Source organism: Burkholderia latens, assembly GCF_902499045.1.
Taxonomy (GTDB): Bacteria; Pseudomonadota; Gammaproteobacteria; order Burkholderiales; family Burkholderiaceae; genus Burkholderia; species Burkholderia latens.
Window position 1 is genome coordinate 1 of the sequence record NZ_CABVPL010000056.1, and the last position, 49,960, is coordinate 49,960.

Below are 49,960 nucleotides of genomic sequence, written 5' to 3' on the forward strand. Positions count from 1 at the left end.
CGGCGGCCGCTGCCGCACGCGGCGCGGGTGCAGGCACGGCACGCGGTGCGGCCGGCTGGCCGCCCGGCGCACTGCCGGTGCCGACGGCCGGCTCGAACGCGAGCATCCGCAGCAACGTCATCGTGAAGCCCGCGTATTCGTCCGGCGCGAGACCGAGCTCCGCGCGTCCGACCGTCGCGATCTGATAGAACAGCTGAACCTGCTCCGGACTCAGCATCTCCGCGAAGCGGCGCAAGTCGGCCGCTTCCGGCCATTCGTCGAGGACCGAGCCCGGCGCGAACTGCGCCCACGCGATCCGGTGCAGCAGGCTCGCGAGATCCTGCAGCGCGGTGGAAAAGGACAGGCTGCGCAACGACATTTCGTCCGCGATCGCGAGGATCTCCGGACCGTTGCCCGCCGCGAGCGCATCGAGCAGGCGCACCATGTAGGTTTGATCAAGCGCGCCGAGCATGCCCGACACCGCCGATTCGGTCACTTCGTTCGCCGAATAGGCGATCGCCTGGTCGGTCAGCGACAGCGCGTCGCGCATGCTGCCCTGCGCGGCGCGCGCGAGCAGGCGCAGCGCCTGCTGCTCGAACGAAATCCGCTCTTCGCCGAGAATCCGTTCGAGATGCGACACGATGTGTCCGGCCGGCATCTGCTTCAGGTTGAACTGCAGGCAGCGCGACAGCACGGTGACCGGAATCTTCTGCGGATCGGTGGTCGCGAGGATGAACTTGACGTGCGGCGGCGGCTCCTCGAGCGTCTTCAGCATCGCGTTGAACGCGTGGTTCGTCAGCATGTGCACTTCGTCGATCATGTAGACCTTGAAGCGCGCATCGACGGGCGCGTACACCGCACGCTCGAGCAGCGCGGCCATCTCGTCGACGCCGCGGTTGCTCGCGGCGTCCATTTCGACGTAGTCGACGAAGCGGCCTTCGTCGATCTCGCGGCACGCGCGGCACACGCCGCACGGCTGCGACGTGACGCCGGTTTCACAGTTGAGCGCCTTCGCGAAGATCCGCGACAGCGTCGTCTTGCCGACGCCGCGGGTTCCGGTAAACAGATAGGCGTGATGGAGACGCCCGCCGTCGAGCGCGTGCGTGAGCGCCCTGACGACGTGCTCCTGGCCGACGAGCGAAGCGAAATCCTTCGGACGCCACTTGCGTGCGAGAACTTGATAGGTCATCGGGAAATTGTATCAGTAACGCTGCGTCGCGCCGACACGCGAAACGGTGCGGAATGCGGGCAAAGCGCGGGCAAAACGGAGAATGACGCGGAAATAAAAAACGCCCGGCGAACGGGGCGAGAGGAAAGGTGACGAGCCCGACCCTCGGCACTGGCGGAAAACGATTGTGGCTGCTTCGTTCCCGACCTGACCAGGTTCACCGCCCCACCATGCGAGGAGGCCCGTCACGGCATATTCTATCACCGCTTCCTGCCGAATGCGACCGTTTGTTCGCAACAATGCGAACGATCGCACCAACCGGCGCGCGTGCCGGCCCAAACTCACGCATGCGCACACGTTGCCATGCCGCCGCTCTTGCAATTCGCGAGCGCACCTCCACCTTCGGATCACAACGGTCGAACGGCGCGTCGTACCCCTACTCGCGTAGCGGCTACTATCGCCGCCCGCAGCAGATAGCAATTTAGGCTAATATGACGCCCGAACGACCCGCGAGCCGCGCCATGCAGCGCCTGCGCCCTTCCTTCCGGAGAGCGGAGTGACCTGCCGCAGCGGCCGGCAGCCGACAGGCGGCCGGAGCGCCGCAACGCGCCAAGCAGGCAGTCCCCGAACCGAAAGAGGTATTGACCCAATGAGCGAACAGATCAAACACATCAGCGACGCATCGTTCGAACAGGACGTCGTCAAATCCGACAAGCCCGTGCTCGTCGACTTCTGGGCCGAATGGTGCGGCCCCTGCAAGATGATCGCCCCGATCCTCGACGAAGTCGCGAAGGACTACGGCGACAAGCTGCAGATCGCGAAGATCAACGTCGACGACAACCAGGCAACGCCCGCGAAGTTCGGCGTGCGCGGCATCCCGACGCTGATCCTGTTCAAGAACGGCGCGGCTGCCGCGCAGAAGGTCGGCGCGCTGTCGAAGTCGCAGCTCACCGCATTCCTGGACAGCCACCTGTAATAGAGGCCGTTGCGCGGACGTGTTGTCTACCGACAACACGTCCGTCGTCCAGCCGCCGATCGGCCGCTCAGGCGCGAATCGGCATATGCTAGAATCAAAAAACGTCTACAAGACGCATTAAGTCTCAGAGCGCCTCCGCTCGCCCTCCTCCCTTATTTCTTTTCGTCGCTTCTCCTCCCTGGCGGGTTCTCCGTATGCATTTATCCGAGCTCAAGTCTCTGCACGTGTCCGAACTGATCGAAATGGCCAACGGCCTGGAGATCGAAAACGCGAACCGCCTGCGCAAGCAGGAGCTGATGTTCGCCATTCTCAAAAAGCGCGCCAAGACGGGAGAGACGATCTTCGGCGACGGCACGCTCGAAGTGCTGCCGGACGGCTTCGGCTTCCTGCGCTCGCCTGAAATGTCGTACCTCGCCAGCACCGACGACATCTATATCAGCCCGTCGCAGATCCGCCGCTTCAACCTGCACACCGGCGACACCATCGAAGGCGAAGTCCGCACGCCGAAGGACGGCGAGCGCTACTTCGCGCTGGTGAAGGTCGACAAAGTCAACGGGCAGCCGCCCGAGGCCTCGAAACACAAGATCATGTTCGAGAACCTCACGCCGCTGCACCCGAACAAGCCGCTGTCGCTCGAACGCGAAATGCGCGGCGAAGAAAACGTCACGGGCCGCATCATCGACATGATCGCGCCGATCGGCAAGGGCCAGCGCGGCCTGCTGGTCGCGTCGCCGAAGTCCGGCAAGACCGTGATGCTCCAGCACATCGCGCACGCGATCAAGCAGAACCACCCGGACGTGATCCTGTTCGTGCTGCTGATCGACGAACGCCCTGAAGAAGTGACCGAAATGCAGCGCTCGGTCGCCGGCGAAGTGATCGCATCGACGTTCGACGAACCGGCCACGCGTCACGTGCAGGTCGCCGAAATGGTGATCGAGAAGGCGAAGCGCCTGGTCGAGATGAAGCACGATGTCGTGATCCTGCTCGACTCGATCACGCGTCTCGCGCGTGCGTACAACACCGTGATTCCGGCGTCGGGCAAGGTGCTGACCGGTGGTGTCGACGCGAACGCACTGCAGCGTCCGAAGCGCTTCTTCGGCGCGGCGCGCAACATCGAGGAAGGCGGTTCGCTGACGATCATCGGCACCGCGCTGATCGAAACCGGCAGCCGCATGGACGACGTGATCTACGAAGAGTTCAAGGGAACCGGCAACATGGAAGTGCACCTCGAGCGCCGCCTCGCGGAAAAGCGCGTCTACCCGTCGATCAACCTGAACAAGTCGGGCACGCGCCGCGAAGAAATGCTGATCAAGCCCGAGATCCTGCAAAAGATCTGGGTGCTGCGCAAGTTCATCCACGACATGGACGAAGTCGAGGCAATGGAATTCCTGCTCGACAAGATCCGCCAGACGAAGAGCAACTCCGAGTTCTTCGATCTGATGCGCCGCGGCGGCTGATCGCCGTCGCCGCACACCGAACGGCCGCCCGCGCGTCTCGCCCGGCGGCCGTTTTTTCGCGTCAACATGAACGTGAACGTACAGGTTGATCTATAATTCCGCCATCGCCTCGACCAACGCCCCGCCATCCCGATGCCGAACGACACCTCTTCCGCGCTCCTGACCGTGAGCGACGCCGCAGCGCGACTCGGCGTCACACCGCGCACGCTCAAGTATTACGAGGAGCGCGGGCTCGTCACGCCGTCGCGCAGCAGCGGCCGCTATCGGCTCTATGACGAGGCCGATCTCGAACGCTTCGCGCGCATCCTGCGGCTGCGCGCGCTCGGCTTTTCGCTGCACGGGATCACCGAGATGCTCAAGCGCCCGCTCGAAGAAACGGGCGACGGCCGGCGCCGCTACTCGGACGCGTCGCTGCGCGACATCCGCACGGGGCTCGCCGAACAGATCGACACGCTCGACCGGCGGATCGCGGCCGTCCAGCGCGAACTGAAGGAAGCCGTCGCGCTGCGCAAGGAACTGCAGCACGACATCGACTACATCGAACGGCGTCTCGCCGGAGAAAACGCGGACGCGCTGATCGCGCAGCGGCTGGCGGATGCCGGCTCGCGGCGCACGCGCAAGGATCGCGAATGAACGTCGCGCCCGGCCGCTCGCCGCTCTGGAGCCGCGCGAACCTGCGCGCGGACCTGTTCCCGTGGGCGCTCGCGCTCGTCACCGGCATCGACTACTTCGACAACGCGGCGTTCTCGTTCTTCGCGAGCTACATCGCCGGCGGCATCAACGCGTCGCCGGACGAACTCGTGTGGTCGTCGAGCGCGTATGCGGTCACTGCCGTACTCGGGATCCTGCAGCAGCAATGGTGGGTCGATCGGCTCGGGCATCGCCGCTACGTCGCCGGCTGCATGCTGATGTTCTCGTTCGGCGCGATCGCGGCCGCGCTCGCCGACACGTCGCTCGAGCTCGCGTTCGCGCGCGGTTTCCAGGGCTACTTCATCGGCCCGATGATGGGCGCATGCCGGATCCTGATCCAGATCAGCTTCAAGCCGCAGGAGCGGCCGCCCGCCACGCGCGCGTTCCTGATCATGATCCTGCTCGGCAGCGCGCTCGCGCCGATCGTCGGCGGGCTGCTGGTCGCGCATTCGACGTGGCGCGCGCTGTTCGCGTGCACGGCGCCCGCGGGCATTGCGTTCGCGATCCTCGCGCTCGTCACGCTGCCCGACTCCGGCCGCACACCCGACGACGCGCGCGGCTCCGGGCATTTCTGGCCGTACGTCGTGTTCGCGCTCGCGCAAGGCGCGCTGCAGATCGTGCTGCAGCAGGTGCACTACCAGCTCTACAGCGGCTCGCCGATGCTGATCATGCTGACGTTCGCCGGCCTCGGCGCGCTCGCGTGGTTCGCGTATCACCAGTGGAACCATCCGACGCCGCTCGTGCCGCTGCATGCGTTTCGCGAGCGCACGTTCCAGATCGGGCTGCTGCTGTACATGTTTTATTACTACGAGTCGACGGGCTTCAGCTACCTGACTTCCCGCCTGCTCGAAGGCGGCCTCGGCTATCCGGTCGAGAATGCCGGGCGCCTGGTCGGCACGATGTCGCTGATCTCGGGCACCGCGCTGTTCGCATACCTGCGCCATGCAAAGCGCGTCACGCACAAGAAATGGTTCGTCGTGCCGGGTTTCGCGATCGCGATCGTCGCCGCGCTGTGGATGACGCGGATGACGCCGCAGGTCGGCGAGGCCGCGCTGATCGTTCCGCTGCTGCTGCGCGGGTTGCTGCTGCTGTTCATCGTGCTGCCGGTCGCGAACCTGACGTTCCGCATCTTCGCGATCGACGAATACACGCACGGCTACCGGCTGAAGAACATCGTGCGGCAGTTGACGATTTCGTTCGCGACGTCGTCGGTGATCATCGTCGAGCAGCATCGTGTTGCCGTGCACCAGACACGGCTCGTCGAGCGCGCGAACGTGTTCGATCCGCTGTTCCAGCAGACCGTCGATGCGCTTGCACGCAGCTATGCGGCAGCCGGCCATGCGCTGAACGAAGCGCACGGCCTCGCGATCGCATCGATCGCGCGGATGGTCGCGCAACAGGCGTCGTTCCTCGCATCGCTCGACGGCTTCTATTTCCTCGCGGGCGTCGCGTTCGTCGGCGGCCTGTTCGCGGCATGGCAAAAAGAGATCGATTGAGTTAAAAGACAGGCTTTGGTTTTTCCCGCGCCGCCCCCATGCTCTCGAAACTGACCCGCTGGTTCGACGACCGCCGCCGCGACCGCGCACTGCGCAGCCATCCGATCGCCGATGCGTTGTGGCAGGACACCGTCGCACGTCTGCCGTTCCTCGACGCGCTGCCGCCCGGCGACCTCGGCCGGCTGCGCGAGCTGACGAGCCTGTTCATCGCGAAGAAGTCGTTTTCGACCGCGCACGGGCTCGAGCTGACCGACGAGATGATCGTCGCGATCGCCGCGCAGGCATGCCTGCCAGTGCTGAATCTCGATTTGTCGCTGTACGACGGGTGGGTCGGCGTCGTCGTGTATCCGGGCGAATTCCTGATCCGCAAGACCGTGCAGGACGAGGACGGCGTCGTCCATGAAGTCGAGCAGGACGCGAGCGGCGAAGCGTGGGCAGGCGGCCCCGTGATCCTGTCGTGGGAGGACGCGCAGATGACGGACGGCCGCGACGCATACAACGTCGTGATCCACGAGTTCGCGCACAAGATCGACATGGTCAACGGCGAGGCCGACGGGTATCCGCCCCTTTTTCGCCGCTGGCACGCGCCGCACCTCGACGCGCAGGCATGGGCCGACGTGTTCGAGCATGCGTACGACCAGTTCTGCGCGCGGGTCGACGCGGTGCCGGACCGCGCGTGGGCGCGCTTCGAGCGCGACTCGCTGATCGATCCGTATGCGGCCGACCACCCGTCGGAGTTCTTCGCGGTGTGCAGCGAGGCGCTGTTCGTGCGGCCGCGCGCGTTCGAGTCCGAATTTCCGGAGCTGTACCGGCTCCTTGCCCGCTACTACCGGCAGGATCCGGCCCGCACCGGCGCGCTCGACGCGCAATGAAAATTATTCGTCAACCGTCTGATTTTCTGGCATAATCGCCGTTTTTCGACCTTAGGCAAGTGGCTCGCGCCGGGCTTGACGGCGGCTGAATCGCGCGGTTTCGTGCGGTCCGGCACGGCAAGCGGCGGGTTGGCTACCGCTCTCACCAAGGAACATCATGAAACCTGGCATTCACCCGGACTACCGCGAAGTCGTCTTCCAAGACATGTCGAACGGCTTCAAGTTCATCACGCGCTCGACGATCCAGACGCGTGAAACGATCGAACACGAAGGCAAGACCTACCCGCTCGCCAAGATCGAAGTGTCGTCGGAATCGCACTCGTTCTACACGGGTCAGCAAAAGATCATGGACACGGCAGGCCGTGTCGAGAAGTTCAAGAACAAGTTCGGCGCACGCGCCAGCGGCAAGGCTGCAGCGAAGTAAGCTTTGCACCGATCCGGTGGTTGCAACGTACCGGTACCGCACGAAAGGGCAGCCCCAGGCTGCCCTTTTTTGTCTCCGCTCGCCGGAAAACGCTGCTGCGGCAGCCCGCCAATCGCCTGACGCGCCACGGCCGGCGCGTCTACAATGCCGGATGCCCGAATCCGGCCCGGCCGCGCACGCCCTCGCCGGCCGCCCGCTCATAACAAATCGCACATCTGCATGAAGCCTGTCGTTCGTCTCACCGCCTCCGCCACGCGCGCGCTGCCGCGCTGGCTGCTGCTCACGCTCTGCCTCGTCTACGCGGCGTTCGGGCTGTTCGGCCGCGATCCGTGGAAGAACGAGGACGCGGCGGGCTTCGGCGTGATGTGGACGATGGCCACCGGCGGCTGGCACGACTGGCTGCTGCCGAACCTCGTCGGCAAGTTCATCACGACCGACGGGCCGCTCGGCTACTGGCTCGGCGCGCTGTCGATCCGCGCGCTCGCGCCTTGGGTCGATGCGAGCAACGCGTCGCGCGTCGATACCGGCGTGCTGTTCTGTGTCGCATGCGCGTTCGTCTGGTACGCGGCGTACCTGCTCGGCCGGCGCGCCGAGGTCCAGCCGTTCAAGTACGCGTTCGGCGGCGAGCCCGAGCCGCGCGACTACGGCCGCACGCTCGCCGACGGCGCGCTGCTGATCCTGGTCGCGTGCTTCGGGCTCGCGGAACGCGGCCACGAAACGACACCGCAGCTCGCGCAATTCGCGTGGATCGCGATGCTCGTGTACGGCATCGTGCGCGGCATCGACAAGCCGATGCAAGGCGCGCTGTGGTGGGGTGTCGCGACGGGCCTCGTCGCGCTGTCCGGCAACCCGGTGCTCGTCGTCGCGCTGCTCGCCGGCACGGCCGCGCTGTGGCTCGTCACGCCGGAGATGCGCAACCTGCGCCTGCCGCTGATCGGGCTGCCGCTCGCGGCCGCGATCTTCGCGCTGTGGCCGCTCGCCGCGTTCAACGCAGCGCCGGACGACGCCGCATGGTTCTTCAACCAATGGATCCACGGCAGCCTGATGCGCTTCTCGGGCCCGCCGACCGCGGTGCTCGGCTATGCGGCGAAGAACCTGCCGCTGTTCACGTGGCCGGCGTGGCCGCTCGCGATCTGGGCATGGTGGAGCTGGGCCGGGATGCGGCGCCGCGCGCACATCGCGATTCCGCTGTCCGTCGTGGTGCCGCTCGTCGCGCTCGTGATCCTGCAAAGCCAGCAGTCGAACCGCATGTACATGCTGCTGCTGCCGCCGCTCGCGGTGCTCGCGACGTTCGCGCTGCCGACGCTCAAGCGCGGCGCGATCAACGCGATCGACTGGTTCGCGGTGCTAAGCTTCACGATCCTCGGCACGTTCGTGTGGCTCGTGTGGCTCGCGTCGCTCACCGGCTTCCCGCATCCGCTCGCGCGCAACCTCGCGCGGCTCGTGCCAGGCTACGAGCCGCACTTCAAGATCCTGTCGTTCATCTGCGCGGTGATCGTCACCGTCTGCTGGTGCCTGCTCGCGCGCTGGCGCATCTCGCGCCAGCCGAAGGTGCTGTGGCGCAGCGTCGTGCTGTCGGGCGCGGGCACCACGCTGATGTGGGTGCTGCTGATGACGCTGTGGCTGCCGATCGTCAACTACGGCCGCACCTACAGCGACGTCGCGCGGCAGATCGCGTCGCATCTGCCGAAGGATTACGAGTGCATCTCGCCCGTGCGGCTCGGCGACGCGCAGATCGCGACCTTCGCGTACTTCGGCGACATGCACTTCGAATTCTCCGGCGACTGCGACGTGATCCTGCGCCAGGACCGCGCGGACTTCGGCGAGCCGAGCGCGATGTCGCGATACGTATGGCGTCTCGTGTGGGAAGGCCGCCGCGTCGCCGACCGCGACGAGCGCTTCCGGCTGTACGAGCGGATCGAACGGCCGGTGGCACCCGTCAAGCGCCGCGGCCCGCGCCACCGGACGGTCGATTGACGATGTTCGCCGACATCCGCCGGATCGTCGGGCTCGCGTGGCCGGTGCTCGTCGGCCAGCTCGCGATCATCGCGTTCGGCGTGATCGACACCGCGATGGTCGGCCGCTACTCGGCCATCGATCTCGCCGCGCTCGGGCTCGGTTCGTCGATCTACGTGTCGGTCTACATTGCGATGACGGGCATCCTGTCCGCGCTGCAGCCGATCGCCGGCCAGCTCTATGGCGCGCGGCGCCATGCGGAGATCGGCGAGGAAGTCCGCCAGGCACTGTGGCTCGCGCTGATGCTCGCGGTGCCGGGCTTCCTGCTGCTGCATTTTCCCGAGCCGCTGCTGCGCGTCGCGCACGCGCCGCCCGCGCTGCACGACCGCACCGTCGACTACCTGCGGATTCTGTCGTACGGGCTGCCGGCGAGCCTCGTGTTCCGGATCTACAACGCGCTGACCAACGCGGCAGGCAAGCCGCGCCTCGCGATGATCCTGCAGATCGGCGCGCTGCTGCTCAAGTTTCCGCTCAACGTGTGGTTCATCTTCGGCGGGTTCGGCGTGCCGGCCCTCGGCGGGCCCGGCTGCGGGCTCGCGAGCACGCTGATCAACTGGGCGCTCGCACTGATCGGCTTCCTGCTGCTCGCGAAGCTCGACGTGTTCGCGCCGCTCGCGATCTTCTCGCGCTTTTGCCTGCCCGTGTGGGAACGCCAGAAGGCGCTGCTGAAGCTCGGCGTGCCGATGGGCCTGTCGTACCTGATCGAGGTCACGTCGTACACGTGCATGGCGCTCTTCATCGCGCAATTCGGCACGACGACGCTCGCGGGCCACCAGATCGCCGGCAACATCGGCGCGGTGCTGTACATGACGCCGCTGTCGATCGGCGTCGCAGCGTCGACGCTCGTCGCGCGCGCGCTCGGTGCCGGCCGCCCGGACGAAGCGCGCCTGCTCGGCCGGCACAGCGTGATCCTCGCGTGCTCGATCGCGGCCGCATACGGCGTGCTCGTGTTCATGTTGCGGCCGCTGATCGTCGGCGGCTACACGCCGAACCCGGCCGTGGCCGCCGCCGCGCTGCCGCTGGTCGCGATCGTCACCTGCTATCACTTTTTCGACGCGCTGCAGATCACGTCCGCCTTCGTGCTGCGCGCGTACAAGGTCGCCGTCGTGCCGACCGTCATCTACGCGGTCGCGCTGTGGGGCGTCGGGCTCGGCGGCGGCTACGTGCTCGGCTTCGACGTTGGCGGCATCGCGCCCGCGTGGCTGACCGGCGCGCGCGGCTTCTGGTTCGCGAACACGATCAGCCTGATGCTCGCGGGCGCCGGACTCGCGCTCTACCTGCGCCGCGTCAGCCGCGCGCACGTTGCCGTGCGCCGCTGACGCACGGCCGGCGGCCTACGTATTCTCCAGCACGTCTGCCGCGTGATACGACGAGCGCACGAGCGGGCCCGCGACCACTTCCCTGAAACCGAGCGCCAGCCCCTCGTCGCGCCACGCGGCGAACGCGTCCGGGCTCACGTAGCGCCGTACCGGCAGATGGTGCGCGGACGGCGCGAGATACTGGCCCAGCGTCAGCACGTCGACCTCGTGCGCGCGCAGGTCGCGCAGCGTGTCGCGCACCTCGTGGTCACGCTCGCCGAGCCCCAGCATCAACCCGGATTTGGTCACGAGCGTCGGCCGCGCGGCCTTCGCCCGCGCGAGCAGCTCGAGCGAGCCGCGATAGTCGGCGCCGGGGCGCGCCGCCCGATACAGCGACGGCACGGTCTCGATGTTGTGATTGAACACGTCCGGCCACGCCGACGACAATGCGTCGAGCGCACGCGGAACGCGGCCGCGGAAATCGGGCGTCAGCACCTCGACGCCGATCCCGGGCACGCTCGCGCGCACCGCCGCGATGCAGGCCGCAAAGTGCGCGGCGCCGCCGTCGCGCAGGTCGTCCCGATCGACCGACGTGATCACGACGTAGCGCAGCCCGAGCGCCGCGACCGCGTCGGCGAGCCGCGCGGGTTCATCCGCGTCAAGCGGCTCGGGGCGGCCGTGCGCGACGTCGCAGAACGGGCAGCGCCGCGTGCACAGTCCGCCCATGATCATGAAGGTGGCGGTGCGCTGCGCGAAGCATTCGCCGATGTTCGGGCACATCGCCTCCTCGCAGACCGAATGCAGCCGGTGATCGCGCAGCACGGCCGCCATGTCGGCGACCGCCGCGCTCATCATCGGCCGCGCCCGCAGCCACGGCGGCTTCGGCAGCGCCGCGCCGGCCGCCGGCTCGACGCGCACCGGGATGCGCGCGAGCTTGTCGCGGCTTCTCGCGCCCGGCTGGCCGAGCGCGGTGAGACTGGGTCGTTCGAGCGCGGCGGCCATCGTCAGTCTCCGAGGAACGCGACGATCAGGCGGTTCACGTCGGCGGCCGCTTCCATCTGCACCATGTGGCCGCTGCCGGCGATCACCTCGGCCCGCACGCCGGCCGGCAAACCCCGCGCATGCTGGACGGGAATGACCTCGTCGCGCTCGCCCCAGATCACGAGCGTGCGCGGCGCGAGCGACGCGAGGCGGTCGCGGAACACGCGCCGCTGCGTCGCGCCGTCGAACGCGGCGTTCGCGATCTTCTCCAGTGCGGCCTGCACGCCTTCGAGCCGCTTGTACTTGACGAGATCCTCGACGAGTTGCCGCGTGACGAGCGCGTTGTCCGCGAACAGCGCGCCGAGGTGCGGCTTCAGCGTATTGCGGCTGTTGCCGGCGACGAAGCCGTCGATGTAGCCGCGATTGATGTCCGCGCCGAGCCCCGCGCTCGCGATCAGCGTCAGCGACGCCACGCGCTCCGGTGCGCTGCCGGCCAGCGTCATCGCCACCGCGCCGCCCATCGAATGGCCGATCAGGTGCGCGCGCTCGACGTGCTGCGCATCGAGCAGCGCGAGCACCGCGTCGGCCAGCTCGTCGAGGCTGCCGGTGTCGACCGCCTTGGCCGACTCGCCGTGGCCCGGCAAATCGAGCGCCCACACCGGCCGATGCTTCGCGAGTTCCGCGTGATTGAACAGCCAGTTGTTCAGGTCGCCGCCGAAGCCGTGGATCAGCACCGCGGGCGTGCCCGAACCGTCGCCGAGCTTCAGGAAGCGGATCGTGCGCCCGCCGATCTGCGCCTTTTCGGGCTGCGGGCCGGCCGCGTCGTCGGCGGCCGCGCTCGGCACGAAATCGCGCTGGAATTCCGCGATCGCCGCATCGATGTCGGCATCGCTTGCATCGGCCGCCGCAACCACGCCGAGCAGCGCACCGACCGGCAGCGTATCGCCCTCCTGCGCGATCTGCCGGCGCAGCGTGCCGTCGAACGGGCACTCGACGCCCGACGAGATCTTGTCGGTCTCGACGTCGAGCACCTCGTCGCCTTTCGTCACGCGCTCGCCGATCGCCTTCAGCCAGCCGTTGACCTGCCCCTGCTCCATCGACAGCCCCCACTTGGGCATCGTGATCATGTGAATCGACATCGTGTCAGCTCCTCGTCTTCAGAACCGCCTGCGCGATTGCGTCGGCGGACGGGATATACAGGTCTTCGAGCACGCCGGCGAACGGCGTGGGCGTATGCGGCGCGGTCACGAGCTCGATCGGCGCCTTCAGCGAGCGGAACGCGCGCTGCGCGACGAGCGCGGCGATGTCGGTCGCGATCGAGCAGCGCGGGTTCGCTTCGTCGACGACCACCACGCGCCCGGTGCGCTCCGCGCTTTCGAGGATCGTGTCCTCGTCGAGCGGCGACGTCGTGCGCAGGTCGATCACGTCGACGTGGACGCCGTCCTTCGCGAGCTTCGCGGCCGCGTCGGTCGCGAGATGCACCATGCGGCCGTACGTGACGATCGTCGCGTCGTCGCCTTCGCGCACGACGTTCGCCTCGCCGAACGGAATCGCATAGGACTCCTCGGGCACGTCGCCTTCGCGCGTATAGAGCAGCTTGTGTTCGAGGAAGATCACCGGATCGTTGTCGCGGATCGACTGGATCAGCAGCCCCTTCGCGTCATACGGCGTCGACGGGCAGACGACCTTCAGCCCCGGGATGTGCGTAAACAACGACGTGAGCATCTGCGAATGCTGCGCGGCCGCGCGCAGTCCGGCGCCGTACATCGCGCGGATCACGACCGGCGTCACGGCCTTGCCGCCGAACATGTAGCGGAATTTCGCGGCCTGGTTGAAGATCTGGTCGAAGCACACGCCCATGAAATCGATGAACATCAGCTCCGCGACCGGCCGCATCCCGCACGCGGCCGCGCCGACCGCCGCGCCGATGTAGCCGCCTTCCGACAGCGGCGTATCGAGCACGCGGCCCGGAAACTTGTGGAACAGCCCCTTCGTCACGCCGAGCACGCCGCCCCACGCGTCGTCCTCGCCCGGCGCGCCCGCCCCGCCCGCGTTGTCCTCGCCCATCACGATCACGCTGTCGTCGCGCGCCATTTCCTGCGCGAGCGCCTCGTTGATCGCCTGCGAATAAGTGATCTTCCTTGCCATGTCTGTCTCCTGGAATAGTCGGTTCGTCGCGCCGGCCGTGCCGGCCGCGAGTGTGTGCGTCAGATCGTGGTCACGGGTAGGACACGTACACGTCGGTCAGCAGGTCGGCCGCGTCGGGCAGCGGCGCGGCCTTCGCCTGCGCGACCGCGTCGTCGATCAGCGCCTTCACCTGTGCATCGACGGCCCGCAGCTCGTCGGCCGTCAGCACCTCGGCGCGCACGACGCGCGCTTCGAAATGCTTCAGGCAATCCTTCTCGTCGCGCAGCTTCTGCACTTCGCCCGGCGCACGGTAGGTCTGCGCATCGCCTTCGAAGTGGCCGAAGTAGCGCGTGAACTTCACCTCGACGAGCGTCGGGCCGCCGCCGTTGCGCGCGCGTGCGACCGCTTCGCCGAGCGCCTCGTGCACCGCGAAGAAATCGAAGCCGTCGACGATCACGCCCGGCATCCCGAAGCCGTTCGCGCGATCGGCGATGTTGTCGGTCGCGACCGACCAGCTCGACGACGTCGCTTCCGCATATCCGTTGTTTTCGGCGACGAAGATCGCCGGCAGCCGCCACACCGACGCGAGGTTCATCGATTCGAAGATCACGCCCTGGTTCGACGCGCCGTCGCCGAAGAAGCACACGCCGACGCCGCCGGTTTTCTTGTGCTTGGCCGCGAGCGCCGCGCCGCACACGAGCGGGCCGCCCGCGCCGACGATCCCGTTTGCGCCGAGCATCCCCATCGCGAGGTCCGCGATGTGCATCGAGCCGCCCTTGCCATGGCAGACGCCCGTCTTCTTGCCGTAAATCTCGGCCATCATCCCGTGCACGTCGACGCCTTTCGCGATGCAGTGGCCGTGCCCGCGGTGCGTGGTGGCGACGTAGTCTTCGAGGCCGAGGTGCAGCATCGTGCCGACCGCGGACGCTTCCTCGCCCGCGTACAGGTGAACGAAGCCGGGGATTTCGCCGGTCGCGAACTCGACGTGCAGGCGCTCCTCGAATTCGCGGATCGTGCGCATCAGCCGGTAGGCGTCCAGCAGCGTGTCCCTGCTGAGCTGTGTCGAAACGGTCATGTGTGTCTCCTGAGTTGGTCTGACTGCGAATGCCGCCGCGGCAGCGCCCCGGCGACGGATTGCACGGCTTGCGCCGTCAATGGAACGTGAAGCCGCCGTCGACGTTCACGGCCTGGCCGGTCACGTTGTCCATCGTCGCGAAGAACAGCGCGAGCCGGCCCATGTCCTCGGGCGTCTGCGCGCGCCCCTGCGGAATCAGCGTGAGCTGGTGCCGCTGCCACGATTCCTCGACCGATTCGCCGTCGGTCTTCCATTCGTCGGACAGCCGGTCCCACATGTGGGTCCGCACGATGCCCGGGCAGATCGCGTTGACGGTCACGCCGTCGCGCGCGAGCTCCTTCGCGAGCGCGTTGGTGAAGCCGACCACCGCGAATTTCGACGCGCTGTAGTGGGCGAGATTCGGAAAGCCCTCCTTGCCGGCGATCGATGCGACGTTAATGATCCGGCCGCGCCCCTGACGCTTCAGATGCGAGAGCGCCGCGCGGCAACCGAGGAACGTGCCCTTCGCGTTCACGTCCATCACGAAATCCCAGTCGCGCTCGCTCAGTGCGTCGACCGGATGAATGCTGATCACGCCCGCGCAGTTCACGAGAATGTCGAGTCCGCCCAGCTCGGCAAGCGCCTGCGCGACCATCGTGTCGACCTGCGCGGCCTGCGTGACGTCGACCTTCGCGACCGCCGCACGGCGGCCGAGCGCGCGTATCTCGCCGGCGGTCGCGTCGAGCGCGTCGTCGAGCAGATCGGCCAGCAGGATGTCGGCGCCGGCACCGGCGAGCGTCAGCGCAATGCCGCGGCCGATGCCGCGCGCGCCGCCGGTCACGATGGCGACCTGTCCTTCGAGAGGGAGTGTCATGGCGATGTCTCCTTGATCGTCGTTATGGATAGCGAAATGCGCTTCCGGCACGCACCGCGCTCAACCGCGCCACGCGCCGGCGTCGCGCAACACCTGCCGGGACGACGCGTAACGCAGCGTGCGGCCCACGTCGACCGTCAGCGGCCCGCGCCAGTCGAGCGCGATCTCGTAGCGGTCGCCGCGCGCGACTTCGATCTCGCGCTCGCCGTCGAACGCGAGCGTGCCGTGCTCGAACGGAATCGTCTGCCACGTGTCCGGCTCGAGCCGCTCGCAGCTGCGCATCACGACGCGATCGACGCGGCCCGGCGCGATCGGTGCGACGAGCGGCGTGCCGGCCGCGTTGCCGCCGGTCGCGAAGCGCATCGCGAGCCCGTGCGGCGCGCTGCGCTCGAGCGGCGCCCACGCGCCGCCGAGCGCGGACAGGCCGATGCCGTCGGGCTCCGCGAACGTCAGGTAGAGCGAATCGATGTCGTCGGGCCCCGAGATCGCGCGTGCGCCGATGAAGCGCTGGCGCGCCGCGCACACGTCGACGAGCGCGATTTCCTCGCGCCCCGCGTTCGCGCCGGCGACGCAGCGCACGACGAGTCGCTTGTTGCGTGCGAACGCGACGTCGGCCGGCACGGCGCCGGTCGCGGCGAGCCCGGCGGCAACGCCCGCGACGGTCGCCTCGCGATGTTCGGGAAACGCGTTGTTGGTGCCGGTGGACAGCGCGACGAGCGGCGTCGCGCCGCAATGCGCGGCAACCGCGCGATGGGTGCCGTCGCCGCCGAGCACGACGATCAGCGCGGCTTCCATCCGGTGCATGTAAGCCGCGCCGGCGTGCGTGTCGGCGACGGTATCGGAAATCGGCAGGTCGACGAATTCGACGTCGGGCCAGCGTTGGTGCGGCGCGACCGCGCGATGCGTGTCGAGCGCGCGCATCAGCAGCGTCGCGATGCCCGTCTTGTCGCGCAGCGTCAGCACGCGCTCGACGCCCATCGCGCCGAGGCCGGCGAGCAGACGCACGACCATGTTGGCCTTCTCTGCCGTCGGGAACACGGATGCATGCGTCGTCAGGCGGCGAATGTCGCGTCCCGATGCGGGGTTCGCGATCACGCCGACGGTCACGGGCGTCGTCACGGGCTTGTCTCCATCCAGTGGACCGGCGCTCGCACGCCGGCGCTGCTTCTGTCGTCCGCCGCCGTCGAGGGCGGCGGATCGTCGTCGCCCACGCAATCGCGCCGGGCTTGCCCGTCATATCTGCAAGCGGCGTGCCATCGTGCGTGCAGCGACCGCTAAACCCGCGCGTGGACTGGCTCGGCGGGCACATCGGTCATCGCGGTTCGTCGTTCCGGCAACCCGGCATGCGGTGAAATCGCCCTTCCGTCTCACATCGCCGATCTGTGTGCGCGCCGGTTTCGGCTCGCCGATTCGCGCGGCGCGCCGGCCCGCGGCGCACGCGGATCGCGGCGCGGCGTGCGTCGCCGTGCTGCGCGCCGGTGCCTCGCCCGGCCCAACCGCGCGTCTCAACCGCACGAGACCGGCTGAGATGCCGCTGAGACGAACGTCTCACGCCGCGCGCGTGCTGCGATGCAATGTGATCGGCACGGGCGGATGTGCTACAAGAACATCGAATTCCCCGCCGTACGGAACCGGAGCCGACCATGCCCTATGCCGTTCCCCAGGCCCAGCACGCCGACCGTGTGCTCGGCGCGCTCGCAGGACGCCTGCCCGCGCCGGCGGATTCGGCGCGCCTGGTGTCATCGTGGCAGCGCTCGCTCGAGCGCTATGCGCTCGATCCCGCTTCGTCGATCGGCCCGCGCGTGCTGACGGCGGCCGAGCTGCGCGAGGTGCGCGACAAGGAGGAGGCGTTCCTGCGCGCATCGGGCCAATGCCTGACGCGCCTGCACGACATGATTCGCGTAGCCGACTATTGCGTGATGCTGACCGATGCGCACGGCGTGACGATCGACTACCGGATCGATCGCGAGCGCCGCACCGACTTCCGCCACGCGGGGCTGCACATCGGCTCGTGCTGGTCGGAAAGCGAGGAAGGCACCTGCGGCGTCGCGAGCGTGCTGACCGATCTCGCGCCGATCACCGTGCACAAGACCGATCACTTCCGCGCGGCATTCACGACGCTCACCTGCAGCGCGGCGCCGATCTTCTCGCCGACCGGCGAACTGATCGGCGTGCTCGACGCATCGGCCGTGCAGTCGCCGGACAACCGCGACAGCCAGCGGCTCGTGTACCAGCTCGTGCGGCAGAGCGCGGCGCTGATCGAGGACGGCTATTTCGTGCACAGCACCGCGCAGCACTGGATATTGTTCGGTCATCCGAATCGTCACTACGTCGAGGCGCAGCCCGAATGGCTGATCGCGTTCGACGAATGCGGCAACATCGTCGCCGCGAACCGGCACGCGCGCGACGCGCTGCCCGCGCTGCGCGAACCGCGCCATATCGACGAAATCTTCGATGCGACCGAGATGCCGCTGCGCGACGCCGCGCGGCTCGATGCGATCGTCACGCTGCGGCTGCGCGCGACCGGCGCGCCGCTCTATGCGCGCTTGCGCGCGCCGCTACGGCGCGCGGGCCGCGACGCCGGCGCCGCATCGCGCCGGCCCGGCACCGCGCAGCGACACGTCGGCGCGCTGACGCCGTTCCTGCAGAGCAGCGATGCGCGCGTCGCGCAGCAGGCCGAGCTCGCGCTGCGCGTGGCGAGCAAGCGGCTGCCGATTCTCGTGCTGGGCGAAACCGGCGCGGGCAAGGAAGTCTTCGCGCGCGCGATCCACGATGCCGGTGCAAGGCGCGCGCGGCCGTTCGTCGCGGTCAACTGCGGCGCGCTGCCCGAGGCGCTGATCGAAAGCGAGCTGTTCGGCTACGCGGCCGGTGCGTTTACCGGTGCGCGCAAGCACGGCGCGCGCGGCAAGATCGCGCTCGCCGACGGCGGCACGCTGTTCCTCGACGAAATCGGCGACATGCCGCTCTCGCTGCAGACGCGGCTCCTGCGCGTGCTCGCCGACGGCGAGGTCGTGCCGCTCGGCAGCGATACGCCGGTGCGCGTCGATCTCGACGTGATCTGCGCGACACACCGCGATCTCGCGCGGATGGTGGCCGACGGCACGTTCCGCGAGGATCTGTATTACCGGCTGAGCGGCGCGACGTTCGAGCTGCCGCCGCTGCGCGAGCGAGCGGACGTGCGCGACGTGATCGCCGCCGTATTCGCCGAGGAAGCGCAGGCGACGGGCCACGTCCTCACGCTCGATGCGACGCTCGCCGAACAGCTCGCCGCGTATCCGTGGCCCGGCAACGTGCGCCAGTTGCGCAACGTGCTCCGCTATGCGTGCGCGGTATGCGACGCCGCACGCGTGACGCGGCGCGACCTGCCGGCCGATCTCGCCGCGCAGCTCGGCGGTGGCCCGGCCGGCGTGCTGCCGGACGACGAACGCGGCCGCATCGTCGCGGCGCTCACCGCGCATCGGTGGCGGCCCGACGCGGCCGCGCAGGCGCTCGGCATCTCGCGCGCGACGCTGTACCGGCGGATCGCGAAGCACCGGATCGTCGCGCCGCATCGCGTCTGATGCATCGGGTGCGCCGGCACGCGTCGCGTCACGCCGCGTGCGCGACCTCGCCGGCCGTGCCGCCACCGTCGCCGCTGCCGTCGCCGCCGCCGTCGCCGGCTGCCGCATCGCGCCGCGTGAACACTTCATGCGCGGCGAACAGCGCGTTGAGCGCAGCCGGCATCCCTGCATACACGGCCATCTGCATGAAGACTTCGACGATCTCGTCGCGCGTGCAGCCGACGTTCAGCGCGGCCTCGATATGCACCTTCAGTTGCGGCTGCGCATTGCCGAGCGCGGCCAGCGCGGCGATCGTCGCGATTTCGCGCGCTTTCAGGTCGAGCTGCGGCCGGCTGTAGATGTCGCCGAACGCGAATTCGACGAGCAGACGCCCGAAATCCGGCGCGATCGGCGCCAGCGACGCGATCACGCGTTCACCTGCTTCTCCGTCGATTTCCTTCAGCTTGTTCCAGCCGCGCGTGTAGCGGTCTTCAACGAGTCGTTCCATGGTGTCCGTCCTGTTCCGGGGATGATTGAGAAAAGTTCGCCCGTCGTTCCGTCTCGCGCGCCTGCGTCTCGTAGTACGTGATCTTGTCGCCGATCGCGTCGAGGCTTGCCTGCAATTCCGCGATGTGCGCACGCACCGCATCGCGATGCGCGGCCAGCAAGTCGCGCCGCGCACCGAACGTCGACTCGCCCTGCGCGCGCAGCGCCGCAAACTGCTGCATCTGCGCGATCGGCATGCCGGTCGCCTTCAGGCGCATCACGAAGGCGAGCCAGTCAAGGTCGGCCGGCGCATAGAGCCGGTGCCCGGCCGCCGTGCGCGAGATCGCGCGCAGCAACCCGGCCTGCTCGTAGTACCGCAGCGTATGGGTCGACACGCCGGTCTGTTCGGCGACTTGTCCGATCGTCAGCGGACCGGCGGCAGCAGGGGCGGATACGGTTTTCGACATGGCAGGAACAGGTTAGGAGTTAGAGTTCACTCTAAGTCAAGCATTGTCGAACGGCCAGTGCCGCGACATCCGCCGACACCGTAAAGAATCGTCAAAATCGCCGCCGCGCACGGCTTTCCGTCTTTACAGCGACGCAAGCCTTCAGCAAGATTCGGTCAGCCCGTCTCAAAAAGGGCACGCATTTGTCCTATGCTTAACGGCGACGCCCGGCCACGTCGCGCGCCGCCGTCCGTTGCAACAGCCATTCATCCGTCAGAACCAGGGAGCCTGCGCCATGCTGAAAAAGCTGCTGATGCTGTTCGTCGCGTTATCGCTGTCGCTTGCCGCCGGCCTCGCCGCGGCCGTCGACGTCAACACGGCCGATCAGGCCGCGCTCGAATCGGTGAAGGGCCTCGGGCCCGTGAAGTCGAAGGCGATCATCGACGAGCGCACCAAGAACGGCCCGTTCAAGGACGCGGACGATCTCGCGAACCGCGTGAAGGGTCTCGGCACGAAGTCGGTCGGGCATCTCGAGGAAAACGGCCTGACGATCGGCGGCTCGTCGGCGCCGCCGAAGGGCGTGAAGCTGTCGAAGCCGGCCGCGACGACGTCGGCCACCACGTCGGCCGGCACGGCCGCACCGTCCACGTCGACGACCGCGACGGCCGGCACGACGGCAACGGCACCGGCGACGACGGCGAGCGCGCCGGAAGCCGCATCCAAGCCGGCCAAGAGCAAGCGCGCGTCGAAGAAGGAAAAGGCGGCCGCAGCCGCGGCGGCATCCGCCGACGCCGGCGCAGGCGCCAGCGCACCGGCCGCGGCGTCGTCGACGAAGGCGGCCAAGGGTTCGAAGAAGAAGAGCAAGAAGGACAAGGCAGCCTCCGCCGCCGCGGCGTCGGGCGCCTGATGTGCGCCGCGCGCGACGACATGCGCGCGGCATTCGATCAACGGGCGCCGACGTTGCGGCGCCCTTTTCAGTGAAGGTGAAGAACCATGGGTCTCCTCGACATCGTCGGCGGTCTGATCGGCGGCCAGGCCGGCGGCAACTCGCAAAGCGCGCTGATCACGACCGCGCTCGAATTCATCAACAACCAGCCGGGCGGCCTGAACGGGCTGATCGAGAAGTTCAAGGCCGGCGGCGCAGGCGAGATCATCGGCTCGTGGGTCGGCACCGGCGAAAACCAGCCGATCTCGCCGGACACGCTGCAGAACGTGCTCGGCTCGGACGTGGTCGGCTCGCTCGCGAGCAAGGTCGGCATCGATCCGGCACAGGCTTCGTCGATCCTCGCGCAGGTGCTGCCGCACGTCGTCAACGGCGCGACGCCGAATGGCGAAGTGCCGGCCGGCGGCCAGGTCGACACGTCGAACGTGCTGGGCGCGCTCACGCAACTCGCCGGCATGTTCGGCGGCAACAAGCAGGCGTAAGCCCCGCACCGCGCAGGCCGGCGATCCGCTCGACGGTTTTCGGCCGGCCCATATGCAAACACCCCGCGTGAAGCGGGGTGTTTGTTTTTGCGCGCCCGGCGCGAGCCGGGCGTGCGGCCGGGCAGCGGCGATCAGTGCACGACGCGATCGAACACGAATTCGCCGTCGTGGACGTCGACCGGAATCACGTCCTTCGGGCCGAAGCGGCCCGCGAGGATGAGTTTCGCGACCGGGTTCTCGATCTCCTGCTGGATCGCGCGCTTCAGCGGCCGTGCGCCGAACACCGGATCGTAGCCGACCTTCGCGATCTGCTCGAGCGCCGACGGCGACACGTCGAGTGCCATGTCGAGCTTCGCGAGCCGGTCGTGCAGGCGCGCGAGCTGGATCTTCGCGATCGACTCGATGTTGCTGCGGTCGAGCGCATGGAACACGACGACGTCGTCGATCCGGTTCAGGAATTCCGGACGGAAGTGCTGTTTCACCTCGAGCCACACGGCGTCCTTGATCTCTTCCTGCGGCGAACCGGTCATTGCCTGGATCACCTGCGAGCCCAAGTTCGACGTCATCACGATCACCGTGTTCTTGAAGTCGACCGTGCGGCCCTGCCCGTCGGTCATCCGGCCGTCGTCGAGCACCTGCAGCAGCACGTTGAACACGTCCGGATGCGCCTTCTCGATCTCGTCGAGCAGGATCACGCTGTACGGCTTGCGGCGCACGGCTTCCGTCAGGTAGCCGCCTTCCTCGTAGCCGACGTAGCCCGGCGGCGCGCCGATCAGCCGCGCGACGCTGTGCTTCTCCATGAACTCGCTCATGTCGATGCGGATCAGGTGCTCTTCCGAGTCGAACAGGAACGACGCCAGCGCCTTGCACAGCTCGGTCTTGCCGACGCCCGTCGGGCCGAGGAACAGGAACGAGCCGTACGGACGGTTCGGATCGGCGAGACCCGCGCGCGAACGACGGATCGCGTCCGCCACCGCGTTGATCGCCTCGTCCTGGCCGACCACGCGCTCGTGCAGCTTTTCCTCGATGTGCAGCAGCTTCTCGCGTTCGCCCTGCATCATCCGCGACACCGGGATCCCGGTTGCGCGCGACACGACTTCGGCGATTTCTTCCGCCCCGACCTGCGTGCGCAGCAGCCGCGGACGCGTCGGGTTGTGCTGTTCCTGCTCTTCGGCCTGCGTGACCTGCTTCAGTTGCGACTCGAGTTGCGGCAGCTTGCCGTACTGCAGCTCGGCGACCTTCTCGAGCTTGCCTTCACGCTGCAGGCGCGCGATGTCCGCGCGCACCTTCTCGATCTCTTCCTTCAGCTGCGCGCTGCCCTGCACCGCGGCCTTCTCGGCGGTCCAGATCTCTTCGAGGTCCGCATACTCGCGGCCGAGGCGCTCGATTTCTTCCTCGATCAGCTGCAGGCGCTTCTGCGACGCTTCGTCCTGCTCCTTCTTCACCGCTTCGCGCTCGATCTTCAGCTGGATCAGACGACGGTCGAGCTTGTCCATCTCTTCGGGCTTCGAATCGATTTCCATCTTGATCTTCGAAGCGGCTTCGTCGATCAGGTCGATCGCCTTGTCGGGCAGGAAGCGATCGGTGATGTAGCGATGCGACAGCTCGGCCGCGGCGACGATCGCCGGGTCCGTGATGTCGACGCCGTGGTGCAGTTCGTACTTCTCCTGCAGCCCGCGCAGGATCGCGATCGTCGCCTCGACGCTCGGCTCGTCGACGAGCACCTTCTGGAAGCGGCGCTCGAGCGCGGCATCCTTCTCGATGTACTTGCGGTATTCGTCGAGCGTGGTCGCGCCGATGCAGTGCAGCTCGCCGCGCGACAGCGCCGGCTTCAGCATGTTGCCCGCGTCCATCGCGCCTTCGGCCTTGCCGGCGCCGACCATCGTGTGGATCTCGTCGATGAACACGATCGTCTGGCCTTCGTCCTTCGCGATGTCGTTGAGCACGGCCTTCAGACGCTCCTCGAACTCGCCGCGGTACTTCGCGCCCGCGAGCAGCGCGGCCATGTCGAGCGACAGCACGCGCTTGCCTTTCAGCGTCTCGGGCACCTCGCCGTTGACGATCCGCTGCGCGAGCCCTTCGACGATCGCCGTCTTGCCGACGCCCGGCTCGCCGATCAGCACCGGGTTGTTCTTGGTGCGGCGCTGCAGGATCTGGATCGAGCGGCGAATTTCGTCGTCGCGGCCGATCACCGGATCGAGCTTGCCCGCGCGCGCGCGCTCGGTCAGGTCGACCGTGTATTTCTTCAGCGCTTCGCGCTGGCTTTCCGCGTCCTGGCTGTGCACCTGCGAGCCGCCGCGCACGGCCGCGATCGCGGCTTCGAGCGACTTGCGCGTGAGGCCGTGCTGGCGCGCGAGCTTGCCGGCTTCGCCCTTGTCGTCGGCCACGGCAAGCAGGAACATCTCGCTCGCGATGAACGTGTCGTTGAGTTTCTGCGCTTCCTTGTCGGCCTGGTTCAGCAGCCCGGCGAGTTCACGGCCGATCTGGATGTCGCCGCCCGTGCCCGTCACTTGCGGCAGGCGCGAAATGGCCTCGTTCAGCGCGCCTTGCAGCGCCTGCACGTGCACACCCGCGCGCGACATCAGCGAGCGGGCTGAGCCGTCCTGCTGCGCGACCAGCGCCGCGAGCACGTGAACGGGTTCGATGTATTGGTTGTCGCGGCCGACCGCGAGGCTCTGCGCGTCCGCGAGCGCTTCCTGGAACTTGGTGGTGAGCTTGTCGATTCTCATTGAGTGAGACCTCCAATTTTCGATTACCACCAAGATGAGGATGGTTATACGGGTTTCAAGCGGAATTCCGGTCGATTCAGCGCAAAAGTCGGCAGACGACGACGCAGCAGCCCGCACGGGCCGCTGCTGCAGGAAGATCGGTGCGGCGCCGGCGCGTCAGGCCTTCGACGATGCTTCGGCAGACGCCGCGGCATCGCCGCCAGACGGCTCGGCCTGCACGGGCACGACCGGACGGATACCCAGCAGCGCGATGAGCGGCGACGCGGGCACCGTCAACTCGCCGAGCGTATGACGGTCGAGTTCCGCGAAGAACGCATCGCGCGCGGCGGCCAGCACGCCCTTCAGACGACACTGCGGCTCGATCACGCAGCGGCGCGACTCGCCGTCGGCCGCAAAGCAGCCGACCAGCGCGAAATCGTTCTCGGTCGCGCGCACCACCTGGCCGACGGTCAGCTTCAGCGAATGCGGGAACAGCCGCAGCCCGCCGTTGCGGCCGCGAACGGTATCGACCCAGCCGAGCTCGCCGAGCTGCTGGACGACTTTCATCAGATGGTTCTTCGAGATACCGTAGGCGTCCGAGATCTCCTGGATCGTCGCGAGCCCCTCGCCGCGCACCGCGAGGTACAGCATCACGCGCAGCGAGTAGTCGGTGTAGTCGGTGAGTCTCATGAGCGGATACGGAAAATGGTCGATCGTGTCCCGATTACAGACCGGGTCAATCGGGATGCGCGCCGGCCGGTTGTCGGACCGTCTGACGGCACCGGGTTGCCGGGATGGGCTGAGCGCAATAAGATGCAGGTCGCCTACACATTTTTCAGGCATGGGTGGACGCTATTTTGCGTCAAAATCCGGCCGGCGTCCTGCGCATTGCCCGCACGACGGTTCCACCGGCACGTCGCCGACGCGTCGCCCATGCTCGGATTTACCCGGCCCTTTTTGCCATGACCGCCCTGCCCGCCTCGCCCGACACCGCACCGGCCCGCCCCCGCGACGCCGAACCCACCGAAGACAACATCCGCGGCCTCGTGTACGCGTTTTACGAGCGCGTGCGCGCCGATCCGCTGCTCGGGCCCGTGTTCGACGCGAAACTCGACGGCCGCTGGGACGACCATCTGCCGAAGATGGTCAGCTTCTGGTCGAGCCTCGTGCTCGGCACCAAGGGCTATCGCGGCAACGTGCAGCAGGCGCACCAGCCGCTCGACGGGATCGAGCCCGCGCACTTCAGCCGCTGGCTGTCGCTGTTCCTGAAGACCGTCGAGGGCCGTTACGAGCCGGCCGCGGCCGTCCGGTTCATGGAGCCCGCGCTGCGGATCGCGCAGAGCCTGCAGCTGAGCCGTTTCGGCTGGGATTATCAGATTCCGCCCGAGCAGCAGGCGCTGCTCGACGCGATCGCGCCGCGCCGGCGCGACGCGGGCGACGATCCGCATGCGCTGCCGTCGCGCGCGCGCGGCGAGCCGTTTCCGACCAAGATCATCGGCCGCGGCGTCGATTCGGACGCGTAACGCCGTGCATCGCGGCACGTGCGCGCCGCGGCGCAGCGTCGCCCCCCACGCATGCCGCGCTCAACGCCGCGTGTTGCCGGATTCGACGCCCCAGCGCGCGAGCGCCGCATCGTCGGTGCTGCGCGCATCGACCCAACGCTCGCCGTCCGGCGTCGTTTCCTTCTTCCAGAACGGCGCCTCGGTTTTCAGGTAGTCCATCACGAACTCGCACGACGCGAACGCGTCGCCGCGATGCGACGCGACGGTCGCGACCATCACGATCTGGTCGAGCGGCAGCAGCCGGCCGACCCGGTGCACGATCGCGACGTCGATCCCGGGCCAGCGCCGGCCGGCCTCGGCGGCGATCTTCTCGAGCGCCTTCTCGGTCATCCCCGGGTAGTGCTCGAGCTCCATCGCGGCGACCGAATCGCCTTCGTTCAGGTCACGCACCGTGCCGACGAAGCACGCGACCGCGCCGATCTTCGGATTGCGCGCGCGCAATGCCGCGACTTCGGCGCTCAGGTCGAAATCGTCGGTCTGTACTCGTACGGTTGCCATCGCGCGTCTCTCAGCCGCCCGTCACCGGCGGAAAGAACGCGACCTCGCAACCGTCGGTGAGCCGCGTGCCGGGATCGGTCATCTCGTGGTTGCACGCCATACGCAGCGCGCGCCCTTCGGCGAGCGTCTCGGCCCACGCGCCGCCGCGCAGGCGCAGCCACGCGCGCACGTCGCCGACGGTCGTCACGCCGTCCGGCACGTCGGCCTGCTCGTCGGACACGCCGAGCGCCTCGCGCACGCTTGCAAAGAATTTCAGCTGAATCTTCATAGTCGGGAAGCCGTCGCGTTACGACAGCAGTTCGGAAAACGGAATGAAGCGCACGGTCTCGCCCGCGCTGATCGCGTGCTGCGGCGGATTGTCGATGAGGCCGTCGCCCCAGACCGTCGACGTCAGCACCGCCGAACTCTGGTTCGGGAACAGGTCGAGGCCGCCGGCTGCATTGACGCGCGCGCGCAGGAACTCGTTGCGCCGGTCGCCCTTGCTCTGCGAGAAATCCGCGCGCAGCGACAACGCACGCGGCGCGACGTCGCGCACGCCGGACAGCCGCAACAGGAACGGCCGCACGAACAGCAGGAACGTGACGAAGCTCGATACCGGGTTGCCGGGCAGCCCGATGAAGTGCGCATCGGCACGGCCGTCGCCACGGCGTACCGCACCGTAAGCGAGCGGCTTGCCCGGCTTCATCGCGATCTGCCACAGCGCGAGCCGCCCTTCGGCCTCGACGGCCGGCTTCACGTGATCCTCGTCGCCGACCGACACGCCGCCGCTCGTCAGGATCACGTCGTGGTCGCGTGCGGCTTCGCGCAGCGTGTCGCGGGTCGCCGCGAGCGAGTCGGGCACGATCCCGTAGTCGGTCACGTGGCAGCCGAGCCGCTCGAGCAGCCCGCGCAACGTGAAGCGGTTCGAGTTGTAGATCGCGCCGGGCTTCAGCGGCTCGCCCGGCATCGTCAGCTCGTCGCCGGTGAAGAACACCGCGACGCGAATGCGCCGCGCGACCGGCAACTGCGCGCAGCCGACCGATGCGGCAAGGCCGAGCGCCTGCGGCGTCAGTCGCGTGCCGGCCGGCAGGATCACCGCCCCCTGGCGGATGTCCGCGCCCTGTGCGGTGATCCATTCACCGGCTTTCGGCGTGTGCAGGATCTCGACCGCATCGCCGTCGGCCGCCGTCTGCTCCTGCATCACGACGGCGTCGGCGCCCGGCGGCACCGTCGCGCCGGTGAAGATCCGCGCGGCCGTGCCCGCGGCGAGCGGCGCGGCCGGATGACCGGCCGGGATCCGCTGCGATACCGGCAGACGCCGTTCGCCGTGCAGCAGATCGGCGACGCGCACCGCATAGCCGTCCATCGCGCTCGTGTGCATCGGCGGCACGTCGAGCGGCGAGCTCACGTCGGCCGCCAGCACGCGGCCGAGCGCATCGAGCGTTGCGACGGTTTCGGTACCGGGCAGCGGCTTCGCGGCATCGAGCAGCGCGGCGAGCGCTTCGGCGGTCGACAGCATCGGCGCGCGCGGCGCCGCGGGATTCGGGTTCGACATCGATGGAATCGGGGATCGTGGGAATCAATACGTCATTGTAGCGACGCCGTCGCACCCGCGCGCGATATGGCCGGCATGCGAAAACTGTGATCGGCGCGAACGCGCGGCACTGCCGCTGCCGCCACGCGTCTCGCGCAACGCCGCGCCGCACGGGCGGAGCCAAACGAAACGGCCGGAACCCCGACTCATGCGACGAATCGGCATTCCGGCCGTCCTGCGCCGCCGGGCTTGCGACCCGCCGGCGCGCTGCGACGTCGTGCGCGCTGACGCGCGGTTATGCGCCCGTATGCGCGGCGATGAAGTCCTTCACCTGCTGCGCGTCGGCCTTCACGACCTCGAAGCGCTGCGGCAGCGCCTCGAGCCCGTCGAAGGCGGCCGGACGCTCGGCTTCGCGACCGAGCGCCTCGCGGATCGTCTCGCCGAACTTGATCGGCTGCGCCGTCTCGAGCACGACCATCGGCACGCCCGCATCCAGATGCTCGCGCGCGACCTTCACGCCGTCGGCCGTATGCGTGTCGATCATCGTGTCGTAGCGCGAGAACACGTCGCGGATCGTCGCGATGCGGTCGGCGTGGCTGCTGCGGCCCGACACGAACCCGAATTCGGCGACGCGCGCGAAATCGCCGCTCGCCGCGAGATCGAAGCCGCCCTTCTCCTCGACGTCGCGGAACAGCTGCATCACGCGCGCCGGATCGCGGCCGAGCAGGTCGAACACGAAGCGCTCGAAGTTCGACGCCTTCGAGATGTCCATGCTCGGGCTGCTCGTGTGATACGTGTTCTCGGCACTGCGCACGCGGTACGCGCCGGTGCGGAAGAACTCGTCGAGCACGTCGTTTTCGTTGGTCGCGACGACGAGCTTCGCGATCGGCAGCCCCATCATCCGCGCGATATGGCCCGCGCAGACGTTGCCGAAGTTGCCCGACGGCACCGTGAACGACACGCGTTCGTCGTTGGACGCCGTCGCCGCGAAATAGCCCTTGAAGTAGTACACGACCTGCGCGACGACGCGCGCCCAGTTGATCGAGTTGACCGTGCCGATCTTGTGGCGCGCCTTGAACGCGTGATCGTTGGACACGGCCTTCACGATGTCCTGGCAGTCGTCGAACACGCCTTCGACCGCGAGGTTGAAGATGTTCGGATCCTGCAGGCTGAACATCTGCGCCGTCTGGAACGCGCTCATCTTCTTGTGCGGCGACAGCATGAACACGCGCACGCCGGCCTTGCCGCGCATCGCGTATTCGGCCGCGCTGCCCGTGTCGCCCGACGTCGCGCCGAGGATGTTCAGCGCTTCGCCGTGCTTCGCGAGCGTGTACTCGAACAGGTTGCCGAGCAGCTGCATCGCCATGTCCTTGAACGCGAGCGTCGGGCCGTTCGACAGTTCGAGCAGCGACAACGCCGCGCCGTGCTCGGTGCCGAGCGTCTTCAGCGGCGTGATGTCGGACGCGTTCTCGCCGTGGCGCGTGTTGCTGTACACGGCGGCCGTGTACGTGCGGCGCGTGATCGCGCGCAGGTCGTCGGCCGGCACGTCGTCGCAGAACTTCGACAGGATCTCGAACGCGAGATCCGCGTACGGCAGCGTGCGCCAGCGCGCGAGCTCGTCGGCCGACACCTTCGGGTATTCGGCCGGCAGGTAGAGCCCGCCGTCCTTCGCGAGGCCGCCGAGCAGGATGTCGGAGAACGTATGGCGCTCGCCGATGCCGGCGCCGCGCGTGGAAATGTAGTTCATGTCGTTCCTGGTCCTCAGTTCAGCGCTTCCATGCGCAGCTTCGTCACCTTCGAGACCACCGTCGCGAGGCTCTCGATCTGCGCGATCGCCGCGTTGACGTTCTTCTCGAGCGTTTCGTGCGTGATCAGGATGATGTCGGTCTGGCCGTTTGCGCCGTCGATCTGCTCCGATTCCTTCTGCAGCAACGCGTCGATCGAAATGCCCGATTCGGCCAGAATGCGCGTGATGGCGGCGAGCACGCCCGTCTGGTCGGCCACGCGCAGGCGCAGGTAGTAGCCGCTCGTGACTTCGTCGATCGGCAGGATCGGCGTGTTCGACAGGCTGTCCGGCTGGAACGCGAGGTGCGGCACGCGATGCTCGGGGTCGGCCGTGTGCAGGCGCGTGACGTCGACGAGATCCGCGACGACCGCCGACGCGGTCGGCTCCGCGCCCGCGCCCTTGCCGTAGTACAGCGTCGTGCCCACCGCGTCGCCGTGCACGACGACCGCGTTCATCGCGCCCTCGACGTTCGCGAGCAGGCGCTTTTCCGGGATCAGCGTCGGGTGCACGCGCAACTCGATGCCGTTTTCGGCGCGGCGCGCGATGCCGAGCAGCTTGATCCGGTAGCCGAGTTCTTCCGCATAGCGGATGTCGGTCGCGTCGAGCTTGCTGATGCCTTCGACGTACGCGCGGTCGAACTGGACGGGCACGCCGAACGCGATCGCGCTCATGATGGTGGCCTTGTGTGCGGCGTCGACGCCTTCGATGTCGAAGGTCGGATCGGCTTCCGCGTAGCCGAGCTCCTGCGCGGCCTTCAGCGCGGTCGCGAAGTCGAGGCCGCGGTCGCGCATTTCCGACAGGATGTAGTTCGTCGTGCCGTTGATGATCCCCGCGATGTACTGGATGCGGTTGGCCGTCAGCCCTTCGCGCAGCGCCTTGATGATCGGGATGCCGCCGGCGACGGCCGCTTCGAACGCGACCATCACGCCCTTTTCGCGTGCGGCTTCGAAGATCTCCGTGCCGTGCACCGCGAGCAGCGCCTTGTTCGCGGTCACGACGTGCTTGCCGTTCGCGATCGCGCGCAGCACCAGGTCGCGCGCGATGCCCGTGCCGCCGATCATCTCGGCGATGATCGCGATCGACGGATCGTCGACGACCGCGTTGAAGTCATCGGTAATTTGCGCGGTGCCGGCATGCGCGCCGAGCGCGGCCCGCGCCTTGGCCGGGTTGCGCACGGCAATGCGCGCGACCTCGATGCCGCGCCCCGCGCGCCGCTTGATTTCTTCCTGGTTGCGGTGCAGCACCGTGAAGGTGCCGCTGCCGACGGTGCCGAAGCCCAACAGGCCAACTTTGATCGGTTCCATGCTGCGTGTGATCGATGAGTAAGAATGAATGAATGCCGGGAGACCCTGTCCGCTCACATCGAATGACGCTTGCGGTAGCCGTCGAGGAAGCGCGCGATCCGGTTGATGGAATCGGTCAGGTCGTCGAGGTTCGGCAGGAAGACCACGCGGAAGTGATCCGGCGCCGCCCAGTTGAAGCCCGTTCCCTGCACGAGCAGCACGCGCTCCTCGAGCAACAGGTCGAGGATGAACTGCTGGTCGTTCTGGATCGGATAGAGCTTCGGATCGAGGCGCGGGAACATGTACAGCGCGGCCTGCGGCTTCACGCAGGTCACGCCGGGAATCGACGTGAGCATGTCGTACGCCAGTTCGCGCTGCTTGTACAGGCGCCCGCTCGGCACGATCAGCTCGTTGATGCTCTGGTAGCCGCCGAGCGCGGTCTGGATCGCGAACTGCCCGGGCACGTTCGCGCAGAGGCGCATCGACGACAGGATCCCGAGCCCTTCCAGGTAATCCTTCGCGCGCCGGCGGTTATCGCCGCCGAGGCCCGACACGGCCATCCACCCCGCGCGGTAGCCGCACGAGCGATAGCTCTTCGACAGGCTGTTGAACGTGACGGTGATCACGTCTTCCGACAGCGAGCCGAGCGCGGTGTGCTCGAGCCCGTCGTAGACGATCTTGTCGTAGACCTCGTCGGCGAACACGACGAGCCCATGCTGGCGCGCGATCTCGAGCAACTCGAGCAGCAATTCGTCGGAATAAAGCGCGCCGGTCGGGTTGTTCGGATTGATCACGACGATCGCCTTGGTGTTCGGCGTGATCTTGCGGCGGATGTCGTCGAGGTCGGGCATCCACGCGTTCTGCTCGTCGCACACGTAGTGCACCGGCGTGCCGCCCGACAGGCTCACGGCGGCCGTCCACAGCGGGTAATCGGGCGCGGGCAGCAGCACTTCGTCGCCGTCGTTCAGCAGCGCCTGCGTCGCCATCACGATCAGCTCGGACGCGCCGTTGCCGATGTAGATGTCGTCGAGGCCGACGCCCACGACGCCCTTTTGCTGCGTGTAGTGCATCACGGCCTTGCGCGCCGAGAACACGCCCTTCGAATCCGAATAGCCGGACGACGCCGGCAGGTTGCGGATCATGTCCTGGATGATTTCGTCCGGCGCGTCGAATCCGAACGGCGCGAGGTTGCCGATGTTCAGCTTGATGATGCGGTGGCCTTCTTCCTCGAGGCGCTTCGCGTGCTCGAGCACCGGGCCACGGATGTCGTAGCAGACGTTGAGCAGCTTGTTCGACTTCTGAATCGGTTTCACGACGACACGGTTCCTGGGTTGGCCTTGCGGCCGGGGGACGGGATCAAAACTGGAGAGCGGCCGGTCTGTGCGCGCTGTCTAGACTGGGAAAAAGCGGCGGCCGGACGCGGCTTGTGGCGGCGCACGACGCAAGTGGCGCCCGGGGGCGACCAAAAAGTTATAATTTAGCGGATTTTGGCCGAGTTTCGCAATGCACCATGGCCGCTGCGGGCCGCGCCGACAGGCGTCCCGCGCGCGCCGGGCATGAAACCGGCCGCCCGGGCCCGTGCGGCCCTTGCCAGACATTCCCCCTACGGAACCGCGGAATACCGATTTGAAACTGCACCAGGACTCGAGCGGCGCGCTCAACACCGTTACCGGCTACGGCCCCGATTATGTCGACGTCAACCTCCAGCGCCACGAAGGGAGCGTCATCGTGCTGCCCGGCGCCCCGGTGCGCGACTGGCCCGTGTCGTCGTTCGACGCGCTCGCGCCCGAGCACTTCGCGATGCTGCTCGACCCGGCGCCCGAACTCGTGATCTTCGGCAGCGGCGCGCGGCTGCGCTTTCCGCACCCGCGGCTCGTGGCCGCGCTGACGGCCCGGCGGATCGGCGTCGAGACGATGGATTTCCAGGCCGCGTGCCGCACCTACAACATCCTGATGGCCGAGGGCCGCAAAGTCGCCGCCGCGCTCTTAATTGAACGTTAATCGCTGATGCGGTAAAACTCGGGCCGGCGCAGCGGGTCGATCCCCGGATCATCGCCCGGATCGAACCCGGCCGGCCGCCGCCCCCGGCGCCACCCGCCGGCGGCCCGTCCCAACCACCAACAGGCTGAAAATCCATGAACGATACGCCGTCGAGGCTACCGCTCAACCGCATCACGCTCGTCCTCCTGCTCGTCGCGTTCGCGATCGTCTGGTTCGCGCCACTCGGGCTGCGCCACCTGATTCCGAGCGACGAAGGCCGCTACGCGGAAATGGCGCGCGAAATGTTCGTCACCGGCGACTGGATCACGCCGCGCTACAACGGCTACAAGTACTTCGAGAAGCCGCCGCTGCAGACCTGGCTGAACGCGCTGACGTTCGCATGGTTCGGCATCGGCGAATGGCAGGCGCGCCTCTACACGGGCCTCGCGAGCTTCGCCGGCGTGCTGCTCGTCGGCTTCACCGGCGCGCGCCTGTTCAACCCGCTGTCCGGCTTGCTCGCGGCCGTCGTGCTCGCCTGCTCGCCGTACTGGAACCTGATGGGCCACTTCAACGCGCTCGACATGGGGCTCGCGTTCTGGATGGCGCTGTCGCTGTGCGCGCTGCTGCTCGCGCAGCGGCCCGGGCTGAGCACGGGCGCGGCGCGCGGCTGGATGTGGACCTGCTGGGCCGCGATGGCGTTCGCCGTGCTGTCCAAGGGCCTCGTCGGGCTGATCCTGCCGGGCGCGGTGCTGGTGCTCTATACGCTGATCGCGCGCGACTGGGCGCTGTGGAAACGGCTGTATCTGGTCAGCGGCGTCGTGATCTTCTTCGCGATCGTCACGCCGTGGTTCGTGCTCGTCCAGCAGCGCAACCCCGAGTTCTTCAACTTCTTCTTCATCGTCCAGCAGTTCCGCCGCTACCTGACCCCGGAACAGAACCGGCCGGGCCCGCTCTACTACTTCGTGCCGGTGCTGCTGGTCGGTTTCCTGCCGTGGCTGTCGGTCGCATGGCAGAGCATCCGCCATGCGCTGCGCATGCCGCGCCAGCCGAACGGCTTCTCGCCGATGCTCGTGCTGCTGATCTGGAGCGCGTTCATCTTCCTGTTCTTCAGCGCGTCGCATTCGAAGCTGATTTCGTACGTGCTGCCGATCGCGCCGGCGCTCGCGCTGGTGATCGGCGCGTACCTGCCGCTGATGACCGCCGAACGGTTCCGCCGTCACCTGCTCGGCTATCTGGTGTTCTTCGTCGCCGCCGCGTTCGGGATCATCGCGCTCGCATACCAGGGCGATGCCCGCACGCCGAACGCGCTGTATCGCGCGTTCCAGATGTGGCTGTACGCGGGCCTCGCGGTTGCCGGTGCGCTCACGCTCGCGGCCGCATGGCTGAACCGCCGCGCGGGCGTCGCGGCCGCGATCACCGCATTCGGCGTCGCGTGGCTCGCGTTCGGCACGATCGGCGGCACCGGTCACGACGAATTCGGCCGCTACAGCTCGGGCGCGCTGCTCGCCCCCGCCGTGCGCGCCGAACTCGCGAAGCTGCCGCCGGACACGCCGTTCTACTCGATCGAGATGCTCGATCACACGTTCCCGTTCTACATGGGCCACACGACGATCATGGTCCAGCGCCAGGACGAACTCGCGTTCGGGATCTCGGTCGAGCCGAACAAGTGGATCCCGACCGTCGGCCAATGGATCGAACGCTGGAAACAGGACACCCACGCGCTCGCGATCATGCCGCCCGGCCAGTACGACGCGCTGGTCGAGCAACGCGTGCCGATGCGCGTGATCGCGCGCGACAACCGCCGCGTGATCGTCGAGAAACCGCAATCGTAAGGACGCCCGCCGCATGAATCCCGTTTCGTTCGTCTGCATCATCACCGGCGTGATGCTCAACGCCTGTGCGCAACTTCTGCTGAAAGCCGGCGTCAACGCCGTTGGACACTTCGAATTCAGCCGTGCGAACATCATCCCGGTCGGATTCAAGATCGCGACCCAGCTGCCGATCATCGGCGGTCTCGGCTGCTACGTGCTGAGCGTCGTCGTCTGGATCCTCGGGCTGTCGCGGGTCGACGTGTCGATCGCGTACCCGATGCTGTCGCTCGGCTACGTGGTCAACGCGTTCGCCGCGTGGTACCTGTTCGGCGAAGTGCTGTCGGTCCAGCGGCTCGTCGGCATCGGGATCATCCTGATCGGCGTGCTCGTGCTGGCGCGCAGCTGAGCGCGCGGCAGGCCTGGCCGCGCCGGCGGACACACCGGCGTACATTAAGCGCCCGCCTACAAAAAATCACGGTACGAAACTCTCAACCGGTGTTTAATGCCGGTTTCGGGGCGGATCGCCCGTCCCCTTTATTACCAGCCATTACAGGCAAACCGCATTCATGAGCCAGACTACCGCTCCGTTTCTGCCGTTCACCCGCCCCGAGATCGATGAGGAAACCATCCAGGGCGTCGTCGAAGTGCTGCGTTCGGGCTGGATCACCACCGGCCCGCAGAACCAGAAGTTCGAAGCCGCGCTGTCCGAGTATTGCGGCGGCCGTCCGGTCCGCGCGTTCAACTCCGGCACGTGCACGCTCGAGATCGGCCTGCGCATCGCGGGCGTCGGCCCCGGCGACGAAGTCATCACGACGCCGGCCACGTGGGTGTCGACCAGCAACGTGATCCTCGAGACCGGCGCGACGCCGGTGTTCGCCGACATCGACCCCGTCACGCGCAACATCGACCTCGACAAGCTCGAGCAGGCGATCACGCCGCGCACGAAGGCGATCATCCCGGTCTACCTGGCCGGCCTGCCGGTCGACATGGACCGCCTGTACGCGATCGCGCGCGCGCACAACCTGCGCGTGATCGAGGATGCGGCCCAGGCGCTCGGCTCGACGTGGAAAGGCAAGCGCATCGGCGCGATCGGCGACATCGTGTCGTTCAGCTTCCATGCGAACAAGAACCTGACGACGATCGAAGGCGGCGCGCTGGTGCTGAACGACGACGCCGAAGCGGCGCTCGCGCAGAAGTACCGGCTGCAGGGCATCACGCGCACCGGCTTCGACGGGATGGACTGCGACGTGCTCGGCGGCAAGTACAACATGACCGACGTCGCCGCACGCGTCGGCCTCGGCCAGCTGCCGCACCTCGAGCGTTTCACCGCGCAGCGTCGCGCGCTCGCGCGCGCGTATTTCGCCGCGTTCGACGGCGGCCCGGCCGTGAAGCTCGGGCTCGGCCTGCCCGTCGCCGATTTCGAGAACGGCAACTGGCACATGTTCCAGGTCACGCTGCCGCTCGACCGTCTGTCGATCTCGCGCGCCGATTTCATGGCGCAGATGAAGGAGCGCGGCATCGGCACGGGCGTCCACTACCCGGCCATCCACCTTTTCACGCTGTATCGTGCACGCGGCTTCAAGGAGGGGATGTTCCCTCACGCCGAACGGTACGGCGCCTCGACCGTCACGCTGCCGCTCTTCACGCAGATGACGGAAGACGACGTGCGTCGCGTGGCCGACGCCGTCGATCAGATTTGCGAACAATACGGAAAATAAGCGTACATGAATCACCTTGAAGCACGCGTCGGGCATCCGGGCGCCGCGAACCCGGAGGTATCGGTCATCATCCCCGTGTACAACGAGGAAGACGGCCTGGCTGCGCTGTTCGCGCGGCTGTACCCGGCACTCGACGCACTCGGCACGTCGTACGAAGTGATCCTGATCAACGACGGCAGCCGCGACCGCTCGGCCGCGATGCTCGCGGACCAGTTCCACGTGCGCCCCGACACGACGCGCGTCGTGCTGCTCAACGGCAACTACGGTCAGCACATGGCGATCCTCGCCGGCTTCGCGCAGTCGCGCGGCGAGATCGTGATCACGCTCGATGCCGACCTGCAGAACCCGCCCGAGGAAATCGGCAAGCTGATCGCGAAGATGCGCGAAGGCTACGACTACGTCGGCTCGATCCGCAAGCAGCGTCAGGACAGCCTGTGGCGGCGCAAGGCATCGCAGATGATGAACCGGCTGCGCGAGCGCATCACGCGGATCAAGATGACCGACCAGGGCTGCATGCTGCGCGCGTACAGCCGCCGCATCATCGACACGATCAACGTGTGCGGCGAAGTGAACACGTTCATTCCCGCGCTCGCGTACACGTTCGCGCAGAACCCGACCGAGGTCGAGGTCGCGCACGAGGAGCGCTTCGCGGGCCAGTCGAAGTATTCGCTGTACAGCCTGATCCGGCTGAACTTCGACCTCGTGACCGGCTTCTCGGTCGTGCCGCTGCAGTGGCTGTCGTTCATCGGCGTGATCCTGTCGCTCGGCTCCGCCGCGCTGTTCGTGCTGCTGCTCGTGCGCCGCTTCATCGTCGGCGCGGAAGTGCAAGGCGTGTTCACGCTGTTCGCGATCACGTTCTTCCTGCTCGGCGTGATCATCTTCGCGCTCGGGCTGCTCGGCGAATACGTCGGCCGGATCTACCAGCAGGTGCGCGCACGGCCCCGCTACCTGATCCAGGCCGTGCTCGAGCAGCACGAAGGCGTGCCGCCGGTGCCGGCCGCCGCGAATCGCACGGAGGCCGCGCAATGAAGCCGCGCGCGGTCGTGTTCGCGTATCACAACGTCGGCGTGCGCTGCCTGCAGGTGCTGCTGGCACGCGGCGTCGACGTCGCGCTCGTCGTCACGCACGAAGACAATCCGAACGAGAACATCTGGTTCGGCAGCGTCGCGTCGGTTGCCGCCGAGCACGGGATCCCGGTCGTCACGCCGGCCGATCCCGCCGATCCGGCGCTGCGCCGCGCGGTGTCGAACGCGCAGCCGGACTTCATCTTCTCGTTCTACTACCGCCACATGCTGCCGGCGGACCTGCTCGCGATCGCGCCGCGCGGCGCATACAACATGCACGGTTCGCTGCTGCCGAAATACCGGGGTCGGGTTCCGACCAACTGGGCCGTGCTGAACGGCGAAACCGAAACCGGTGCGACGCTGCACGAAATGGCGGCGAAGCCGGACGCCGGCGCGATCGTCGGCCAGACGGCCGTGCCGATCCTGCCGGACGACACGGCCGCGCAGGTATTCGACAAGGTGACGGTCGCGGCCGAACAGACGCTCTGGCGCGTGCTGCCCGCGCTGCTCGCGGGCGACGCGCCGCACCTGCCGAACGACCTCGCGAACGGCAGCTACTACGGCGGACGCAAACCGGAGGACGGCCGCATCGACTGGTCGAAGCCGGCCGCGCAGGTCTACAACCTGGTACGCGCGGTCGCGCCGCCGTATCCGGGCGCGTTCACCGACCTCGGCGGCACGCGCTTCGTGGTCGCCCGCGCGCGCCTCGCGGCGCCCGGCAGCGCCGCGGCAACGGCTGCGGCGGATTTGCCGCCCGGCCTGCACGTAAGCGATAATGCGCTATTCGGCGTCTGCGGCGACAGCCGTGCCCTATCCATTCTCGAGCTGTGGCAGCAGCGCGACGGCAGCGAAACCGTCGTGACGCCGGCGGAATTCGCGCAGTTCATTCATTCTTCCCGTCATTCATGAAAGCAAAAAAAGTCCTGATCCTGGGTGTGAACGGCTTCATCGGCCATCACCTGTCGAAGCGCATTCTTGAAACCACCGATTGGGAAGTGTTCGGCATGGACATGCAGACCGACCGGCTGGGCGACCTCGTCAACCACGAGCGGATGCATTTCTTCGAAGGCGACATCACGATCAACAAGGAGTGGGTCGAGTATCACGTGAAGAAGTGCGACGTGATCCTGCCGCTCGTCGCGATCGCGACGCCGGCCACCTACGTCCAGCAACCGCTGCGCGTGTTCGAGCTCGACTTCGAGGCGAACCTGCCGATCGTGCGCTCGGCCGTCAAGTACGGCAAGCACCTCGTGTTCCCGTCGACGTCCGAGGTCTACGGCATGTGCTCGGACGAGCAGTTCGACCCGGACGCATCGGCGCTCACGTACGGCCCGATCAACAAGCCGCGCTGGATCTACGCATGCTCGAAGCAGCTGATGGACCGCGTGATCTGGGGCTACGGGATGGAAGGCCTGAACTTCACGCTGTTCCGTCCGTTCAACTGGATCGGCCCGGGCCTCGACTCGATCTACACGCCGAAGGAAGGCAGCTCGCGCGTGGTCACGCAGTTCCTCGGCCACATCGTGCGCGGCGAGAACATCAGCCTCGTCGACGGCGGCTCGCAGAAACGCGCGTTCACCGACATCGACGACGGCATCAGCGCGCTGATGAAGATCATCGAGAACAAGAACGGCGTCGCGTCGGGCAAGATCTACAACATCGGCAATCCGAAGAACAACTTCTCGGTTCGCGAGCTCGCGCACAAGATGCTCGAACTGGCCGCCGAATTCCCGGAATACGCCGATTCCGCGAAGCAGGTGAAGCTCGTCGAGACGACGTCCGGCGCGTACTACGGCAACGGCTACCAGGACGTGCAGAACCGTGTGCCGAAGATCGACAACACGATGCAGGAGCTCGCGTGGGCGCCGCAATCGACGTTCGACGACGCGCTGCGCAAGATCTTCGAAGCGTATCGCGGCCATGTCGCCGACGCACGCGCGCTCGTCGAACAGCAGAACTGACGGGACGCTCGCTTGGCTCGTATCGTCCTCAAGATCGACGTCGACACGCTGCGCGGCACGCGCGAAGGCGTGCCGAATCTTGCGCGCATCTTCGACCGCTTCAATGCGCGCGCGACCTTCCTCTTCAGCCTCGGGCCCGATCACACGGGCTGGGCGCTGCGGCGCGTGTTCCGCCCCGGCTTCCTGAAGAAGGTGTCGCGCACGTCGGTAGTCGAGCATTACGGCGTGAAGCAGCTGATGTACGGCGTGCTGCTGCCGGGCCCCGACATCGGCCGCCGCGCGATCGCCGACATGCGCGCGATCCACGAGGCCGGCTTCGAATGCGGAATCCATACGTGGGATCACGTGTACTGGCAGGACAACGTGCGCGTGCGCGATCGCGACTGGACCGTGCGCGAGATGCAGAAGAGTCACGCGCGCTTCATCGAGATCTTCGGCGCGCCGCCCGTCACGCACGGCGCGGCCGGCTGGCAGATGAACGACGCCGCGTTCGAGCAGATCGACGCATGGGGCATGCGCTACGCGTCCGACGGCCGCGGCCACTCGCCGTACCTGCCCGTCGTCGGCGGCCGCACGCTGTCGCACGTGCAGATGCCGACCACGCTGCCGACGCTCGACGAAGTGCTCGGCATCGACGGTATCGACACGCACAACGTCGCCGCGCACATCCTGAAGTTCACCGCAACCAACCCGCACGACCAGGTGTTCACGCTGCACGCGGAACTGGAAGGCCAGAAGCTCGCGCCGGTGTTCGAGCAATTGCTCGCGGGCTGGCGCGCGCAGGGCCACACGTTTGCGACGATGGGCGACTACCACGCGACGCTGGACCGCGACTCGCTGCCATCGTACCCTGTCACGTGGGGCGAAATCCCCGGCCGCTCCGGCGAACTGATCGTCCAGCCCGACTGACGTTCGCGCGCGCAGGCGCCGCCGCCTGCCCCGCCCGCGCGGCATGCCGCCGCGACGCCCCGCCGAACCGCGCCGCCCGAGCGGCGCCTTTCCATAACAACAGGAGAAGCACGTGTCCGTCGAAGTTGACCGTCAAGTTCCCGATTTCACCGCAGCTGCCACGGGCGGCGACATTTCGCTGTCCGACCTGAAAGGCAAGAAACTCGTGCTGTATTTCTATCCGAAGGACAACACGCCCGGCTGCACGACCGAAGGCCTGCAGTTCCGCGATCTGTATCCGAAGTTCAAGAAGGCCGGCGCCGAAGTCATCGGCGTGTCGCGCGACAGCCTGCGCTCGCATGACAATTTCAAGGCAAAGCTCGAACTGCCGTTCCCGCTGATTTCCGATGCCGACGAAGCGCTGTGCGCGCTGTTCGATGTCATCAAGATGAAGAAGATGTATGGCAAGGAAGTGCGCGGAATCGAGCGTTCGACGTTCCTGATCGACGCCGACGGCGTGCTCCGCCACGCATGGCGCGGCATCAAGGTACCGGGTCACGTGGACGACGTGCTTAAGGCTGTACAAGCGCTTTGAGGCGCGTTATATTGGGCCGCAATGAATGCCAGTTCGCCCCATATTTCTCGTAGCTGCGCCGGTGCCCGTTGCGATGCTTTCCGGCACCTGACGCGCATCACGACGGTATCAGCCGAGCCGCATGTCCCGGTCCACGGGGCAGCGGCTTTTTTTATGGACTGCGCGCCGGCTCTCGGTCCGGCCCTCACCTCGTCAAGGAGCTGACCGACACTTAGGCGAACCGGCTAGACGAAATTCCTGTGCGCCACCGCGCGCAAACTGCATGCGTCTACGTCACGCAGGATGCGATCAGCGGCGCACTTCATGCGACACGATTCCTCCCGAGGGACACCATGCCTTTGCCTACTCCCCCCAGCAAGCTCGGCAGCCTGCTGCCGCCCGACGAATACAAGGCGAAAGCGCGGCCCGCGAAAGCCGCGAAGAAATCCGCCGAAGGGGACGCATCCACAGCCGGCGACTACGGCCCGGCCAGCGTGGCCCAACCGATGACCGAAGCCGCGAACACGGCCGCGCCGCTGCGCGCCGTCGCATCGTCGGCACAGGAAGCCGCGGGCACGTCCGCCCGCGGCCGCAAGACGAAACAGACGGCCGCGCTGCTGCAGCCGTTGCCGGCGCCCGCCGAACCCGCGGGAACCGCGGCCCCCGTCGTCGCGCGCAACGACAAGCCCGCGGCCGTCAAGCCGGCCGCCGGCGCGCCCGCGCGCGACGCCGGCGCCGCGACGAAGTCGCGCAGCCGCAAGCCGGCCGAAGCCGAACTGCAGAAGCTGTTCGTGCTCGACACCAACGTGCTGATGCACGATCCGAGCAGCCTCTTCCGCTTCGAGGAACACGACGTCTATCTGCCGATGATGACGCTCGAGGAGCTCGACAACCACAAGAAGGGGATGTCCGAAGTCGCGCGCAACGCGCGCCAGGTGAGCCGCACGCTCGACGCGCTGGTCGCCGACGGCGGCCCGATCTCGGCCGGCATTCCGCTGTCGCGGCTCGGCAGCCGCGAGGCGCTCGGCCGCCTGTACTTCCAGACGAAGCTCGCCGACATCGCGCCGGTCGAAGGCTTGCCCGAAGGCAAGGCCGACAACCAGATCCTCGGCGTCGTGCGCGCGCTGCAGCGCGACCGGCCGGACCGCCAGGTCGTGCTGGTGTCGAAAGACATCAACATGCGGATCAAGGCGCATGCGCTGGGCCTGCCCGCGGAAGACTACTTCAACGACCAGGTGCTCGAGGACAAGGATCTCCTCTACACCGGCGTGCGCGAGCTTCCGCAGGACTTCTGGACCAAGCACGCGAAGGGGATGGAGAGCTGGCAGGACACGAAGACGGGCACTACGTACTACCGCGTGACGGGCCCGCTCGTCGCGTCGATGCTCGTCAACGAGTTCGTGTATCTCGAGCCGCAGAACGGCGAGCCGACGTTCCACGCGATCGTCCGCGAGCTGAACGGCAAGACGGCGCTGCTGCAGACGCTGCGCGACTACAGCCACCACAAGAACAACGTGTGGGGCATCACCGCGCGCAACCGCGAGCAGAACTTCGCGCTGAACCTGCTGATGAACCCGGAGATCGACTTCGTCACGCTGCTCGGCCAGGCCGGCACCGGCAAGACGCTCGTCGCGCTCGCGGCCGGCCTCGCGCAGGTGCTCGACGACAAGCGCTACAACGAGATCATCGTGACGCGCGCGACCGTGCCCGTCGGCGAGGACATCGGCTTCCTGCCGGGCACCGAGGAAGAGAAGATGCAGCCGTGGATGGGCGCCTTCGACGACAACCTCGAAGTGCTGCAGAAGACCGACGACGCGGCCGGCGAATGGGGCCGTGCGGCAACGCAGGAACTGATCCGTTCGCGCCTGAAGGTGAAGAGCATGAACTTCATGCGCGGCCGTACGTTCGTCGACAAGTATCTGATCATCGACGAGGCGCAGAACCTGACGCCGAAGCAGATGAAGACGCTCGTGACACGTGCGGGCCCGGGCACGAAGATCGTGTGCCTCGGCAACATCGCGCAGATCGACACGCCTTACCTGACCGAAGGCAGCTCGGGCCTGACCTACGTCGTCGACCGCTTCAAGGGCTGGGGCCACAGCGGCCACGTGACGCTTGCGCGCGGCGAACGCTCGCGGCTCGCCGACTACGCGTCGGACATCCTGTAACGTGATACGCCGGCGGCTCGCCGGCCTTCGACCCGCATACGGCGCTCCGCTTCCGGAGCGCCGTTTTTATTTATGGGGTCGAAAGCACTCTTCATCGTTCGTTACACAACCGTTACGCAACCCCCGCACTTACACGCGAAACTTCAAGTAAATTCTCAGGAATGGTTGCCTAAGCCCCGCCGGAACGTCTACCATCGGGTCTGTCTGTTGTCATACGATTCGCGCCCACCGCGCGCGTCCGCCTTGTCATGCTTCGAATCTGGGTTCCCGTCGCCGTCGTATCACTGCTCGCGGCCTGCTCCAGCGTGCCGCCGCAGTCGGCGTCGCGCACCTCCGGCATGAAGATCATGACGCCGCGCGCGTTCCCGCCGCCCGCCAATTTCCCGAAATTCGTCGACCACAGCGTCGGTCAGGAAGAAATCTCGATCCAGGCGATGAGCCTCGTCGGCGTCCCGTATCGCTGGGGCGGCAACACGCCGACGAGCGGTTTCGACTGCAGCGGGCTCGTACGCTATGTGATCGGCCGCGCGGCAGACGTGGACCTGCCGCGCACGACCGCCGACATGAGCAGCCGCGGCGTATCGATCGAGCCCGACCAGATCGCGCCGGGCGACTTGATCTTCTTCAACACGACCGGGCGCCCGCATTCGCACGTCGGCATTTACGTCGGCAAGCTGCGCTTCGTCAACGCACCGTCGACGGGCGGCACCGTGCGGCTGGACTACCTGACGAACCCGTACTGGGCGAAGCGCTTCGACGGCATTCGCCGGGTCGCGCCGCCGCGCTCTGCGCCGACGCCGTTCGATGCGCCGACTTACGACGCGAAGCGCGACGAGCCGCGCAATCCGCCGGCTATTGCGCCCGCTCCGGCGATCGTGACGGCTGCCGCGACGGCACGGCCGCCTGCCCATGTGTCGCCGCCCGCGCGAGCGGCGCGGGCGCAGGCTCCGGTCACGCCGAGCACGTCGGTCGTGACGGCTGCCACATCCGCGCCGGCAGCACCTGCGGCACCGCCCGCCGACGCGTACGAACCGCCGCCAGCGCGGATGCAGGCAGCACTGCCGCAAGCCGCGTCCGTAAACGACACGCCACCCGCGACGACGGCCAACACAGCGCCGGCTGCGCCCACGGAGGTCGGCACGCAGATCCCGACGACGGCGCTGACGGCTGCCGAGGCCGCCGCGTTCGACGCCGAACCGCCGCCCGCCGCCACGTCGGCGCCTTCGCGCGGCATCGAGCCGCCGCCCGTGCAGGTGTTGCGCGCGTCGACGCAATCCGCGCCCGCCAGCCCACGCACCAGCACGGCAGACGATCCGATCGCGCGGTTTGCGAACGGCAGTTACTGACCGGTTGTTCGAACCTGACCGTCACGACGTTGGCGGCATCTGGCGCCCCGCTTCTTCACCGCACCGTTCGCGCAACCCCCAAAAAAATGCGCCGCAGCCTTTCGGCTTGCGGCGCATGTCGCGTCGATCAGACGGTGTCGGCGATCAGAAGATCTGGCGCCCGATCCACCAGCCGCCGGCCGCGAAAAGCGCGGCTGCCGGCAGCGTCAGCACCCAGGCCCACACGATGTTGCCGGCGACGCCCCAGCGTACGGCCGACAGCTTCTGCGTCGCGCCGACGCCGACGATCGCGCCGGTGATCGTGTGCGTGGTCGACACGGGGATGCCGAGGAACGATGCGATGAACAGCGTGATCGCGCCACCGCTTTCCGCGCAGAAACCGCCGACCGGCTTCAGCTTCGTGATCTTCTGCCCCATCGTGCGCACGATCCGCCAGCCGCCGAACAGCGTGCCGAGGCCCATCGACAGGTAGCATGCGCCGATCACCCACGCGGGCGGCGCATCGGCGGTCGCCGACGCATAGCCCGATGCGATCAGCAGCATCCAGATGATGCCGATCGTCTTCTGCGCGTCGTTGCCGCCGTGGCCGAGGCTGTACAGTCCGGCCGACAGCAGCTGGAGCCGGCGGAAGCGCCGGTCGACCTTGCTGGGCGCGGTCCGGAAATACAGCCACGACACGCCGAGCATGAACAGCGAACCGAGGATGAAACCGAGCAGCGGCGAGATGAAGATGAACGCGATCGTCTTCAGCAGCCCGTCGACGTTGAGCGCGCTCCAGCCCGACTTCGCGAGCGCCGCGCCGACGAGGCCGCCGATCAGCGCATGCGACGAGCTCGACGGGATCCCGTAGTACCAGGTGATCACGTTCCAGCCGATCGCGCCGACCAGCGCGCCGAACACGACGTAGTGGTCGACGATCTCCGGATCGATCGTGCCTTTACCGACGGTCTGCGCGACCTTCAGGTGGAAGATGAAATACGCGATGACGTTGAACGCGGCCGCGAACACGACGGCCTGCTGCGGCTTCAGCACCCCGGTGGACACGACGGTGGCGATCGAATTCGCCGCGTCGTGGAAGCCGTTCATGAAGTCGAATACGAGCGCGACGAGCACCAGCGTCGCGACCATCCAAAGGGCGAGTTGTATCGAATGCATCGTGGTCCGCTCAGGCGTTTTCCAGCACGATGCCTTCGATGATGTTCGCGACGTCCTCGCACTTGTCGGTGATCTCTTCGAGCAACTCGTAGATCGCCTTCAGCTTGATGAGCGTCTTCACGTCGTCCTCCTCGCGGAACAGCTTCGACATTGCCGCGCGCAGCACACGATCGGCCTCCGACTCCCAGCGGTCGATCTCCTCGCACTGCTTGAGGATCTGCGCCGACTGCTTCATGTCGGACAGCAGCGCGACCGCCTGCTGAACGTGTTGCGCCGACTGCGTGACGATGTGCGCGAGCTGGCTCGCCTCCGACGTGACCGACTGCACGTCGTACAGCGACACGGCCGTCGCGACGTCTTCCATCAGGTCGAGGATGTCGTCCATCGTCGTGATCAGCTTGTGGATCTCGTCACGATCGAGCGGCGTGATGAAGGTCTTGTGCAGCAGATCGATCGCTTCATGCGTGAGCTTGTCAGCGGCCTTCTCGGCGGTTTGCACGTTTTGCTTGTGAATCTCGGCGTCGGCGAGATTGTCGATCAGCAGTTCGAGCTCGCGGCCACCGGAAACGATGTGCTTCGCGTGCGCGTTGAAGAGTTCAAAGAACTTGCCCTCCGTGGGCATGAATCGACCGAACATGGGATTCCTGAGAGATTGTCAAACGACTGTCACGAAAACGGGCGACATTGTACCGTTTTCGGTTGCGACGCGACGCGCGTATATGCGCGCGCCGGGATTGGATACAACGCCTGGTGAAATAACGGTTTACATCCGGCGAAGAAGTGTTACTCGCCGTAGAAGTTCTGCGCCCCCGCAAAGTTGTCGAACTTCGTGTATTGGCCCAGGAACGTGAGCCGAACGGGCCCGATCGGACCGTTACGCTGCTTGCCGATGATGATTTCGGCCGTCCCCTTGTCCGGGCTGTCGGGATTGTAAACCTCGTCGCGGTAAATGAACAGGATCACGTCCGCGTCCTGCTCGATTGCGCCCGATTCGCGCAAATCGGACATCACCGGACGCTTGTTCGGACGCTGTTCGAGACCGCGGTTCAGCTGCGACAGCGCGATCACGGGCACGTCCAGCTCTTTCGCGAGGCTCTTCAGCGATCGCGAAATTTCCGAGATTTCGGTCGCGCGGTTCTCGCCCTGCGACGAACCCGACATCAGCTGCAGGTAGTCGACGATGATCAGGCCGAGCTTGCCGCACTGACGCGCAAGGCGTCGCGCGCGCGAGCGCAGTTCCATCGGGTTCAGGCCGCCCGTTTCGTCGATGAAGAGCTGCGCCTCGCTCATCTTCTGCACCGCGTGCGTGAGCTTCGGCCAGTCCTCGTCGGTCAGGCGGCCGGTACGCATCCGGTGCTGGTCGAGCCGGCCGATCGAGCCGAGCATACGCATCACGAGCTGCGTGCCCGGCATTTCCATCGAGAACACCGCGACCGGCAGCCCGTACTCGACCGCGACGTATTCGCCGATGTTCATCGAGAACGCGGTCTTACCCATCGACGGCCGTCCGGCCACGATGATCAGCTCGCCGCCGTGCATCCCGGACGTCATCCGGTCGAGGTCGACGAAGCCGGTCGGCGTGCCGGTGACGTCGCTCGGGTTCGCGGTGTGATACAGCGTGTCGATCCGCTCGACGACCTGCGTGAGCAGCGGGCCGATCTCCAGGAAGCCCTGGTTGCCGCGCGCGCCCTCTTCGGCGATCGAGAACACCTTCGACTCGGCCTCGTCGAGCAGCTGGCGGACTTCCTTGCCCTGCGGATTGAACGCGTCGGCCGAGATTTCGTCGGCGACCGACACGAGCCGGCGCAGCACCGCGCGGTCGCGCACGATTTCCGCATAGCGGCGGATGTTCGCGGCGCTCGGCGTATTTTGCGCGAGCGCGTTCAGGTACGCGAGGCCGCCGACGTCGTCGGCCTTGCCGGACGTGGTCAGCGCTTCGTACACGGTCACGACGTCGGCCGGGCGTGTCGACGCGATCAGCCGGCCGATGTGCTCGTAAATGATCCGGTGGTCGTAGCGGTAGAAATCGCTCTGCGACAGGAAGTCGGCAATCCGGTCCCAGGCCGCGTTGTCGAGCAACAGGCCGCCGAGCACCGACTGCTCGGCTTCGACCGAATGCGGCGGGACTTTCAGCGATTCGATTTGAGGATCTTGCGGCGCGTTCATGGGTTGGGATTATCGCGAATTACACTGGACGACGCCATACCGGCCGCCGGCGTACAGGCAATAAAAAAGGCAGGCCCCGGTTGCCCGGGCGCCTGCCCTTGTCCGGACGGCGGAAGCCGCCCGGCAAGCTTGCGTACGCTTACGCGTGGTCGCCGATCACGTTGATCGTGACGTCGACGACGACGTCCGTGTGCAGCGCGATCTGGACGACGTGCTCGCCGATCATCTTCAGCGGGCCTTCCGGCATGCGAACTTGCAGCTTCTCGACTTCGAAACCTGCCTTCTTCAGCAGTTCCGCGACGTCGCCGTTCGTGACCGAGCCGAACAGACGGCCGTCGACGCCCGACTTCTGCGTGACTTCGAACGTCTGGCCGTTCAGCTTCTCGCCGACTGCCTGCGCTGCCGCCAGCTTTTCAGCGGCGATCTTTTCGAGCTCGGCGCGGCGAACTTCGAATTCGGCGATCGCTTCCTTCGTTGCACGGCGAGCCTTGCGGTTCGGGATCAGGAAGTTGCGAGCGTAACCGTCCTTGACCTTGACGATATCGCCGAGGTTGCCCAGATTGGCGACTTTTTCCAACAGAATGATTTGCATTCGAATTCTCCTTATTGCGTCGCCTGATTACGCCTTGTGCTGATCGGTGTACGGCAGCAGCGCGAGGAAACGCGCACGCTTGATTGCCGTATCCAGCTGACGCTGATAGTGCGCCTTCGTACCCGTCAGACGAGCCGGCGTGATCTTGCCGTTTTCGCCGATGAAGTCCTTCAGCGTTTCCGTGTCCTTGTAGTCGATCTGCTCGACGCCTGCAGCCGTGAAACGGCAGAACTTCTTGCGCTTGAAGAGCGGGTTTTGTTGCTGACGACGCTTGTCGAATTTCTTACCAGTCGGGCGGGGCATGATTTCAGTCCTTTCCAATGTCCTGCAATGCTGTGATGTGAAACACCAAGGTTCTCGCGTTGCGGCTTTTCTTCGCCAGGAAGCCCGTGAACAGCGTCTCGACGCCCATTTCACGGCTCTCCAGCCTGCCGCTCGCCTCACCGGCCGCCACCGCCTCGATCGTCATTTCGACCTGACGGGGAATGCCTGCTTCGACGACTTCCGTGCGGTGATGCAATGTGGCGCTTGCAATCGGAACACCTGCCGGCGTATATCGCACCGGTGCGCGTTCGACGACGCTCGCCGTCAATTGCAACCTGTTCACGTGAGTGACGCGTTCCCTGGTGGCTTAATACGTGACGAACTTAAGCCTGCGCTTCGGTCGGCTGAGCTGCAGCCGCCTTCTTGGCTTCTTCGCGCTGAACTTCCTTCATCATCGGCGACGGGCCGGTCTCGGCCTTCTTCATCTTGACGATGAGGTGGCGCAGCACGGCGTCGTTGAACTTGAACGCGTGTTCGAGTTCGTCGAGCGTCGTCTGGTCGCACTCGATGTTCATGCAGACGTAGTGAGCCTTCGCGAGTTTCTCGATCATGTAGGCCAGTTGGCGACGGCCCCAGTCTTCGACGCGGTGGATCTGACCGCCGTGCGACGTGATCGTGGTCTTGTAACGCTCGATCATCGCGGGCACTTGCTCGCTCTGATCGGGGTGCACGATGAATACGATTTCGTAATGACGCATTACACACTCCTTGTGGATAGAAGCCACCCGGGCGTCTGAACCGGTGTGGCAAGTGAGAAGCCGAAGATTCTAACCCGGATACACGGCTCATGCAACACCGATCGACGATTCCCGCGTGGATTCGGCCATGTTTTCAACGACTTGAAGGTGGCCGGCGGCAGAAACGGGGACGCGCACACCCGCTCGCGACCCGGGGACGGAACGCTTCGCGCGGTTCCGGGCCGGTGCTTCGGGCCGCCTTCACTCGCTGCGCGCCCCGCGCAGCCGCGCGTCGAGCGCCGTCCTGAACGCGGCCAGCGCCGAAGGCTCCGCGTCGGTCACCGCCCACCACGTCATCCCGGCCGCGTCCCAGCGATCGAGCGCGTAGCCTTGCGACACGGTCGTGTACGCTGCGCGCGCGCGCCCTTCTCCGGCCGGCCGCACGTACACGTCGATCACGTGCTGCCGGTAGCGGTACACGAGCACCGCGACGCGGCGCCCGCCGACGTAGTCGAGCCGGCCGCCGGCCAGCGGGAAACCGCTCGCCGACAGGTCCTCGACCGGCGGCGCGTAGTCGAGCCGCCCGTTGAACCACGGCTTCACCGTATGCCGATCCGTCGAGATCACGTCGATGTCGCGCGCCGACAGGCCGGCCCGCACGTGGCTCGACACGAGTTCGTCGACCGTCCGGTCGGTGTCGGCGTGACGGGCGGACAGCGTCATCCCGGCCGCCGCGGCCAGCGCGACCATCAGCGCCACGCCCCAGCCGAGCGCTGGCAGCGCCGCGACGTGCGGCCCGGGGCCCGCGGCGGCCGGGCGAGCCGACACGCCGCGACCCGCCGGCCATGCGAACCAGCGGCGCGCGCCCGGTCGTGGCC

At 67.1% G+C, this 49,960-nt stretch carries 48 protein-coding genes, 1 other RNA gene and 1 pseudogene; 23 read left to right on the forward strand and 27 right to left on the reverse strand.

Annotated elements, in window-relative coordinates:
• Together dnaX and ffs are read right to left on the reverse strand one after the other, a co-directional pair.
• Positions 1–1,168: DNA polymerase III subunit gamma/tau (gene dnaX, locus BSE24067_RS27655; protein WP_174904920.1), on the reverse strand; the 1,168-nt coding region annotated here is incomplete at its 3' end.
• Positions 1,169–1,295: 127 nt separating this feature from the next.
• Positions 1,296–1,394: signal recognition particle sRNA small type (ffs, locus tag BSE24067_RS27660), an RNA gene on the reverse strand.
• A 402-nt stretch (positions 1,395–1,796) separates the two neighbouring features.
• On the opposite strand from ffs, the gene trxA reads away from it, so the two are divergent.
• The 8 genes from trxA to BSE24067_RS27700 all read left to right on the forward strand — a co-directional run bounded on the left by trxA (position 1,797) and on the right by BSE24067_RS27700 (position 10,397).
• The gene (gene trxA, locus BSE24067_RS27665) at positions 1,797–2,123 is read left to right on the forward strand and encodes a thioredoxin TrxA (RefSeq protein WP_006402348.1); all 327 of its coding nucleotides are present in this window, start codon (positions 1,797–1,799) and stop codon (positions 2,121–2,123) included.
• A gap of 194 nt (positions 2,124–2,317) precedes the next feature.
• Positions 2,318–3,580: a transcription termination factor Rho gene (gene rho, locus BSE24067_RS27670; RefSeq protein WP_006478662.1), complete on the forward strand. Its 1,263-nt coding sequence runs from the start codon at positions 2,318–2,320 to the stop codon at positions 3,578–3,580.
• A 132-nt stretch (positions 3,581–3,712) separates the two neighbouring features.
• Positions 3,713–4,213 carry a MerR family transcriptional regulator gene (locus BSE24067_RS27675; protein ID WP_151067676.1) on the forward strand — a complete coding sequence of 167 codons (501 nt, stop codon included), beginning with the start codon at positions 3,713–3,715 and terminating at the stop codon, positions 4,211–4,213.
• Complete coding sequence (locus BSE24067_RS27680; protein ID WP_151067678.1) at positions 4,210–5,766, forward strand: MFS transporter; 1,557 nt, start codon at positions 4,210–4,212, stop codon at positions 5,764–5,766. The genes BSE24067_RS27675 and BSE24067_RS27680 overlap by 4 nt, the downstream gene beginning before the upstream one ends.
• Before the next feature lie 38 nt (positions 5,767–5,804).
• Positions 5,805–6,638, forward strand: coding sequence for a M90 family metallopeptidase (locus BSE24067_RS27685; RefSeq protein WP_151067680.1), 834 nt, complete (start codon positions 5,805–5,807; stop codon positions 6,636–6,638).
• Positions 6,639–6,795: 157 nt separating this feature from the next.
• Positions 6,796–7,062 (forward strand): type B 50S ribosomal protein L31, encoded by a 267-nt coding sequence (locus BSE24067_RS27690; protein WP_151067681.1) that lies wholly within the window; start codon positions 6,796–6,798, stop codon positions 7,060–7,062.
• A 144-nt stretch (positions 7,063–7,206) separates the two neighbouring features.
• On the forward strand, positions 7,207–9,039 hold the full coding sequence (locus BSE24067_RS27695; RefSeq protein ID WP_151067683.1) for an ArnT family glycosyltransferase: 1,833 nt from the start codon (positions 7,207–7,209) through the stop codon (positions 9,037–9,039).
• Positions 9,040–9,041: 2 nt separating this feature from the next.
• The gene (locus tag BSE24067_RS27700; RefSeq protein WP_151067685.1) at positions 9,042–10,397 is read left to right on the forward strand and encodes an MATE family efflux transporter; all 1,356 of its coding nucleotides are present in this window, start codon (positions 9,042–9,044) and stop codon (positions 10,395–10,397) included.
• Positions 10,398–10,412: 15 nt separating this feature from the next.
• Here BSE24067_RS27700 and lipA read toward each other — a convergent pair whose 3' ends face one another.
• The 6 genes from lipA to BSE24067_RS27730 form a co-directional block, all read right to left on the reverse strand.
• Positions 10,413–11,378, reverse strand: a complete 966-nt coding sequence (gene lipA, locus BSE24067_RS27705) for a lipoyl synthase (protein WP_151067687.1) — start codon at positions 11,376–11,378, stop codon at positions 10,413–10,415.
• 2 nt (positions 11,379–11,380) lie between these two features.
• Positions 11,381–12,496 carry an acetoin dehydrogenase dihydrolipoyllysine-residue acetyltransferase subunit gene (locus tag BSE24067_RS27710; protein ID WP_151067689.1) on the reverse strand — a complete coding sequence of 372 codons (1,116 nt, stop codon included), beginning with the start codon at positions 12,494–12,496 and terminating at the stop codon, positions 11,381–11,383.
• 4 nt (positions 12,497–12,500) lie between these two features.
• On the reverse strand, positions 12,501–13,505 hold the full coding sequence (locus BSE24067_RS27715; protein ID WP_151067691.1) for an alpha-ketoacid dehydrogenase subunit beta: 1,005 nt from the start codon (positions 13,503–13,505) through the stop codon (positions 12,501–12,503).
• Between the two features lie 70 nt (positions 13,506–13,575).
• Positions 13,576–14,559, reverse strand: coding sequence for a thiamine pyrophosphate-dependent dehydrogenase E1 component subunit alpha (locus BSE24067_RS27720; protein ID WP_151067693.1), 984 nt, complete (start codon positions 14,557–14,559; stop codon positions 13,576–13,578).
• 76 nt (positions 14,560–14,635) lie between these two features.
• Positions 14,636–15,412, reverse strand: a complete 777-nt coding sequence (locus BSE24067_RS27725) for an SDR family NAD(P)-dependent oxidoreductase (RefSeq protein ID WP_151067695.1) — start codon at positions 15,410–15,412, stop codon at positions 14,636–14,638.
• A gap of 60 nt (positions 15,413–15,472) precedes the next feature.
• Positions 15,473–16,531: an ATP-NAD kinase family protein gene (locus BSE24067_RS27730; RefSeq protein WP_151067697.1), complete on the reverse strand. Its 1,059-nt coding sequence runs from the start codon at positions 16,529–16,531 to the stop codon at positions 15,473–15,475.
• Positions 16,532–17,055: 524 nt separating this feature from the next.
• On the opposite strand from BSE24067_RS27730, the gene BSE24067_RS27735 reads away from it, so the two are divergent.
• Positions 17,056–18,972 carry a sigma-54-dependent Fis family transcriptional regulator gene (locus BSE24067_RS27735; protein WP_174904922.1) on the forward strand — a complete coding sequence of 639 codons (1,917 nt, stop codon included), beginning with the start codon at positions 17,056–17,058 and terminating at the stop codon, positions 18,970–18,972.
• 28 nt (positions 18,973–19,000) lie between these two features.
• Here BSE24067_RS27735 and BSE24067_RS27740 read toward each other — a convergent pair whose 3' ends face one another.
• The gene (locus BSE24067_RS27740; protein WP_244130519.1) at positions 19,001–19,459 is read right to left on the reverse strand and encodes a carboxymuconolactone decarboxylase family protein; all 459 of its coding nucleotides are present in this window, start codon (positions 19,457–19,459) and stop codon (positions 19,001–19,003) included.
• Positions 19,443–19,904, reverse strand: a complete 462-nt coding sequence (locus BSE24067_RS27745; RefSeq protein WP_151067291.1) for a MerR family transcriptional regulator — start codon at positions 19,902–19,904, stop codon at positions 19,443–19,445. Before BSE24067_RS27745 ends, BSE24067_RS27740 begins: the two co-directional genes overlap by 17 nt.
• Before the next feature lie 274 nt (positions 19,905–20,178).
• Between BSE24067_RS27745 and BSE24067_RS27750 the strand changes: the two genes are divergently transcribed.
• Entirely contained in the window at positions 20,179–20,790 is a 612-nt protein-coding gene (locus BSE24067_RS27750) for a ComEA family DNA-binding protein (protein ID WP_151067290.1), read from the forward strand.
• A gap of 86 nt (positions 20,791–20,876) precedes the next feature.
• Positions 20,877–21,308, forward strand: coding sequence for a YidB family protein (locus BSE24067_RS27755; protein ID WP_151067289.1), 432 nt, complete (start codon positions 20,877–20,879; stop codon positions 21,306–21,308).
• 131 nt (positions 21,309–21,439) lie between these two features.
• Here BSE24067_RS27755 and clpB read toward each other — a convergent pair whose 3' ends face one another.
• The gene (clpB, locus tag BSE24067_RS27760; protein WP_151067288.1) at positions 21,440–24,037 is read right to left on the reverse strand and encodes an ATP-dependent chaperone ClpB; all 2,598 of its coding nucleotides are present in this window, start codon (positions 24,035–24,037) and stop codon (positions 21,440–21,442) included.
• Between the two features lie 156 nt (positions 24,038–24,193).
• Positions 24,194–24,706 (reverse strand): Rrf2 family transcriptional regulator, encoded by a 513-nt coding sequence (locus BSE24067_RS27765; protein ID WP_151067287.1) that lies wholly within the window; start codon positions 24,704–24,706, stop codon positions 24,194–24,196.
• Between the two features lie 272 nt (positions 24,707–24,978).
• Between BSE24067_RS27765 and BSE24067_RS27770 the strand changes: the two genes are divergently transcribed.
• Positions 24,979–25,539 carry a group III truncated hemoglobin gene (locus tag BSE24067_RS27770; protein ID WP_151067286.1) on the forward strand — a complete coding sequence of 187 codons (561 nt, stop codon included), beginning with the start codon at positions 24,979–24,981 and terminating at the stop codon, positions 25,537–25,539.
• 60 nt (positions 25,540–25,599) lie between these two features.
• Here the strand turns inward: BSE24067_RS27770 and BSE24067_RS27775 are convergent, their stop codons facing one another.
• The 6 genes from BSE24067_RS27775 to BSE24067_RS27800 form a co-directional block, all read right to left on the reverse strand.
• Positions 25,600–26,076 (reverse strand): molybdenum cofactor biosynthesis protein MoaE, encoded by a 477-nt coding sequence (locus BSE24067_RS27775; protein WP_151067285.1) that lies wholly within the window; start codon positions 26,074–26,076, stop codon positions 25,600–25,602.
• Positions 26,077–26,086: 10 nt separating this feature from the next.
• Positions 26,087–26,344 (reverse strand): molybdopterin converting factor subunit 1, encoded by a 258-nt coding sequence (moaD, locus tag BSE24067_RS27780; protein ID WP_014896872.1) that lies wholly within the window; start codon positions 26,342–26,344, stop codon positions 26,087–26,089.
• Between the two features lie 18 nt (positions 26,345–26,362).
• Positions 26,363–27,610, reverse strand: coding sequence for a molybdopterin molybdotransferase MoeA (locus BSE24067_RS27785; RefSeq protein ID WP_151067284.1), 1,248 nt, complete (start codon positions 27,608–27,610; stop codon positions 26,363–26,365).
• A gap of 274 nt (positions 27,611–27,884) precedes the next feature.
• Positions 27,885–29,336, reverse strand: a complete 1,452-nt coding sequence (thrC, locus tag BSE24067_RS27790) for a threonine synthase (RefSeq protein WP_151067283.1) — start codon at positions 29,334–29,336, stop codon at positions 27,885–27,887.
• Between the two features lie 14 nt (positions 29,337–29,350).
• The gene (locus BSE24067_RS27795) at positions 29,351–30,679 is read right to left on the reverse strand and encodes a homoserine dehydrogenase (RefSeq protein ID WP_151067282.1); all 1,329 of its coding nucleotides are present in this window, start codon (positions 30,677–30,679) and stop codon (positions 29,351–29,353) included.
• 53 nt (positions 30,680–30,732) lie between these two features.
• A complete protein-coding gene (locus tag BSE24067_RS27800) occupies positions 30,733–31,971 on the reverse strand; it encodes a pyridoxal phosphate-dependent aminotransferase (RefSeq protein ID WP_151067281.1) in 1,239 nt (412 codons plus the stop codon).
• 313 nt (positions 31,972–32,284) lie between these two features.
• On the opposite strand from BSE24067_RS27800, the gene BSE24067_RS27805 reads away from it, so the two are divergent.
• The 9 genes from BSE24067_RS27805 to BSE24067_RS27845 all read left to right on the forward strand — a co-directional run bounded on the left by BSE24067_RS27805 (position 32,285) and on the right by BSE24067_RS27845 (position 40,675).
• Positions 32,285–32,659, forward strand: coding sequence for an Mth938-like domain-containing protein (locus BSE24067_RS27805; RefSeq protein WP_040144319.1), 375 nt, complete (start codon positions 32,285–32,287; stop codon positions 32,657–32,659).
• A gap of 134 nt (positions 32,660–32,793) precedes the next feature.
• Positions 32,794–34,470 carry a glycosyltransferase family 39 protein gene (locus BSE24067_RS27810; protein WP_151067280.1) on the forward strand — a complete coding sequence of 559 codons (1,677 nt, stop codon included), beginning with the start codon at positions 32,794–32,796 and terminating at the stop codon, positions 34,468–34,470.
• 13 nt (positions 34,471–34,483) lie between these two features.
• Complete coding sequence (locus BSE24067_RS27815; RefSeq protein ID WP_040144321.1) at positions 34,484–34,855, forward strand: EamA family transporter; 372 nt, start codon at positions 34,484–34,486, stop codon at positions 34,853–34,855.
• A 160-nt stretch (positions 34,856–35,015) separates the two neighbouring features.
• Positions 35,016–36,167, forward strand: coding sequence for a DegT/DnrJ/EryC1/StrS family aminotransferase (locus BSE24067_RS27820; protein WP_151067279.1), 1,152 nt, complete (start codon positions 35,016–35,018; stop codon positions 36,165–36,167).
• 6 nt (positions 36,168–36,173) lie between these two features.
• A complete protein-coding gene (locus tag BSE24067_RS27825; protein ID WP_151067278.1) occupies positions 36,174–37,196 on the forward strand; it encodes a glycosyltransferase in 1,023 nt (340 codons plus the stop codon).
• On the forward strand, positions 37,193–38,140 hold the full coding sequence (locus tag BSE24067_RS27830; protein WP_151067277.1) for a formyltransferase: 948 nt from the start codon (positions 37,193–37,195) through the stop codon (positions 38,138–38,140). Before BSE24067_RS27825 ends, BSE24067_RS27830 begins: the two co-directional genes overlap by 4 nt.
• Complete coding sequence (locus BSE24067_RS27835; protein WP_052111046.1) at positions 38,137–39,192, forward strand: bifunctional UDP-4-keto-pentose/UDP-xylose synthase; 1,056 nt, start codon at positions 38,137–38,139, stop codon at positions 39,190–39,192. Before BSE24067_RS27830 ends, BSE24067_RS27835 begins: the two co-directional genes overlap by 4 nt.
• Before the next feature lie 12 nt (positions 39,193–39,204).
• Positions 39,205–40,101 carry a polysaccharide deacetylase family protein gene (locus BSE24067_RS27840; protein ID WP_151067276.1) on the forward strand — a complete coding sequence of 299 codons (897 nt, stop codon included), beginning with the start codon at positions 39,205–39,207 and terminating at the stop codon, positions 40,099–40,101.
• A 112-nt stretch (positions 40,102–40,213) separates the two neighbouring features.
• Positions 40,214–40,675, forward strand: coding sequence for a peroxiredoxin (locus BSE24067_RS27845; protein WP_040144326.1), 462 nt, complete (start codon positions 40,214–40,216; stop codon positions 40,673–40,675).
• A gap of 192 nt (positions 40,676–40,867) precedes the next feature.
• Here the strand turns inward: BSE24067_RS27845 and BSE24067_RS33015 are convergent.
• A pseudogene (locus BSE24067_RS33015) lies at positions 40,868–41,112 on the reverse strand (hypothetical protein); the annotation flags it as partial.
• On the opposite strand from BSE24067_RS33015, the gene BSE24067_RS27850 reads away from it, so the two are divergent.
• Both BSE24067_RS27850 and BSE24067_RS27855 read left to right on the forward strand, forming a co-directional pair.
• Complete coding sequence (locus BSE24067_RS27850; protein WP_174904923.1) at positions 41,008–42,822, forward strand: PhoH family protein; 1,815 nt, start codon at positions 41,008–41,010, stop codon at positions 42,820–42,822. The pseudogene BSE24067_RS33015 and the gene BSE24067_RS27850 sit on opposite strands and share 105 nt — an antisense overlap.
• A 248-nt stretch (positions 42,823–43,070) precedes the next feature.
• Positions 43,071–44,168: a C40 family peptidase gene (locus BSE24067_RS27855; RefSeq protein WP_151068582.1), complete on the forward strand. Its 1,098-nt coding sequence runs from the start codon at positions 43,071–43,073 to the stop codon at positions 44,166–44,168.
• 144 nt (positions 44,169–44,312) lie between these two features.
• On the opposite strand, the gene BSE24067_RS27860 is transcribed toward BSE24067_RS27855, so the two are convergent.
• The 8 genes from BSE24067_RS27860 to BSE24067_RS27895 form a co-directional block, all read right to left on the reverse strand.
• The gene (locus tag BSE24067_RS27860; RefSeq protein ID WP_151068581.1) at positions 44,313–45,323 is read right to left on the reverse strand and encodes an inorganic phosphate transporter; all 1,011 of its coding nucleotides are present in this window, start codon (positions 45,321–45,323) and stop codon (positions 44,313–44,315) included.
• Between the two features lie 10 nt (positions 45,324–45,333).
• On the reverse strand, positions 45,334–45,960 hold the full coding sequence (locus BSE24067_RS27865) for a DUF47 domain-containing protein (RefSeq protein WP_006402300.1): 627 nt from the start codon (positions 45,958–45,960) through the stop codon (positions 45,334–45,336).
• Positions 45,961–46,106: 146 nt separating this feature from the next.
• Positions 46,107–47,489, reverse strand: coding sequence for a replicative DNA helicase (locus BSE24067_RS27870; RefSeq protein WP_040144331.1), 1,383 nt, complete (start codon positions 47,487–47,489; stop codon positions 46,107–46,109).
• A 139-nt stretch (positions 47,490–47,628) separates the two neighbouring features.
• Entirely contained in the window at positions 47,629–48,081 is a 453-nt protein-coding gene (rplI, locus tag BSE24067_RS27875; protein WP_040144332.1) for a 50S ribosomal protein L9, read from the reverse strand.
• A 27-nt stretch (positions 48,082–48,108) separates the two neighbouring features.
• Positions 48,109–48,384: a 30S ribosomal protein S18 gene (gene rpsR, locus BSE24067_RS27880; protein WP_006486248.1), complete on the reverse strand. Its 276-nt coding sequence runs from the start codon at positions 48,382–48,384 to the stop codon at positions 48,109–48,111.
• 4 nt (positions 48,385–48,388) lie between these two features.
• The gene (priB, locus tag BSE24067_RS27885; protein ID WP_011657069.1) at positions 48,389–48,688 is read right to left on the reverse strand and encodes a primosomal replication protein N; all 300 of its coding nucleotides are present in this window, start codon (positions 48,686–48,688) and stop codon (positions 48,389–48,391) included.
• Between the two features lie 40 nt (positions 48,689–48,728).
• A complete protein-coding gene (gene rpsF, locus BSE24067_RS27890) occupies positions 48,729–49,103 on the reverse strand; it encodes a 30S ribosomal protein S6 (RefSeq protein WP_006402295.1) in 375 nt (124 codons plus the stop codon).
• Between the two features lie 240 nt (positions 49,104–49,343).
• The coding region (locus BSE24067_RS27895) for an anti-sigma factor family protein (protein WP_174904925.1) at positions 49,344–49,960 on the reverse strand (617 nt) is incomplete at its 5' end.

Bases quoted from the DNA above. Each gene is read 5' to 3' on its own strand.
- BSE24067_RS27710 (WP_151067689.1), bottom strand. From the start codon at position 12,496: ATGTCGATTCACATGATCACGATGCCCAAGTGGGGGCTGTCGATGGAG.
- BSE24067_RS27750 (WP_151067290.1), top strand. From the start codon at position 20,179: ATGCTGAAAAAGCTGCTGATGCTGTTCGTCGCGTTATCGCTGTCGCTT.
- BSE24067_RS27810 (WP_151067280.1), top strand. From the start codon at position 32,794: ATGAACGATACGCCGTCGAGGCTACCGCTCAACCGCATCACGCTCGTC.
- BSE24067_RS27855 (WP_151068582.1), top strand. From the start codon at position 43,071: ATGCTTCGAATCTGGGTTCCCGTCGCCGTCGTATCACTGCTCGCGGCC.
- BSE24067_RS27695 (WP_151067683.1), top strand. From the start codon at position 7,207: ATGCCGGATGCCCGAATCCGGCCCGGCCGCGCACGCCCTCGCCGGCCG.
- rpsF (WP_006402295.1), bottom strand. From the start codon at position 49,103: ATGCGTCATTACGAAATCGTATTCATCGTGCACCCCGATCAGAGCGAG.
- lipA (WP_151067687.1), bottom strand. From the start codon at position 11,378: ATGGCCGCCGCGCTCGAACGACCCAGTCTCACCGCGCTCGGCCAGCCG.
- BSE24067_RS27795 (WP_151067282.1), bottom strand. From the start codon at position 30,679: ATGGAACCGATCAAAGTTGGCCTGTTGGGCTTCGGCACCGTCGGCAGC.
- BSE24067_RS27815 (WP_040144321.1), top strand. From the start codon at position 34,484: ATGAATCCCGTTTCGTTCGTCTGCATCATCACCGGCGTGATGCTCAAC.
- BSE24067_RS27700 (WP_151067685.1), top strand. From the start codon at position 9,042: ATGTTCGCCGACATCCGCCGGATCGTCGGGCTCGCGTGGCCGGTGCTC.
- thrC (WP_151067283.1), bottom strand. From the start codon at position 29,336: ATGAACTACATTTCCACGCGCGGCGCCGGCATCGGCGAGCGCCATACG.
- BSE24067_RS27735 (WP_174904922.1), top strand. From the start codon at position 17,056: ATGCCCTATGCCGTTCCCCAGGCCCAGCACGCCGACCGTGTGCTCGGC.
- rpsR (WP_006486248.1), bottom strand. From the start codon at position 48,384: ATGCCCCGCCCGACTGGTAAGAAATTCGACAAGCGTCGTCAGCAACAA.
- rho (WP_006478662.1), top strand. From the start codon at position 2,318: ATGCATTTATCCGAGCTCAAGTCTCTGCACGTGTCCGAACTGATCGAA.
- BSE24067_RS27850 (WP_174904923.1), top strand. From the start codon at position 41,008: ATGCCTTTGCCTACTCCCCCCAGCAAGCTCGGCAGCCTGCTGCCGCCC.
- BSE24067_RS27825 (WP_151067278.1), top strand. From the start codon at position 36,174: ATGAATCACCTTGAAGCACGCGTCGGGCATCCGGGCGCCGCGAACCCG.
- BSE24067_RS27745 (WP_151067291.1), bottom strand. From the start codon at position 19,904: ATGTCGAAAACCGTATCCGCCCCTGCTGCCGCCGGTCCGCTGACGATC.
- moaD (WP_014896872.1), bottom strand. From the start codon at position 26,344: ATGAAGATTCAGCTGAAATTCTTTGCAAGCGTGCGCGAGGCGCTCGGC.
- BSE24067_RS27715 (WP_151067691.1), bottom strand. From the start codon at position 13,505: ATGGCAAGGAAGATCACTTATTCGCAGGCGATCAACGAGGCGCTCGCG.
- BSE24067_RS27830 (WP_151067277.1), top strand. From the start codon at position 37,193: ATGAAGCCGCGCGCGGTCGTGTTCGCGTATCACAACGTCGGCGTGCGC.
- BSE24067_RS27770 (WP_151067286.1), top strand. From the start codon at position 24,979: ATGACCGCCCTGCCCGCCTCGCCCGACACCGCACCGGCCCGCCCCCGC.
- rplI (WP_040144332.1), bottom strand. From the start codon at position 48,081: ATGCAAATCATTCTGTTGGAAAAAGTCGCCAATCTGGGCAACCTCGGC.
- BSE24067_RS27725 (WP_151067695.1), bottom strand. From the start codon at position 15,412: ATGACACTCCCTCTCGAAGGACAGGTCGCCATCGTGACCGGCGGCGCG.
- BSE24067_RS27685 (WP_151067680.1), top strand. From the start codon at position 5,805: ATGCTCTCGAAACTGACCCGCTGGTTCGACGACCGCCGCCGCGACCGC.
- BSE24067_RS27860 (WP_151068581.1), bottom strand. From the start codon at position 45,323: ATGCATTCGATACAACTCGCCCTTTGGATGGTCGCGACGCTGGTGCTC.
- trxA (WP_006402348.1), top strand. From the start codon at position 1,797: ATGAGCGAACAGATCAAACACATCAGCGACGCATCGTTCGAACAGGAC.
- BSE24067_RS27785 (WP_151067284.1), bottom strand. From the start codon at position 27,610: ATGTCGAACCCGAATCCCGCGGCGCCGCGCGCGCCGATGCTGTCGACC.
- clpB (WP_151067288.1), bottom strand. From the start codon at position 24,037: ATGAGAATCGACAAGCTCACCACCAAGTTCCAGGAAGCGCTCGCGGAC.
- BSE24067_RS27675 (WP_151067676.1), top strand. From the start codon at position 3,713: ATGCCGAACGACACCTCTTCCGCGCTCCTGACCGTGAGCGACGCCGCA.
- BSE24067_RS27820 (WP_151067279.1), top strand. From the start codon at position 35,016: ATGAGCCAGACTACCGCTCCGTTTCTGCCGTTCACCCGCCCCGAGATC.
- BSE24067_RS27775 (WP_151067285.1), bottom strand. From the start codon at position 26,076: ATGGCAACCGTACGAGTACAGACCGACGATTTCGACCTGAGCGCCGAA.
- BSE24067_RS27865 (WP_006402300.1), bottom strand. From the start codon at position 45,960: ATGTTCGGTCGATTCATGCCCACGGAGGGCAAGTTCTTTGAACTCTTC.
- BSE24067_RS27720 (WP_151067693.1), bottom strand. From the start codon at position 14,559: ATGACCGTTTCGACACAGCTCAGCAGGGACACGCTGCTGGACGCCTAC.
- BSE24067_RS27755 (WP_151067289.1), top strand. From the start codon at position 20,877: ATGGGTCTCCTCGACATCGTCGGCGGTCTGATCGGCGGCCAGGCCGGC.
- BSE24067_RS27680 (WP_151067678.1), top strand. From the start codon at position 4,210: ATGAACGTCGCGCCCGGCCGCTCGCCGCTCTGGAGCCGCGCGAACCTG.
- BSE24067_RS27740 (WP_244130519.1), bottom strand. From the start codon at position 19,459: ATGGAACGACTCGTTGAAGACCGCTACACGCGCGGCTGGAACAAGCTG.
- BSE24067_RS27835 (WP_052111046.1), top strand. From the start codon at position 38,137: ATGAAAGCAAAAAAAGTCCTGATCCTGGGTGTGAACGGCTTCATCGGC.
- BSE24067_RS27870 (WP_040144331.1), bottom strand. From the start codon at position 47,489: ATGAACGCGCCGCAAGATCCTCAAATCGAATCGCTGAAAGTCCCGCCG.
- BSE24067_RS27690 (WP_151067681.1), top strand. From the start codon at position 6,796: ATGAAACCTGGCATTCACCCGGACTACCGCGAAGTCGTCTTCCAAGAC.
- BSE24067_RS27765 (WP_151067287.1), bottom strand. From the start codon at position 24,706: ATGAGACTCACCGACTACACCGACTACTCGCTGCGCGTGATGCTGTAC.